Origin of the sequence: Cryobacterium sp. CG_9.6, from assembly GCF_029893365.1 — a bacterium.
Classification (GTDB): domain Bacteria; phylum Actinomycetota; class Actinomycetes; order Actinomycetales; family Microbacteriaceae; genus Cryobacterium.
Genome location: NZ_JARXUZ010000001.1, coordinates 1,210,747 through 1,267,717, shown reverse-complemented (window position 1 = coordinate 1,267,717; position 56,971 = coordinate 1,210,747). Strand labels below are relative to the sequence as shown.

The 56,971-nt window shown below is 63.8% G+C and carries 54 protein-coding genes (2 of these 54 running past the window's edge); 20 read left to right on the top strand and 34 right to left on the bottom strand.

The annotated features are described in order from the left end of the window. The 3 genes from gltX to H4V99_RS05735 all read right to left on the bottom strand — a co-directional run. Positions 1-1,307, bottom strand: partial view of a glutamate--tRNA ligase gene (gene gltX, locus H4V99_RS05745; protein ID WP_280676316.1) — the 5' portion only. Its footprint begins 229 nt before the window's first position; the window shows 1,307 of its 1,536 coding nt (coding positions 1-1,307); its start codon is at positions 1,305-1,307; its stop codon lies beyond the left edge, outside the window. Positions 1,308-1,428: 121 nt separating this feature from the next. After that, positions 1,429-2,136: a type 1 glutamine amidotransferase domain-containing protein gene (locus tag H4V99_RS05740; protein ID WP_280676314.1), complete on the bottom strand. Its 708-nt coding sequence runs from the start codon at positions 2,134-2,136 to the stop codon at positions 1,429-1,431. 78 nt (positions 2,137-2,214) lie between these two features. Beyond that, positions 2,215-3,234: an NADP-dependent oxidoreductase gene (locus H4V99_RS05735; protein ID WP_280676312.1), complete on the bottom strand. Its 1,020-nt coding sequence runs from the start codon at positions 3,232-3,234 to the stop codon at positions 2,215-2,217. Between the two features lie 96 nt (positions 3,235-3,330). Between H4V99_RS05735 and H4V99_RS05730 the strand changes: the two genes are divergently transcribed. Then, on the top strand, positions 3,331-3,945 hold the full coding sequence (locus H4V99_RS05730; protein ID WP_280676310.1) for a helix-turn-helix domain-containing protein: 615 nt from the start codon (positions 3,331-3,333) through the stop codon (positions 3,943-3,945). Here H4V99_RS05730 and H4V99_RS05725 read toward each other — a convergent pair. Genes H4V99_RS05725 through H4V99_RS05715 form a run of 3 tightly spaced genes read right to left on the bottom strand, consistent with a single transcriptional unit; the run spans position 3,942 to position 6,909 of the window. Further along, the gene (locus H4V99_RS05725; protein WP_280676308.1) at positions 3,942-4,682 is read right to left on the bottom strand and encodes a fumarylacetoacetate hydrolase family protein; all 741 of its coding nucleotides are present in this window, start codon (positions 4,680-4,682) and stop codon (positions 3,942-3,944) included. The two genes, H4V99_RS05730 and H4V99_RS05725, sit on opposite strands and share 4 nt — an antisense overlap. 20 nt (positions 4,683-4,702) lie before the next feature. Then, a complete protein-coding gene (locus H4V99_RS05720; RefSeq protein WP_280676306.1) occupies positions 4,703-5,836 on the bottom strand; it encodes a branched-chain amino acid aminotransferase in 1,134 nt (377 codons plus the stop codon). Next, entirely contained in the window at positions 5,833-6,909 is a 1,077-nt protein-coding gene (locus H4V99_RS05715) for a 3-isopropylmalate dehydrogenase (protein ID WP_280676304.1), read from the bottom strand. The genes H4V99_RS05720 and H4V99_RS05715 overlap by 4 nt, the downstream gene beginning before the upstream one ends. Before the next feature lie 101 nt (positions 6,910-7,010). On the opposite strand from H4V99_RS05715, the gene H4V99_RS05710 reads away from it, so the two are divergent. Both H4V99_RS05710 and H4V99_RS05705 read left to right on the top strand, forming a co-directional pair. Further along, complete coding sequence (locus H4V99_RS05710) at positions 7,011-7,259, top strand: DUF6458 family protein (RefSeq protein ID WP_280676302.1); 249 nt, start codon at positions 7,011-7,013, stop codon at positions 7,257-7,259. Positions 7,260-7,329: 70 nt separating this feature from the next. Beyond that, positions 7,330-7,749: an organic hydroperoxide resistance protein gene (locus tag H4V99_RS05705; protein WP_280676300.1), complete on the top strand. Its 420-nt coding sequence runs from the start codon at positions 7,330-7,332 to the stop codon at positions 7,747-7,749. Between the two features lie 16 nt (positions 7,750-7,765). Here H4V99_RS05705 and H4V99_RS05700 read toward each other — a convergent pair whose 3' ends face one another. Then, complete coding sequence (locus H4V99_RS05700) at positions 7,766-9,274, bottom strand: MFS transporter (protein WP_280679968.1); 1,509 nt, start codon at positions 9,272-9,274, stop codon at positions 7,766-7,768. A gap of 140 nt (positions 9,275-9,414) precedes the next feature. Between H4V99_RS05700 and H4V99_RS05695 the strand changes: the two genes are divergently transcribed. Next, positions 9,415-9,999 (top strand): TetR/AcrR family transcriptional regulator, encoded by a 585-nt coding sequence (locus tag H4V99_RS05695; RefSeq protein WP_280676299.1) that lies wholly within the window; start codon positions 9,415-9,417, stop codon positions 9,997-9,999. 18 nt (positions 10,000-10,017) lie between these two features. On the opposite strand, the gene H4V99_RS05690 is transcribed toward H4V99_RS05695, so the two are convergent. From H4V99_RS05690 to H4V99_RS05665, 6 genes are all read right to left on the bottom strand, one after another. After that, positions 10,018-10,569, bottom strand: coding sequence for an iron-sulfur cluster assembly protein (locus tag H4V99_RS05690; protein WP_280676297.1), 552 nt, complete (start codon positions 10,567-10,569; stop codon positions 10,018-10,020). Continuing rightward, on the bottom strand, positions 10,566-11,063 hold the full coding sequence (sufU, locus tag H4V99_RS05685) for a Fe-S cluster assembly sulfur transfer protein SufU (protein ID WP_280676295.1): 498 nt from the start codon (positions 11,061-11,063) through the stop codon (positions 10,566-10,568). Before sufU ends, H4V99_RS05690 begins: the two co-directional genes overlap by 4 nt. After that, the gene (gene sufD, locus H4V99_RS05680) at positions 11,060-12,397 is read right to left on the bottom strand and encodes a Fe-S cluster assembly protein SufD (protein ID WP_280676293.1); all 1,338 of its coding nucleotides are present in this window, start codon (positions 12,395-12,397) and stop codon (positions 11,060-11,062) included. The genes sufU and sufD overlap by 4 nt, the downstream gene beginning before the upstream one ends. Further along, on the bottom strand, positions 12,394-13,158 hold the full coding sequence (gene sufC, locus H4V99_RS05675) for a Fe-S cluster assembly ATPase SufC (RefSeq protein WP_280676291.1): 765 nt from the start codon (positions 13,156-13,158) through the stop codon (positions 12,394-12,396). Before sufC ends, sufD begins: the two co-directional genes overlap by 4 nt. Next, positions 13,158-14,621, bottom strand: a complete 1,464-nt coding sequence (gene sufB / locus H4V99_RS05670; RefSeq protein ID WP_280676290.1) for a Fe-S cluster assembly protein SufB — start codon at positions 14,619-14,621, stop codon at positions 13,158-13,160. Before sufB ends, sufC begins: the two co-directional genes overlap by 1 nt. 112 nt (positions 14,622-14,733) lie before the next feature. Continuing rightward, the gene (locus H4V99_RS05665; RefSeq protein ID WP_280676288.1) at positions 14,734-15,495 is read right to left on the bottom strand and encodes a helix-turn-helix domain-containing protein; all 762 of its coding nucleotides are present in this window, start codon (positions 15,493-15,495) and stop codon (positions 14,734-14,736) included. A 134-nt stretch (positions 15,496-15,629) separates the two neighbouring features. Between H4V99_RS05665 and fdxA the strand changes: the two genes are divergently transcribed. Continuing rightward, the gene (fdxA, locus tag H4V99_RS05660; protein WP_280676286.1) at positions 15,630-15,953 is read left to right on the top strand and encodes a ferredoxin; all 324 of its coding nucleotides are present in this window, start codon (positions 15,630-15,632) and stop codon (positions 15,951-15,953) included. 24 nt (positions 15,954-15,977) lie between these two features. Here fdxA and H4V99_RS05655 read toward each other — a convergent pair whose 3' ends face one another. Beyond that, a complete protein-coding gene (locus H4V99_RS05655; RefSeq protein ID WP_280676284.1) occupies positions 15,978-17,600 on the bottom strand; it encodes a hypothetical protein in 1,623 nt (540 codons plus the stop codon). Between H4V99_RS05655 and mvaD the strand changes: the two genes are divergently transcribed. Genes mvaD through H4V99_RS05640 form a run of 3 tightly spaced genes read left to right on the top strand, consistent with a single transcriptional unit; the run spans position 17,591 to position 22,067 of the window. Beyond that, complete coding sequence (gene mvaD / locus H4V99_RS05650; protein WP_280676282.1) at positions 17,591-18,595, top strand: diphosphomevalonate decarboxylase; 1,005 nt, start codon at positions 17,591-17,593, stop codon at positions 18,593-18,595. The genes H4V99_RS05655 and mvaD overlap by 10 nt on opposite strands. Further along, on the top strand, positions 18,595-19,725 hold the full coding sequence (locus tag H4V99_RS05645) for a hypothetical protein (protein WP_280676280.1): 1,131 nt from the start codon (positions 18,595-18,597) through the stop codon (positions 19,723-19,725). Before mvaD ends, H4V99_RS05645 begins: the two co-directional genes overlap by 1 nt. After that, positions 19,722-22,067 carry a hydroxymethylglutaryl-CoA reductase, degradative gene (locus tag H4V99_RS05640; protein ID WP_280676278.1) on the top strand — a complete coding sequence of 782 codons (2,346 nt, stop codon included), beginning with the start codon at positions 19,722-19,724 and terminating at the stop codon, positions 22,065-22,067. The genes H4V99_RS05645 and H4V99_RS05640 overlap by 4 nt, the downstream gene beginning before the upstream one ends. Here the strand turns inward: H4V99_RS05640 and idi are convergent. Both idi and serA read right to left on the bottom strand, forming a co-directional pair. Further along, positions 22,051-22,602: an isopentenyl-diphosphate Delta-isomerase gene (idi, locus tag H4V99_RS05635; protein ID WP_280676276.1), complete on the bottom strand. Its 552-nt coding sequence runs from the start codon at positions 22,600-22,602 to the stop codon at positions 22,051-22,053. The two genes, H4V99_RS05640 and idi, sit on opposite strands and share 17 nt — an antisense overlap. A gap of 228 nt (positions 22,603-22,830) precedes the next feature. Next, on the bottom strand, positions 22,831-24,423 hold the full coding sequence (serA, locus tag H4V99_RS05630) for a phosphoglycerate dehydrogenase (RefSeq protein ID WP_280676274.1): 1,593 nt from the start codon (positions 24,421-24,423) through the stop codon (positions 22,831-22,833). Between the two features lie 96 nt (positions 24,424-24,519). Between serA and H4V99_RS05625 the strand changes: the two genes are divergently transcribed. Next, positions 24,520-24,915 (top strand): DoxX family membrane protein, encoded by a 396-nt coding sequence (locus H4V99_RS05625; protein WP_280676272.1) that lies wholly within the window; start codon positions 24,520-24,522, stop codon positions 24,913-24,915. 31 nt (positions 24,916-24,946) lie between these two features. Here H4V99_RS05625 and H4V99_RS05620 read toward each other — a convergent pair whose 3' ends face one another. From H4V99_RS05620 to H4V99_RS05550, 15 genes are all read right to left on the bottom strand, one after another. Further along, a complete protein-coding gene (locus H4V99_RS05620; RefSeq protein WP_280676270.1) occupies positions 24,947-25,336 on the bottom strand; it encodes a hypothetical protein in 390 nt (129 codons plus the stop codon). Then, on the bottom strand, positions 25,333-25,824 hold the full coding sequence (locus tag H4V99_RS05615; protein ID WP_280676269.1) for a DNA polymerase III subunit gamma/tau: 492 nt from the start codon (positions 25,822-25,824) through the stop codon (positions 25,333-25,335). The genes H4V99_RS05620 and H4V99_RS05615 overlap by 4 nt, the downstream gene beginning before the upstream one ends. A gap of 18 nt (positions 25,825-25,842) precedes the next feature. Beyond that, a complete protein-coding gene (locus H4V99_RS05610) occupies positions 25,843-27,141 on the bottom strand; it encodes an Nramp family divalent metal transporter (RefSeq protein ID WP_280676267.1) in 1,299 nt (432 codons plus the stop codon). Positions 27,142-27,233: 92 nt separating this feature from the next. After that, a complete protein-coding gene (locus H4V99_RS05605) occupies positions 27,234-28,202 on the bottom strand; it encodes a hypothetical protein (RefSeq protein WP_280676266.1) in 969 nt (322 codons plus the stop codon). Then, positions 28,195-29,064 carry a hypothetical protein gene (locus H4V99_RS05600; RefSeq protein WP_280676264.1) on the bottom strand — a complete coding sequence of 290 codons (870 nt, stop codon included), beginning with the start codon at positions 29,062-29,064 and terminating at the stop codon, positions 28,195-28,197. The genes H4V99_RS05605 and H4V99_RS05600 overlap by 8 nt, the downstream gene beginning before the upstream one ends. Positions 29,065-29,099: 35 nt before the next feature. Beyond that, positions 29,100-29,534: a hypothetical protein gene (locus tag H4V99_RS05595; RefSeq protein ID WP_280676262.1), complete on the bottom strand. Its 435-nt coding sequence runs from the start codon at positions 29,532-29,534 to the stop codon at positions 29,100-29,102. A gap of 75 nt (positions 29,535-29,609) precedes the next feature. Beyond that, positions 29,610-30,251, bottom strand: a complete 642-nt coding sequence (locus H4V99_RS05590) for a DUF998 domain-containing protein (protein ID WP_280676260.1) — start codon at positions 30,249-30,251, stop codon at positions 29,610-29,612. Positions 30,252-30,951: 700 nt separating this feature from the next. Beyond that, positions 30,952-31,980 carry a ketol-acid reductoisomerase gene (gene ilvC, locus H4V99_RS05585; protein ID WP_280676258.1) on the bottom strand — a complete coding sequence of 343 codons (1,029 nt, stop codon included), beginning with the start codon at positions 31,978-31,980 and terminating at the stop codon, positions 30,952-30,954. A 75-nt stretch (positions 31,981-32,055) separates the two neighbouring features. Next, positions 32,056-32,565, bottom strand: a complete 510-nt coding sequence (gene ilvN / locus H4V99_RS05580) for an acetolactate synthase small subunit (RefSeq protein WP_280676256.1) — start codon at positions 32,563-32,565, stop codon at positions 32,056-32,058. Between the two features lies 1 nt (position 32,566). Continuing rightward, positions 32,567-34,393, bottom strand: coding sequence for an acetolactate synthase large subunit (locus H4V99_RS05575; RefSeq protein WP_280676254.1), 1,827 nt, complete (start codon positions 34,391-34,393; stop codon positions 32,567-32,569). A gap of 42 nt (positions 34,394-34,435) precedes the next feature. After that, positions 34,436-36,130: a dihydroxy-acid dehydratase gene (gene ilvD / locus H4V99_RS05570; RefSeq protein ID WP_280676253.1), complete on the bottom strand. Its 1,695-nt coding sequence runs from the start codon at positions 36,128-36,130 to the stop codon at positions 34,436-34,438. A 27-nt stretch (positions 36,131-36,157) separates the two neighbouring features. Then, a complete protein-coding gene (locus H4V99_RS05565; RefSeq protein WP_280679966.1) occupies positions 36,158-38,347 on the bottom strand; it encodes a bifunctional alpha,alpha-trehalose-phosphate synthase (UDP-forming)/trehalose-phosphatase in 2,190 nt (729 codons plus the stop codon). 216 nt (positions 38,348-38,563) lie between these two features. Further along, positions 38,564-40,477 (bottom strand): YhgE/Pip family protein, encoded by a 1,914-nt coding sequence (locus H4V99_RS05560; RefSeq protein ID WP_280676251.1) that lies wholly within the window; start codon positions 40,475-40,477, stop codon positions 38,564-38,566. Next, positions 40,474-43,500 carry an MMPL family transporter gene (locus H4V99_RS05555; protein ID WP_280676249.1) on the bottom strand — a complete coding sequence of 1,009 codons (3,027 nt, stop codon included), beginning with the start codon at positions 43,498-43,500 and terminating at the stop codon, positions 40,474-40,476. The genes H4V99_RS05560 and H4V99_RS05555 overlap by 4 nt, the downstream gene beginning before the upstream one ends. 2 nt (positions 43,501-43,502) lie before the next feature. Next, entirely contained in the window at positions 43,503-44,120 is a 618-nt protein-coding gene (locus H4V99_RS05550) for a TetR/AcrR family transcriptional regulator (protein WP_280676247.1), read from the bottom strand. A 96-nt stretch (positions 44,121-44,216) separates the two neighbouring features. Here H4V99_RS05550 and H4V99_RS05545 point away from each other — a divergent pair, with 96 nt between their 5' ends. From H4V99_RS05545 to H4V99_RS05515, 7 genes are all read left to right on the top strand, one after another. Continuing rightward, entirely contained in the window at positions 44,217-44,405 is a 189-nt protein-coding gene (locus tag H4V99_RS05545; RefSeq protein ID WP_280676245.1) for a hypothetical protein, read from the top strand. A gap of 139 nt (positions 44,406-44,544) precedes the next feature. Then, entirely contained in the window at positions 44,545-45,063 is a 519-nt protein-coding gene (locus H4V99_RS05540) for a hypothetical protein (protein WP_280676243.1), read from the top strand. Positions 45,064-45,103: 40 nt separating this feature from the next. Then, a complete protein-coding gene (locus tag H4V99_RS05535; RefSeq protein ID WP_280676241.1) occupies positions 45,104-46,915 on the top strand; it encodes a glycoside hydrolase family 15 protein in 1,812 nt (603 codons plus the stop codon). Between the two features lie 126 nt (positions 46,916-47,041). After that, complete coding sequence (locus H4V99_RS05530) at positions 47,042-47,692, top strand: biotin transporter BioY (protein WP_280676239.1); 651 nt, start codon at positions 47,042-47,044, stop codon at positions 47,690-47,692. A 4-nt stretch (positions 47,693-47,696) separates the two neighbouring features. Further along, the gene (locus H4V99_RS05525) at positions 47,697-48,377 is read left to right on the top strand and encodes an ABC transporter ATP-binding protein (RefSeq protein WP_280676237.1); all 681 of its coding nucleotides are present in this window, start codon (positions 47,697-47,699) and stop codon (positions 48,375-48,377) included. Between the two features lie 10 nt (positions 48,378-48,387). Then, entirely contained in the window at positions 48,388-48,981 is a 594-nt protein-coding gene (locus H4V99_RS05520; RefSeq protein ID WP_280676235.1) for an energy-coupling factor transporter transmembrane protein EcfT, read from the top strand. An 85-nt stretch (positions 48,982-49,066) separates the two neighbouring features. Next, on the top strand, positions 49,067-50,080 hold the full coding sequence (locus H4V99_RS05515) for an FKBP-type peptidyl-prolyl cis-trans isomerase (RefSeq protein ID WP_280676233.1): 1,014 nt from the start codon (positions 49,067-49,069) through the stop codon (positions 50,078-50,080). Between the two features lie 87 nt (positions 50,081-50,167). Here the strand turns inward: H4V99_RS05515 and H4V99_RS05510 are convergent, their stop codons facing one another. After that, positions 50,168-51,550, bottom strand: a complete 1,383-nt coding sequence (locus H4V99_RS05510; protein WP_280676231.1) for a cation:dicarboxylase symporter family transporter — start codon at positions 51,548-51,550, stop codon at positions 50,168-50,170. 189 nt (positions 51,551-51,739) lie between these two features. On the opposite strand from H4V99_RS05510, the gene H4V99_RS05505 reads away from it, so the two are divergent. The 3 genes from H4V99_RS05505 to H4V99_RS05495 all read left to right on the top strand — a co-directional run bounded on the left by H4V99_RS05505 (position 51,740) and on the right by H4V99_RS05495 (position 55,004). Continuing rightward, positions 51,740-53,482: a sensor histidine kinase gene (locus H4V99_RS05505; RefSeq protein WP_280676229.1), complete on the top strand. Its 1,743-nt coding sequence runs from the start codon at positions 51,740-51,742 to the stop codon at positions 53,480-53,482. Beyond that, positions 53,479-54,177 carry a response regulator gene (locus H4V99_RS05500; protein WP_280676227.1) on the top strand — a complete coding sequence of 233 codons (699 nt, stop codon included), beginning with the start codon at positions 53,479-53,481 and terminating at the stop codon, positions 54,175-54,177. The genes H4V99_RS05505 and H4V99_RS05500 overlap by 4 nt, the downstream gene beginning before the upstream one ends. A 368-nt stretch (positions 54,178-54,545) precedes the next feature. After that, positions 54,546-55,004, top strand: coding sequence for an SRPBCC family protein (locus H4V99_RS05495; protein WP_280676225.1), 459 nt, complete (start codon positions 54,546-54,548; stop codon positions 55,002-55,004). A 36-nt stretch (positions 55,005-55,040) separates the two neighbouring features. Here the strand turns inward: H4V99_RS05495 and H4V99_RS05490 are convergent, their stop codons facing one another. After that, positions 55,041-56,483 carry an HNH endonuclease signature motif containing protein gene (locus H4V99_RS05490; RefSeq protein ID WP_280676223.1) on the bottom strand — a complete coding sequence of 481 codons (1,443 nt, stop codon included), beginning with the start codon at positions 56,481-56,483 and terminating at the stop codon, positions 55,041-55,043. A 159-nt stretch (positions 56,484-56,642) separates the two neighbouring features. On the opposite strand from H4V99_RS05490, the gene H4V99_RS05485 reads away from it, so the two are divergent. Beyond that, a complete protein-coding gene (locus H4V99_RS05485) occupies positions 56,643-56,840 on the top strand; it encodes a hypothetical protein (protein WP_280676221.1) in 198 nt (65 codons plus the stop codon). Positions 56,841-56,876: 36 nt separating this feature from the next. On the opposite strand, the gene H4V99_RS05480 is transcribed toward H4V99_RS05485, so the two are convergent. Next, positions 56,877-56,971, bottom strand: partial view of a hypothetical protein gene (locus H4V99_RS05480; protein WP_280676220.1) — the 3' portion only. It continues 334 nt past the right edge of the window; 95 of the gene's 429 nt are visible here — the last part of the coding sequence; its start codon lies off the right edge, out of view — the gene reads right to left on this strand; it ends in the stop codon at positions 56,877-56,879.

Here is a 56,971-nt window from a genome sequence, read left to right as displayed (position 1 = left end):
GGAACAGCACGCAGAGCAGTGCTGGACGCCGCCAGAATTTGGGCGGCCGTCTGCGGGAGCGAGGAAAACGCATCCGCTTCGATCACGAGCGTGTCGGCGGTAACGAAGAGAAAGCCGAGCATGGCCGGAGCCTCGCCGAGCAGGGCGATGCGCTCCTGAATGAGCGGTGCTGCCTCCACCAGAACGGCGCGGTCGGCGTCGCTGAGCGGCTCGCTCAGCACGTGTGCTGCAGCGAGGTAGGGAACAATGCGGGCCGCGAAGTCCTCGGCTGCGAGCAGTCGAATGTGGTCGCCGTTGATGGCTTCAGCCTTTTTGAGGTCGAAACGTGCCGGGTTCGGGTTCACGTTCACCACGTCGAAGGCGGCGATGAGCTCCTCAATGGAGAACACGTCGCGGTCGTGCGAGATGGACCAGCCAAGCAGCGCAAGATAGTTGAGCAGCCCCTCGGGGATGAAACCACGGTCACGGTGGTGAAAGAGGTTGGACTCCGGTTCGCGCTTGGACATCTTCTTGTTCTTGTCACCGAGCACGAACGGCAGGTGTCCGAATCGCGGCACGAACGTGGTGAGACCAATGTCGATGAGCGCGTGGTAAAGGGCAATCTGACGCGGCGTTGAGGACAGCAGATCTTCGCCGCGCAACACGTGCGTCACCCCCATAAGCGCGTCATCCACCGGGTTTACGAAGGGGTAAAGCGGATGCCCGTTGGGCCGAACCACCACGAAGTCGCTGAATGAGCCGGCCGGGAACGTGATCTCGCCACGCACCAGGTCGTCGAAGGAGAGCTCGGAGTCGGGCACGCGCAGGCGCAGGGCCGGGGAGCGACCCTCGGCACGGTACGCGGCCTTCTGCTCCGCGGTGAGGTCACGCTCGAAGTTGTCGTAGCCCATTTTGGGGTCGCGACCGAGCGACATGTTGCGGGCTTCAATCTCCACGCCGGTGGCGAAGCTCTCGTAGATGTGTCCGGACTCGATCAGCTGGGCAATGACATCGCGGTAAATGTCGTAGCGCTCGGACTGGCGATACGGTGCGTGCGGTCCGCCGACCTCAACACCCTCATCCCAGTCGAGGTGCAGCCAGCGCAGCCCCTCCACGATCTGGTCGAAGCTCTCCTCGGTGTCGCGCGCGGCATCCGTGTCTTCGATGCGAAAGATCATCTTGCCGCCGGTGTGACGCGCGTAGGCCCAGTTGAACATGGCCGTACGGATCAGGCCCACGTGGGGCGTTCCGGTCGGGGAGGGACAGAACCGCACGCGAACGTCGGCTCCGGTGGCGGTTGAAAACGGGTGCGCAGTTGTCTCAGACATTACCCACGATTCTACGTTGCGGCGATCACGCGTGCAGAGACGCACGCACAGACGAGCGCACAACACCCCCGTTCCAACGAGGAACGAGGGTGTTGTGGTGGTGCTGACCGGATGCGGCGGGTTAGGCGCGGCCGGCAATCTCGGTGATGATCGATGCGGCGAGCACACCGGAGGAGGCCGGGTTCTGGCCGGTGTACAGGTTGCGGTCGATCTGCATGTGCGGAGCCCACGGAGCGCCAGCCACGAAGTCGGCGCCCAGCTCCACGAGGCGGCTCTGCACGAGCCACGGTGCCTTGGGGGCGAGTCCGCCGAGCGTCTCCTCCTCATCGGTGAAGCCGGTCATGCGGTAACCGGTGAAGGGCCAGCTGCCATCGGCGCGCTTCGCGGCCAGCAGAGCGGCCGGGGCGTGGCAGAGTACGCCGAGGATTCGACCGGTGTCGAGGGCTTCGGTCATGATGGCGCCAGAGACAGCATCGACGGCGAGGTCTTCCATCGGGCCGTGTCCTCCGGGGTAGAACACCACGTCATAGTCTGCGACGGTGACGTCGGAGAGGGAACGGGGCGCAGCGAGCTCGCTGCTGAGCGTGTCCAGGTAGGCCAGGAGGGCCGCGACCCGGTCCTCGCCACCGGCGGCCTGCGGCGACAGGCTGCCCGCATCAACCGTGGGGGCCACGCCGTTCGGCGTGGCAATGGTGATCTGCCACCCGGCCTCGGTGAAGAGGCGGTGCGGCTCGGCCAGCTCCTCGGCCCAGTAACCGGTGGGGTGCAGGCTGCCATCGTTCAAGGTCCAGTGGTCAGCGGCTGTAACGACGAAAAGTACGGAAGTCATGGTTTCTCCAAAGTGATACGAGTGGTGTTGAAAGTGAAAGTAAAAGTGTGTGGGAAGCGGGTAGTTCGACAGGAACGCTTAGACGTTCGTGCGGACGACCATCTTGCCGGTGTTCTCGCCGCGCATCAGGCCGAGGAAGGCGTCGACCGCATGGTCAACTCCGTCAACGACGGTCTCGTCGAAGACGACCTCGCCGGAGGCGAGCCAGCCGGCCATGTCGGTTGAGAATGCGGGGAAGTGCTGCAGGTAGTTGCCCACGATGAAGCCCTTGAGTGTCAGTCCACGCCCGATCATATTTGCCAGGTTGCGCGGGCCAGCGGATGCCTCGGTGTTGTTGTACACACTGATCGCACCGCACAGGGCGGCTCGTCCGCCCGCATTGAACCGGGCGAGAGCCGCCTCGAGGTGCTCTCCGCCTACGTTGTCGAAGTACACGTCGATGCCCTCCGGAGCGGCGGCGGCAAGCTGCTTCGAGATGTTGCCGTCCTTGTAGTTGAACGCGGCATCAAAGCCGTACTTCTCGGTGAGCAGGGCAACCTTCTCGGCCGAACCGGCGGATCCGATTACGCGCTTTGCGCCCTTGAGGCGGGCGATCTGGCCCACCATGCTGCCCACTGCCCCGGCAGCACCAGAGACGAACACCGTGTCGCCGGACTTGAATCCGGCAACGTCCAGGAGGCCCACGTAGGCCGTCAGCGCCGTCATGCCGAGCACGCCGAGGTAGGCGGAGAGCGGCACACCGGGAAGTTCCGGAACAACGCGGAAGCCGGAGGCATCCTCCTGCACCAGATCGCGCCAGCCGAACTGGTGCACGACAACATCGCCCACGGCGATCGTGTCGGACAGAGAAGCGACGACACGGCCAACAGCGCCGCCCGTCATGGTCTCGTCCAGCGCGTAGGGAGCCGCGTAGGACTTGGCGTCATTCATGCGTCCACGCATGTAGGGGTCAACGGAGATGAACTCGTTGGCAACGAGAACCTGCCCCGCGGCGAGGGCCGGGAGCTCCGTCTGCACCGTTCGGAAGTCGTCGGACGTGGGCCAGCCAGTGGGGCGCGCCGCCAGCTGAATCTGCGTGCTCGTGGTGAACGAGGCCATAGGTGACTCCTCTGCTATTTTGTAACGGTCGGTCTAATATATATTGTTTAGTGACCGATACCCAAAACCACTCACAGGGAAAGCGCAGGTAGGACAGTGGGACGAACCCAGAGCTTTGAGCGCGTTACCGTGGTGCAGTCCGCCCGGGATCTGTTCTGGGACAAAGGCTTCGATGCCGCCTCGCTCGCCGACCTTGAAGATGCCACCGGCCTCAAACGGTCAAGCCTGTACCACGCGTTCGGCAGCAAGCGTGGCCTTTTTGATGCAGCTGTCGAAGACTATTTGCATACCGTCGTGCGGCCGCGCTTGCGCCTGTTGACCGGAGCCGGAGGAGGCCGGGCGTCGTTGCTTGCCTACTTTGACTCGCTGCGCCAGATGGTGTCCGCTGTGGCGGAGGATTCTCCCCGGCGCGGCTGCCTCCTGGTGAACTGCGCTGCAGGACTGGCCGGTCACGATGATTCCGCCCGGCAGGTCGTGGACTCCTACCGATCAGAGCTGACCAGTGCTCTTCAGTACGCCCTCGGCGCTGCCGAAGGGGCGCCGGACGACGTTCGGCCGAACCAGGTAACCGGGCGCGCTCAGATTCTTGCATCGCTCTCGACCAGTGCGATGCTTCTCGCCCGGGTCAACGCCACCGAATCGGTGGCACTGCTCACCACGGCGCTCGACCAGATCCGGTTGTGGTTCCCGCAGCCGCCGGCACGCGGTTAGGCCGCGCGCACCGAATTCACGAGCACACCAATACCCGGAATCTCGATCTGCACCGCGTCGCCCGCCTCGATCGTTCCCGAGCTTCCCGGAACTCCGGTGAGAATTACGTCGCCGGGCAGGAGCGTGAAGATGCTCGACGCGAAGGACACGATCTCGGCAACACTGTGCTCCATCACTGCGGCAGAGCTGTTCTGGAACTGTCCGTCATTGATGCGACCGTGAATCACGGCGGTCGACGGGTCATACTCGGTGTCGATGATGGGGCCGAGCGGGCTGAACGAGTCGAAAGCCGATGCCGTGGCGGCCTGGTCCGGCTGCAGCTCCAGGTCGCGGGCGGTGACATCGGCTGCCACCGTGTAGCCAAAAATGACGCCAGCGGCATCCGCTATCGACACGTTCTTGGCAAACGTGCCAATGATGATGCCGAGCGCTCCGGTGACCGTGACGTCACTCGACTGGGCGGGAATGACGATGGGGTCACCGGGGCCCACGACGGCGGTGTTGGGCTTGAGGATGAAGGAGGGGCGTGCTCCCTCGAGCCCGGTGCCCTCACGCAGCACGATCACCTTGGAGCGCGGGATCACCGGAGCGAGCAGCTTCACGTCGACCAGCTCGACGCGGTCGCCGGTGGTGTCGTAGCCGGCAAACATGGGGTCGCCCGTGAGCACGACCAGTTCGTCGTCGTCAACGATGCCGAAGGCAATCGATCCGTCGTGGCTGAAACGCGCAATCTTCATGGAGTCCGTTCTGGGCCGCGCTACGCGTCGAGCCGGGTGAGCCAGCCGTGGCGGTCAGGCACGCGGCCGTACTGAATGTCGGTGAGCTCCTGGCGCAGAGCCATCGTGATCTCTCCCGCCGGAGCATCGGGATCTCCAATGCTAATGCCGTGACCCTTGAGCTGGCTGATCGGGGTGACCACCGCAGCGGTTCCGCAGGCGAAAACCTCGGTGATCTCGCCGGATTCAATGCCGAGGCGCCATTCGTCGAGGGTGACGTCGCGCTCCTCAACGGTCATGCCCCGGTCACGCGCGAGCTGAATAATGCTGTCGCGGGTGACTCCCTCGAGGATGGCACCCGTGAGGCGCGGCGTCACCAGGGTGTCGGTGCCGTGGACGAAGAACACGTTCATGCCACCGAGCTCGTCGATGTGGCTACCGGTTTCGCCGTCCAGAAAAAGCACCTGCGCGCATCCGTTCTCGTAGGCCTCCATCTGTGGCAGCAGGGAAGCCGCATAGTTGCCCCCGCACTTGGCCGAACCGGTTCCGCCGCGACCCGCACGCGAATATTCGGTGGTGAGCCAGATCTTCACCGGGGCGACGCCATTGGCAAAGTAGGCACCGGCGGGGCTCGCGATCACGTAGTAGCCCACGCGGTGGGCGGCGCGCACGCCGAGGAAGCTCTCATTGGCGATCATGAACGGTCGCAGGTACAGGCTGGTCTCGGGGGCGGAGGGGATCCAGGCGCCGTCGACCCGCACCATCTGCTTGATCGACTCGATGAAGTCCTCCGCAGCCAGTTCGGGCAACGCCAGGCGGCGTGCCGAACGCTGCATGCGCTCCGCGTTCTTGTGCGGGCGGAAGGTCCAGACCGAACCATCGGCGTGACGGTAGGCCTTGAGACCCTCGAAAATCTCCTGGCCATAGTGCAGCACGGAGGACGCCGGGTCCAGCTGCAGCGGTCCGTAGGCGGTGACGCGGGCGTCGTGCCAGCCCTCGTCAATGGTCCAGTCGATGCTCACCATGTGGTCGGTGAAGTGCTTACCGAACCCGGGGTCGGCGAGGATGCTCTCCCGGTCGGCCTCCGCGCGCTGATCGGTGGAGGGAACGAGCGAGAACTGAAGCGGATACGCCGTCTCGGTGGACGCGGTCTCGGTGGGCGCTGTGTCGGTCATGCGAGTCCTTCGTGTGTGAGGAGGGCCACGATGGCATCGCCGACGCTGGCGGTGCTGCGGGGTCCGGAAGTGGTGCCGATGCGGGAGACGAGATCAGTCGTGACGGCCGCGTTCACTCTGGCCGCGGCATCCGTGAGGCCAAAGTGATCAAGCATAATGGCGACCGAGAGGATGGCTGCGGTCGGGTCGGCCAGCTGCTTGCCGGCGATATCCGGGGCCGAGCCGTGTACCGGCTCGAACATGCTCGGAAAGCGACCTTCCGGATTGATGTTTCCGGAGGCTGCGAGACCGATACCGCCGCTGATGGCGGCGGCAAGGTCGGTGAGAATGTCACCGAACAGGTTGTCGGTGACGATCACGTCAAATCTACTCGGGTGTGACACCAGGAAAATCGTTGCCGCGTCAACGTGCAGGTAATCCACCTCGACCTCGGGGAATTCCACCGCGAGAGCGTTGACCGTGCGCTGCCACAGGCTTCCCGCGAAGACAAGAACATTGGTCTTGTGCACCAGAGTGAGCTTCTTGCGGGGTCGGCCGGCCGCGACACCGAACGCGTAGCGCACGACCCGCTCCACGCCGAAGGCCGTGTTGACCGAGACCTCGTTGGCGATCTCGTTGGGCGTTCCCTGACGAATGGCACCGCCGTTACCCACGTATGGGCCCTCCGTGCCTTCACGAATCACCACGAAGTCCACGTTTCCGGGGGCGGCGAGTGGGCTCGGCACACCGGGAAAGAGCACCGTGGGGCGCAGGTTCACGTAGTGGTCGAGCGAGAAGCGCAGACCGAGCAGCAGACCCCGTTCGATGTTGGCGTCTTTCAGGCGCGGGTCCCCCGGTACTCCACCGACGGCTCCCAACAGAATGGCGTCGTGCGATGCGATGGCGGTGAGGTCCTCGGCCGTGAGAACATCTCCGGTTTCCAGAAAACGTGCGGCCCCGAGAGCGAAGGGTGTTTTCTCGAATTCCACGGCCTCGCGGGCCGTGACGGCATCGAGAACCTTGACGGCCTCGGCAATGACCTCCGGGCCGATTCCGTCTCCGGGGATGACTGCGAGCTTGATTTTGCGAGACATAGAACTCCGAGCGTCTGATAAAACCTGTAGTCAAACCCTACTGTGCACACCGCGGCGGTTACGCTGTACAGAATCCCAACAGCACTTCGAAGTGAGGAATCATGAGTATTGGCCTAGGTATTTTCCTGTTCGTCGTGGGCGCCATTATGGTTTTCGCGCTCAATGTCAGCGTCACCTTTATCGACCTTGACCTTGTCGGCTACATTCTGATGGCAGCCGGTGCGGTCGTCTTCCTGATCGGACTCGTCTTCATGTTCCGCAAGCGGAGCAGCGTGAGTACCGTGCGCACGGTCAACGATCCCGAGGGCGGCCAGAGCGTTATCCGCAAAGAAGACTCCTCCGAACAGTAGGAGGGCGCACGGACCGAGCGCCGACGCCGGGTGAGAGTGGTTTCGCTCCCACGCTGCGATAATTACGGGTATGGAAATTCAATACACCGCAATTGCTCACGCGTCCGGCAATGGTCGCAACGGCCACGTTCGGAGCGACGATGACCGCTTTGATCTGGACACTCGGGCCCCGAAAGAAATGGGCGGATCGGGCGAAGGAACCAACCCCGAGCAGCTCTTCGGCATGGGGTATGCCACCTGTTTCCTGGGTTTCCTGCACCGATCGGGCAAGGGTCTGGGTCTGAACACGACCGACGCCGAGATCTCGTCGAGCGTGGGTATCGGTGCGATCCCCGCGGGCGGTTTTGGGCTGTCCGTTGAGCTGGTCATTTACGCTCCCAACGTGCCCGCCGACCGCTACGACGAACTCATCGCCGCCACCGACCAGACCTGCGCCTACTCCAACGCCACCCGCGGAAACATCGAGGTCACCCTCACCCGCGTGGTCTAGGTTTCATTCGCGGGCTTTAGCGTGCTCGGCGCAGGGCCGTTCCGGCTACAACCACCGCGCCGAGCACGAGCGCAACGCCGATCCAGGCGCTCAGCCCCACGCCGCTGTCGAAGGCGTCGCGCGCCGACTCCAGCAGCGCGGCTGCGGCATCCGCTGGCAATGTGGACGCCACCGACACGGCACCGCCCAGGGTCTCCCCCGCGGCCTGCTGCTGGGCTCCGGTGAGGATCTCGGGCAGTTGCACGGCCGACCGGTAGGACGCCGTGAGGATTGTGCCCAAAATCGCGGTTCCCAGCACGGCTCCGAGCTCATAGGCAGTCTCCGACACAGCGGATGCCGCCCCGGCCTTATCGGCCGGCGCACTCGCCACAATCAGCTCGTTCGATACCGTCTCGGCGGCTCCGATGCCGATGCCCAGCAAGATGAAGGCGATGCCGATTCCGAGAGCGTCGATCGTGCCCCCACTCAGGGCGATCAGTGCAAACCCGCTTGCCGAGACGAGCAGCGCGGGCGGCACTACTCGAGAGGGCCGGATGCGTCGTGCGACCGGAACGACGAGCAGTCCGGCAATGATCATGGCGATCAACCCGGGCACCAGCACCAGGCCGGCAGTGAGTGGCGACAGGCCGAGAACGAGCTGCAAGTGCTGGGAGATGAAGAACAGGCATCCTACGAGGGCTGTCACGCTGAGCAGGTTCACCACCACGGCACCGCTGAATGCCCCGTCGCGAAAGAGGCTCATGTCCAGCATGGGAACCGGCAGGCGCAGCTGACGGCGCACGAACACCACTCCCAGCACGAGACCAACCACCAGCGGCAGCACCGACAGCACGGTGATCCCATCATGGGCAATCGACTTGATTCCATAGACGATGGGGAGCATCGTCGCGAGGCTCAGCACAATGCTCGGCACGTCAATGCGGCCGGGGTTCGGGTCGCGAGATTCCGGCACCAGTAACGGCGCGAGAATGAGTAGGGGCACGAGCAACGGCACCGCCAGCAGGAAGACGGATCCCCACGGAAAGTGTTCGAGTAGCAGGCCACCCACAACCGGGCCGAGGGCACTACCCGCCGCAAAGCCGGTGGCCCAGATGGCAATGGCGAGGCGCCGCTGGTCGCGGTCCATGAAGATGGAGCGCAGCAGGGAGAGGGTGGAGGGCATCAGCATTGCGCCGAAGAAACCGAGGACCGCGCGCGCCGCAATGAGCCATTCGATGGTGGGCGAGAATGCGGCACCAATCGAGACCAGACCGAATCCGGCCGATCCGATCAGTAGCAGCCGGCGGCGACCCACCCGGTCACCGAGACTACCCATCGCCACTAGGAGGCCGGCGAGAACCAGCGGGTAGATATCCACCATCCACAGCAGCTGGGTGCCGGTGGGCCTCGTCGCGGCGGAAATAGCGGGCAGGGCAAAGTTCAGCACGGTGTTGTCGATCGAGACCAGCAAGACCGGCAATATCAAAACGGACAGCGCCCACCACTGGCGCGACGACCTCGACCTGCCCACGCCGGAGGCGGCCACCTGTCCACCGCGCAGGGCGGATGTCTGGGTGGTGGGGTCGGACGGGGCGGGTGACACGATCGTGCTCTTCTCTGTCGGCAAGGGCGCACGTCATCGCGCGGGGTTCCCTAACTGTACCGTCTGGACGGTATAGTTGTCGAATGAACTCCGATCCGGTTGGCTACCCTGAAGTGATGATCCCCGCAGTATCTACCCGTAACCGCCTTCTGGATGCCTTCGAGGAGCTCCTGATCGATGGCGGGGAACGCTCAGCCACACTGGGCGCCGTCGCCGCGGCCGCCGGTGTCTCCAAGGGAGGCCTGCTCTACCACTTCGCGTCCAAGGAGGCGCTCGTGGAGGCTCAACTCGCTCGGCTGATCGATGAGGCGGCGACGGACACCGAAAACATTCGCACCGCGCCGGCAGGTGCGGTGGACCACCTCATTCGCACCTCGGTCAACATCGGTAGTCCGCTCGACCGATCCTTCATCGCCACTACTCGCCTGGCGCAGGGCCGCCACGACCAGGCGATCGCGGTTCTCGAATCAATCCGCGCCAAGTGGCTCGCGGTCATTGAAGACAGCGTGGGAGACCACGACACTGCTCAGGCCATCATGCTCGTCAGCGACGGGCTGTACGGCAACTCCTCACTGGCCGGAATGCCCTCCGCCCCCGCGGTTGTCGCGGACGCGGAGAGCATGGATCGTTTGATCGCCGTTCTGTCCCGGCTGAACACGCGCAGCTGAGTACGCGCGGCTACCGGGTCAGAACATCCCCAGCTGCAGCCGGGCTGCCGCCGACATGCGATCTTGGCCCCACGGCGGTTCCCACACCAGCTCAACGTCCACCTCGCTCACGCCGGGGACCAACTCCACCTCCGCGCGCGCATCTTTCTTGAGTACGTCACCCATGCCACACCCGGGAGCCGTCATCGACATCTTGATCTCGATTCGATAGCTCCCGTCGTCGAGAGCCTGTGCGTCACAACCGTAGATCAGGCCCAGGTCGACAACATTGATGGGAATCTCCGGATCGAACACATTCCGGAGCTGCCCGAGAACCTGGTCAATATCAAAGGGAGCGCCGTCCACGAGAACACTTTTTACGACCGGCTCGCAGAGCCCGAGCGCCTCAGAATCTTCGGCACTGATCCGCACGAGATACCCCATCGAGGTTTGCACTGTCGCGCTTCCCCCCAGAGTCTGGGTCACGACCACCTCCTCACCGGCTTGAAGAAGCATCGGCTGTCCACCGGGAATGACGGTGGCCTGGCAGCTCTGCGTCAGTTCAAAGATCTTGTATGAGCCTCCGTTCATGCCGCTTCCTCCGTTTCGTTCCCGAGGGAACCTGTGGACAGTGTGAGCTCTTTCAGGGCGCTGTGCAGAGCCTGCCAGGACAGGGTGGCGCATTTGACCCGTGCCGGATACTCCCACACGCCCGACAGCACTGCGAGCTTGCCCACACCCTCCGGCGGGCCTTCGCCCACCGGCTTGGTGGTGAGCATGCTGTGCACCCGACGAAAGAGGGCGAGAGCCGCGTCGTTCTGCAGTCCCTTGACCGCGCTGGTCATGAGCGAAGCGGATGCCTTCGAAATGGCACATCCATCGCCCTCGAACGCGATATCGGCAATGTGATCACCGTCGTTCTGCACGTACAGGGTCAGGTGGTCACCACACAGTGGGTTCACCGCTTCGATGGTTTGATCAGCACCCGGGATGGGACGCCGATTCCTCGGGCTGTGGGCGTGCTCGATGATCATCTCCTGGTACAGCGCCGCCATGGGCGCATTCGCTGTCACCGCGGCGCTCACGGTTGCACTCGATGTGCAGCGCTTCCAAACCGATCCGCAACCAGTGCCTCCAGCGCCAAGCGAAGCGGCTCCAACTCGATTCGATCCACCATCTCCTGCACGAAGGCATAGACCAGCAGGCCCCGAGCTCGCTCCAGCGGTATTCCGCGCGTGCGGAGGTACAGCAACGCCTCGTCATCCATTTGCCCGACGGCGGCACCGTGTGTGCATTTCACATCATCGGTGTAAATCTCCAGCCGGGGGCGGGTGTCTATCTGGGCGCGATCATTGAGCAGAAGATTCTTGTTCTTCTGGTTGGCATCGGTCCCATCGGCACCGTGTCGAACCATGATCTGCCCGTTGAACACGCCGTGCCCGCGATCGTCCAGCACGCCCTTGTAGAGCTGATGACTGGTGCAGCCGGTTGCCGCGTGATCGACGAAGATCGTGTTGTCGTGAACCTGATCACCCTGCGGCAGGTAGATACCGTCCAGACTCACCTCCGCCTCCACACCCTCAAGGAGCACCCGAATTTCGTGGCGAGCAACACTGGAACCGAGCATCACCGAGCGGGAGTTGAACCGGCTGCCACGAGCCTGTCGAACGTCCAGCAACGCCAGGTGGAATGCGGTTACGGGTTCGTTCTGCACCTTGTAGTGCTCAATGTGAGAATCCTCGGCCAGAATCACCTCGGTGACCACGTTCGTGAGGTACACATCCTCCGGGAGTCCGGCGTAGGTCTCCACGATCGTGGCACGGCTTCCGGAGTCGGCGATGATCACGGTGCGCGGGCTGGTCATCAGCGGTACGCCGGAGGTGTCGGAGAAGAACACCAGTTGGATGGGCTCCGGCACGACGGTGCCCTGCGTCAGGTGAATGAACGCACCATCCTCGGCGAAGACGTCGTTGAAGGCAGCAAAAGCGTGGTGCTCCCCCGGCGTATGCCCCAGGAACGGCTTCAGCCGGTCCGGGCTCTCCGCCAGCACGGCTGCCAGCGTCGTGACGACGGCGCCGCTGGGCAACCCGGTCAGCCGGGAGAACTCGGCAACAAAATGCCCGTTCACGAAGACGAGACGAGGGCCGCCGAGATCGATCGCGGCCTCATTGATGATCGCTGCCGTGACCCGGGTACCCTGCCCCGCCGCCGCAGCGACAAAGGGCACCGACAGGATTCCGTCCAGCGCGGTGTACTTCCAGTCCTCATCCTTGCGGGTGGGAAAGCCATTCTTGCCCACCCATTCCAGGGCCCGCAACCGCGCCTCGGCACGCCACCCCAGGTCGTGGCCGTCACGCTCGGCTGTCACCTCGGAGAGCACTCCGGAGGCCGCTCGCATCGGAGTTCTGAGGGCGGTCATGCCCTCACACCCACCGGGGCTGAGCGCGGCGTGAGGCCCGCGTAGCCATTCGCCTCGAGCTCGAGCGCGAGATCCTTGTCGCCGGAATGCACGATTTGACCCGCCGCCATCACATGCACGAAGTCGGGAACAATGTAGTCGAGCAGTCGCTGGTGGTGAGTAATCACCAGCATGGTGCGGCCCTCACTGCGGAGGGCGTTCACGCCGCTGGCCACCACGCGCAGCGCGTCAATGTCGAGGCCGGAGTCGGTTTCATCGAGAATGGCCAGCTTGGGTTCCAGAATCGCCATTTGCAAAATCTCGTTGCGCTTCTTTTCACCGCCCGAGAATCCTTCATTCACCGAGCGGCTCATGAACGTCTGATCCATTTCGACCAATTTCATACGCTCCTCGGCCAGCGCCAGGAAGTCCAGGGCGTCGAGCTCTTCCTCGCCACGCTGCCGGCGGAGCGAATTCAGTGCCGTGCGCATGAAGTACATGTTGCCCACTCCGGGGATTTCCACCGGATGCTGGAAGGCCAGAAATACGCCGGCTGCGGCTCGTTCCTCGGGTGAGAGAGCCAGAAGGTCCTGTCCTTCATAGGTCACGCTGCCCGAGACGTCATAGCCGTCGCGGCCAATCAGCACGCTGGCCAGTGTGGACTTACCCGACCCGTTCGGGCCCATGATGGCGTGCACCTCGCCCGGCTTCAGGTCAAGATTCACCCCACGGAGGATTTCCTTGTTGTCGATACTGGCGTGTAATTCATTGATGTGGAGCATTAGCCAACACTTCCTTCGAGACTCACGGTCAACAATTTTTGTGCTTCGACGGCGAATTCCATCGGCAGCATCTTGAACACCTCACGGCAGAACCCGTTCACAATCATCGAAACGGCTTCTTCCTCGGGAATGCCGCGCTGACGGCAATACAAGAGTTGTTCCTCGCCGATCTTCGACGTGGATGCTTCGTGTTCCACCTGTCCGGTCTGATTCTTCACATCGATGTAGGGCAGGGTGTGGGCTCCGCTGTCTTTTCCGATGAGCAGCGAGTCGCACTGGGTAAAGTTGTGGGCGCCCACGGCGGAATGCCGAATATCGACAAGGCCCCGATAGGTGTTCTGGCCGTGACCGGCCGAAATTGCCTTGGAAATAATGGTGCTCGTGGTGTTTTTACCAATGTGCACCATCTTGCTGCCGGTGTCGGCCTGCTGGCGCCTCGCGGTGAGTGCCACCGAGTAGAACTCCCCCACCGAGTTGTCGCCCTTCAAAACCACGCCGGGATACTTCCAGGTGATTGCTGAACCGGTCTCAACCTGAGTCCAGGAGATCTTCGCGTTTCGACCGGAGGCCATACCGCGCTTGGTGACAAAGTTGTACACGCCACCGTTGCCGTCTGCGTCACCGGGGTACCAGTTCTGAACGGTGGAGTATTTAATCTGTGCGTCGTCGAGGGCCACGAGTTCAACCACGGCGGCGTGCAGCTGGTTCTTGTCCCGCACGGGAGCCGTGCACCCCTCGAGGTAGCTCACGTAGGCGGCATCCTCGGCGATGATCAGCGTGCGCTCGAACTGCCCGGTGTCGGCCGCATTGATTCGAAAATAGGTCGAGAGTTCCATCGGGCAGCGCACGCCCTTCGGGATGTAGCAGAACGACCCGTCGGTGAACACGGCCGAGTTCAGGCACGCAAAGAAGTTGTCGTTGAACGGAACAACCGTGCCCAGATACTGTCGAACTAGTTCCGGGTACTCCTGCACGGCCTCGGAGAACGAGCAGAAGATGACGCCAACCTCGGCGAGCTTGTCTTTGAACGTTGTGGCGACCGACACGGAATCAACGATCGCATCCACGGCAACGCCGCTCAGACGTTCCTGCTCGCCCAGTGAAATGCCGAGTTTGTCGAACATTTCCCGCAACTCCGGGTCGACCTCATCCATGCTCGCGATCTTCTTTTTCGGGCGGGGATCGGCGTAGTAAATGATGTCCTGGTAGTCAACAGGCCCGTAGGACACGTGCTGCCAGGTGGGAGCGGTGAGCGTCGTCCAGTGCCGGTACGCCTTGAGGCGCCAGTCCAGAAGCCACTCCGGCTCGTTCTTTTTGCTGGAGATCAGCCGAATGATGTCTTCGCTGAGGCCTCGGGGCGCCACTTCCGTCTCGAGATCCGTGGTGAAGCCGTACTGGTATTCCTGGTTGGCCAGCTCACGAACCTCATCGGAAATACCCACTGTGGCCGTCGGTGCAGTCATTTTTTCTCCTTCTCCTAGCTGTTGGCACTATGGGACGACGCGCGCTGCAGATATGCGTGAGCGCGCGCTGGAAGCACACCCGACGCACAGCCGGGTGGCGAGAGTGTGGGGGTTAGTCCGTGGGTTTATCCAGCAGCGGCACGAAAGTGCGGCAGAGGTGTTCTCCGCCAGCTACCGTCGCCAGACGTTCGACGCGCACTCCCAGGAGCTGGGAAAACGCCTCGGCTTCGGCGTCACAGACGGCGGGGAACTCGCTCGCGACATGCCGCACCGGGCAATGCCCCTGACAGAGCTGAAGGCCTGGGGCCGGCAGGCCCGTTGCGGGCAGGCGCGTGCTTGCCGCGGCCGGTGTTGGTGTCGGTGTCGGTGCGGTCACACCGTCATCGACCGGCCGAACGGATGCCGCGAACCCGTCTGCCGTGAGGGCGGCCGCGAGTGCTTGAGTGCGTGCGGCGACGGAATCACCCGCCGAGGCTACCCGTGCGGCATAGCGCTCAACCAGCACCGCTCCGCGTTCGCGTGCGAACTGTGCCACGGCATCCGCCCCGGAATGATCGGCAAGAAATCGGAGGGCCGCAGCCGCGAGGTCGTCGTAATGGTGCTCGAGACCGGCGTGGCCAGTGGGCGTCAATACATAAGACCGTGCGGGACGCCCACGTCCGCGACCGTCCACCTCGCCCCCGGCAGGCTCATATTCCTCGATGGCGTTCTGCTCGGCCAGCGCATCCAGATGCCGTCGAACAGCTGCCGGGGTCAAGCCCAAACCGGCGGCGAGGTCAGCCGCGGAGATGGGTCCATCCTGGGCGAGCGTGTGCCGAACCAGGTCTCTCGTTGCGGTCGCCGTGTCAGACCGGTCTGCAGAATTTATTAACACAACATGAGTGTGACGTAATTATTCGTCACCGTCTAGTAAGGAGGGCCTTATTCTTTTTTGCGCGTCGGCGCTGCGCTCCACATCGGCAGGACAGTCGGGTACATTTTGAGCATCCCCAGCATGAATGGAACACCATGACCTATGTCATCGCTCTACCCTGCGTCGACGTTAAAGACCGGGCCTGCATTGACGAGTGCCCCGTCGACTGCATCTACGAGGGCGACCGAATGCTCTACATTCATCCGGATGAGTGCATCGATTGCAGCGCGTGCGAGCCCGTGTGCCCCGTGGAAGCAATCTTCTACGAGGACGATGTGCCCGAAAAATGGGCGGATTACTACCGCGTCAACGTGGAATTCTTCGAAAACATCGGCTCGCCGGGCGGTGCCGCTAAAGCGGGAGTGTATGCCAAGGACCACCCTCTCGTGGCTGCACTCCCGCTGCAGACGGCGCTCTAGCGCGAACGCCCCTGCTCGGTACGGCTAGGCGGGGCGCACGTGCCGGTAGTACTCGATTCCAAGGTCGTAGAAGTCGGGGCCATTCCTCGTGCCAACGTGATCAATGACGAACTCATCGCTCGGAACGAGCGGGGGCAGGTCTGTGGGGTGTCCCTCGTGCAGAGCGAGGTACTGCGCTTCGGTGAGGTCAATGGGGTCGCGAAGAGCCGCATCAAAGTTGATCTTGGCTGCTGCCTGCTTCCACCCGGCCGCGACGCGCAGCGGAATTGCCTCCGCAGCGTCTCCACTGCCATACCCGAGCGCGAGCCATTCCTGCCCAGCTATCTCCAGGCCGTCCTTGTGGGCCTGCGCCAGACCGGCCGCTAGCCAGGCCGGCAGAGCTGCGGTGTAGAGGTTGCCGAGGTCTTGCATAGCCTCAGCTCCCAGCCACAACTTGGCATCGATCAGGTTCTTCCACACATCCGAGCGAAGCAGATGTCCGCGCAACTGTCGCGACCACGGGTAGCCGTCGCCGTCGCCAATTTCTTCCCCGTCGAACGGGTCATCGGCCAACAGCTCGGCGAGAAGCAGATCCCCGTCGAGCCCGGCCGCATCGCTGTACGCGCGCAGCTGGGCCTGACCGGCCGGGCCATCGGCGGCGAGGGTGAACAGGTACGACATGACCCAGCCGGTCGCCGGCATGCGGTGATAGGGGCGGTGAATGAACACCGCGTCCACCTCGGTGAAGTAGTCAACGCCACGACCCGGACGCTTGTCCAGCATCGCGGTCATCGCGTGACGGGTGGCATCGATGTAGCAGGTGGTGGAGTACCGACCGTTGAACACGGGGAGGTCCTGCAGCTGGCCATCCTCACGCGCCGGCTGGCGAAAACGCGAGAAGGGCTTGCGAAAATCGGAGGTGCGGTACTGGGAATCACTTCCGGCTAACGCAAGGTCCACCTCGAGAAGGTCGGCGTTGCCGTTCACGAGCATGGCCACGGCGCCGGCACCCTGGGTGGGTTCACCGGTGGAACCCAGAGCGTACTCGGCGACATCTGCCGAGACAACGATTGCCTGCCGTCCTGCGCCGTCCCCCGCGAGATAGCGCACTGCGGCCTTGAGCGCGTACACGCCGCCGAGACACGCATGTTTAAACTCGGGAACCTCACAGTCACGGGCCAGCGGACTCTGCCCGTTCGCCACCAGAGCATCATTGATCATGCCCTTGACAATGACGGCACCGGCGGAGTTGTCACTGGAAGATTCCGTGCCGAGAGCAAGAAAGCCCACCTGGGCCGGATCGATGTCGTAGTCCTGGATCAACCGCCAGACGGCATTGGCCGCGAAGGTGTACACGCTCTGTTCCGGGGACCGCATGCGGAAGGAGCGCCCGACAACGGCGCGCGTTTTGGACCAGGCCTGGTCATTCCACCCGCTCCAGTCTTCCAACTGCACGCGATGAGGCGGCAAATACAGGGACAGACCACTAATTCCAGATGACAACAGTGCCCGTTTCGATGTGTATAGGTGTCGATAGCGCGAAAAAGAACGCAGTGCCGTAATTTTAGCAAGTCTGAGTTGGCGTAGCCAACGTCCGAAACCGTGAATGCGGTGTTCGAAGGCGGGTAGAATTTTAACGAACCGATCGGAGCACCCTTGTGGATACACCCATCGGAGGGACCACCGCTGTGGCACGCGCGCACAGCAACATTGCCCTCGTTAAATACTGGGGAAAACGGGACGAAGTGCGGAACATTCCCGCCGTCGGCTCAATATCCATCACCCTTGAGGCCCTGTCAACCACCACTCACGTGAGCTTTACCCCGGATGCGTCCGAGGGCCGTGATCAGGACGAGTTCTGGCTCAACGGTCAGCTGACCCTCGCGCCGCGCGTGAATCGAGTTCTCGACCTCGTTCGGGAACGTGCCGGGTTCACGGGCAGGGCCACTGTCACCTCGACGAATGACTTTCCGACCGGTGCCGGGCTCGCCTCCTCGGCATCGGGTTTTGCGGCTCTCGCGCTGGCCGCAAGCTCGGCAGCAGGCCTCGACCTGCGCCCTCGGGAGCTCTCGATCCTGGCCAGAAATGGGTCCGGGTCGGCTGCGCGCTCCATTTTCGGCGGTTATGTCGAGATGCACACCGGACACCTCGACGACGGGTCGGACGCCTTCGCCGAGCCGGTTCTCGATGGCGCGGCCTGGCCACTCAGCGTGGTCGTGGCGATCACCGATCACGAGGCCAAGACCGTGTCGTCGACCCACGGCATGGCGGGAAGTCGGGCATCCTCACCCTTCTACCCGGCGTGGGTCGACACCGGCGAGCAGGATCTGGCCGAGATGAGATCGGCCATCACCGATCGAGATTTTCCGAAACTCGGCGAGTTGGCTGAGCACAGCTGCCTCAAACTCCACGCCCTCATGCTCACCAGCCGCCCGCCGCTCATTTATTGGAACGCCGGCACGGTTGCGGCCATGCACACCGTGCGCGCTCTGCGCGACAGCGGAGTTGCGGTGTATTTCACCATTGACGCCGGTCCGCAGGTGAAAGCCCTCTGCGCTCCGCAGGATGTGGCTGTGGTCGCTGAGGCTCTGGCGGCCACGCCCGGGGTGCGAGAAACGCGCACGAGCGCTCTCGGCCGTGGCGCGTACCTCATGGCGTCGTAATGCAGACGATTCATTCCTCCGCGCCGGGAAAACTCTTTCTGCTCGGCGAGTATGCCGTGCTTGAAGGTGCCCCGGCACTCCTCACCGCCGTTGATCGCCGCGTCACCGTGACCCTCAGCACAGCGGATGCCGACGGCTGGGTGCTCAGCGCTCCCGGCCTGGGCATCACTCAGCTCCCTCTCGGCAGCGACGGAGCCGTGCCCGAAAGCGTCGACGGGGCCACACGCGAGAAGCTGCGCCTGTTTGACGCTGTGCGTACCACCGTGGCCGCGGCTCTAGCCGACAATACTGCCCCCCTCCTGCCGGGCCACCGTGGTGACAATCCCGCACTGTCGGTCAGCATCGACAGCAGCGCGCTCTCGATGGGCACGTACAAGCTGGGATTCGGCGGCAGCGCCGCTGTGGCCGTTGCCCTGACGGCGGGCCTAGCCAAGGCTTACGGACTGAACCTCGACCGAAACGCACTGTTCGTCGCGGCGTTGACCGCACACCGACTGGCGCAGGGTCCGCTCGGGAGCGGTGGTGATGTGGCTACTGCCCTCAACGGAGGGCTTCTGAGCTACGCACCGGATGCGATACCCACAAGCTCCTCGGCCACCTCCCTGAAGTGGCCCAGCGACCTCACCATGATGGTGGTCGTCACCGGCACCGGGAGCAGCACACCCGAGCTGGTGGGCCGGGTTCACGACTATGCGCGGAGAGACCCGAGCGGCTACCACGCCGACCTTTCCCGGCTCGCTGAGCTCGCCCGGGAGGCGGTGCCGGCGCTGGACTCGGCACAGAGCTTCATGGCTCTGGCCGCAGAGTATTTCACTGCCCTCGAAACGCTCGATTCGCACGCCGACGCGGGGATTGTCAGCGATCGACACCGACAGCTCAACGCTCTCGCTGCTCGGCACCGTGGCGTCTTCAAGTCGTCGGGGGCGGGTGGTGGCGATGTCGGGCTTGCCTTTGCCCGAAGCGGCGCACCGGCGCGCGAACTCGCGGCCGCCCTCACCCACGCGAACGCTCGCATTGTTTCCATCGGCCTCGGTGCCTCCGGCGCGCAGCTCACCACCTTTCACCCCGACACGAACGCCGACACTCTCAGCGGCACCACGTCAGCACGCACCTCTAGGAATTTCTTGTGAAAAACGCTCATCTGTCCAAGTTTTATCAGCGCACGGTGCCGGAACGGCTCCAGCTTCTGCATGAGCGTGGGATTCTCGACGCCGACGACTTTGCGGCCCTCAGCACGGATAGCTATCGCCTTGATGTGGAGACGGCCGATCGGCTGACCGAGAACGTGATCGGTGTGTTTTCGATGCCGATGGGTCTCGGGCTCAATTTTCGCATCAATCAGCGGGACTACCTTGTTCCGATGGTGGTCGAGGAGCCCTCGATCATTGCCGCCGTCAGTGCAGCGGCGAGCCTCATCGCGCGTTCCGGCGGCTTCACCAGTGTGGCTGAGGAGCCGCTGCTGATCGGCCAGGTGCAGGTGCTCGACGTGAAGGACCCGGAAGCCGCCAAGGCTGCTCTGCTGGCACGCTCGGGCGAGATCGTGGATCTGGCCAACCAGCAGCATCCGAATATGATCGCCCGCGGCGGCGGAGCGAAAAACATTGAGGTGTTCCTGCGCGGCACAACGGCCGAGCACGGCGAGCTCCTCGTGGTGCACCTCGTGGTGGATAGTCGTGACGCCATGGGTGCCAATCTGGTGAACACCATGTGTGAGGCCGTTGCCCCGCTGATCGAAAAGATTAGCGGTGGCAAGGTGTTCCTGCGTATTCTGTCCAATTTCAGTGACCATGCTCTGGTGCGTGCACGAGCCGTCATCGGCGTCGATCACCTCAAGTCGGAGAAATTCTCCGGTGCGAAGGTTCGCGACGGAATCATCGTGGCGCACGAGTTCGCGGCCATGGATGTGTATCGCGCGACCACCCACAACAAGGGCATCATGAACGGCATCGACGCCGTTGCGATCGCTACTGGTAACGACTGGCGAGCCATTGAGGCTGCCGCGCACGCGTATGCGGCACGCAGCGGTCGATATTCGCCGCTGACCGTGTGGTCGGTGAATGACAATGGCGATCTGGTCGGCGAACTCGAGATACCCCTGAAGGTTGGCACCGTCGGCGGGCAGGTGGAATCAAACCCGCTCGTGCAGATTGCCCAGAATATTCTGGGTGTGGAGTCTGCGGCCGAGCTCGCTCAGGTGATGGCTGCTGTTGGTCTCGCTCAGAACCTCGCGGCCCTGCGCGCGCTGGCCACCGAGGGAATCCAGACCGGACACATGCGTTTGCACGCCCGCAGCGTGGCGGTCGCGGCCGGGGCATCCGGTCCGAACTTTAACGACGTGGTCGACCGCCTCGTTGCCAGCGGCGACATTAAGGTGGCCAACGCTCGGCAGATTGTGCAGTCCCTCAGCACCGCAGATGCCCCCGGTGCGGCGTCGGCCGCGACTCCCCCGGTTCCCGCGGCAACGACCCCGGCATCTGCGCCAGCGCCTTCACATGCACCAGCACCAGCACCTGCACCAGCGGCCGGCGCCGGCACCGACCACACGTCGGGTTTCGGCAAGATCATTCTGTTCGGCGAGCACTCCGTGGTGTATGGCTACCACGCCGTTGCGGCACCGATCGGTCTGCGGATTCGCGCGCAGGTGACTCGGCGTGCCGAGGTGGGAACCGATCTGATTCTTCCCGGCTTCGATTCGGCTGACTCCGCCGATTCCGATCTTCCCGTGCGGATTGCCGAGCTGATCACTGAGCGACTGGGTATCCGCGGTTCCGGGATGCGCATCGAAGTATTCCCCAACCTTCCCCGTGCGAGCGGGCTCGGGGCATCCGCTGCCCTCGCCGTTTCCATCATTCGTGCCATGGCGAGCTGTTTTCACATTCCCCTCACCGATCGCGAGGTGAGTGCACTGGCGTTCGAGTGTGAACAGATCGTGCACGGTACCCCGTCGGGAATCGACAACACGGTGGCCACGTTTGGCCAGCCGATTCTCTTCCGCAAGGGGAACGGGGCCAGGGAGGCCGAGTTCTCCATTGTGAAGGTGGTGCACCCGATTCCGATCATCATTGGCATCACCGGGGTGCGGTCGCTCACGGCTCGCACGGTGAGTATCGTTCGCACGGCGTGGACGAAAAGCCCGACTCGGTATGACGCCATCTTTGAGCAGATCGATGGATTGGCTCTGGCCGGTGTGGGTGCTCTGCAGCGCGGCGATCTGGCCGAGCTCGGCGACCTGATGAACATTAATCACGGTCTACTCAACGCTCTGCAGGTCTCAAGCCCGGAGCTGGAAGCTCTTGTGGCACTCGCTCGACGGGCCGGAGCGCTCGGTGCAAAGCTCACCGGTGGCGGTGGGGGTGGTGCCATGATCGCAATCGCGGACCCTGACCGCAGTGATGCGGTTGCGGCGGCTATGCGTGCGGCGGGCTACACCACCCACCAGACCGAGATCAGCGTGGCTAAGGCGCCGCAGTAACGCCGGCGGCGCTGTCGTCGTCGGCACTGTAGTTGTCCGCAAATACACGGTAGACGTCCCAGAACCAGCCGGTGACGTCTCTGTCGGCAAACCACGATGACAGGTCGCTGGGCGCGACCGCCTCAACGTTGGCAACCTCGTCGGGGTTCCAGTCGGCGGTGCGGGTGTAGCGAGCCACGATCACATGGTTGTATTCGTGCTCGACCAGACCGGTCTTCTCGTCTTCGAAACGGTAGGTTACGAGCCCCAGTTGCCGGGCAGAAGTTACCCGAATGCACAGTTCTTCATAGACGCGTCGAACGGCATCCTCCACCACCGTTTCGGCGCTCACCGGATGCCCGCAGCAGGAGTTCGACCACGTGTTGGGCCAGTGGTACTTCACGGCTGCTCGTTGCTGCAGCAGAATGCGGCCCTGGTCATCCACGAGAAAGACGGAGAAGGCGCGGTGCAGGTGACCCGGTGCCGTGTGAGCCGCGATCTTTTCGAGAGAGCCCTCATGACGCCCGTGCTCATCGACGAGTTCAACTACCTGCATCTGGATGCCCTGCTTTCCTGTTCACGCGTCCGACGCCACTGCCCGATGCCATTGCCCGATGCCATTGCCCGACAACATTGCCCGATGCCGCCGCTCGAACACCACAAGATTACCGCACGGCTCCGGCGATGCTGCCCGGAGCCTGGCGAACGCAGACGACACAAGCCCGCCGAACCCCGGGGGGCTCGACGGGCTCAGTTTCGCGCAGCTGCTACCAGTGACGTCGAGCTACTCGGTGAGGTCGATCTCCACCATCATCTCGGCCGAGATCGATGTGCGAACGGATGCGAGAAGGCCCGCCGGAACCTCGGAGTCAACGGTGAGCACGCTCAGCGCCTTGCCGCCGGCTTCGTGCCGGGCAATCTGCATTCCGGCAATGTTGATCTGGGCCTCACCGAATTCGCGGCCGTAGACGGCAACAATTCCGGGGCGGTCGGTGTAGATCATCACGATCAGGTTCTTCGCGAACGGAACCTCCACGTCGTACCCGTTGATTTCGACGATCTTCTCGATCTGCTTGGTACCCGTGAGGGTTCCGGAGACGGAGACCTGCGAGCCGTCGGCGAGCGCACCGCGGAGGGTGATGACGTTGCGGTATTCGGGCGATTCCGCGTCGGTGATGAGTCGAACCGCGACACCGCGCTGTTCGGCGAGCAGCGGTGCGTTCACGTAGGACACGGTCTCGCTCACCACGTTCGTGAAGATTCCCTTGAGCGCTGCGAGTCGAAGAACGCTCACGTCGTACTCCACCAGTTCACCGCGAACCTCGATGTCGACACTCGTGAGCGGGCTGTGGCCGGCAAGTCCGGAGAACACCTGGCCGAGCTTCTCGACGAGCGGGATACCGGGACGCACGTAGGGGTCAATGACTCCACCGGCCACGTTCACGGCATCCGGTACGAGTTCGCCGGACAGGGCAAGGCGCACGGACTTGGCTACCGAGACGCCGGCCTTCTCCTGGGCCTCATCGGTGGAGGCGCCGAGGTGCGGAGTGGTGATGAGGTTTTCGAGGCCGAGCAGGCGTGAACCCGTCGGTGGCTCGTTCACAAAGACGTCGAGGCCGGCTCCGGCGATGGTTCCCGCGGTCAATGCGTCGTAGAGCGCGTCTTCGTCGATGAGTCCACCGCGAGCCACGTTGATCACAAACGCGGTCGGCTTCATCAGCTTGAACTGCTCTGCACCGATCATGCCCGTGGTCTCGGGGGTCTTGGGCATGTGAATCGTGACGAAGTCCGAGCGCTCCAGCAGTTCTTCGAGGGAGACCGGGGTGACACCCAGCTGCTGGGCACGCGCCGAGGTGATGTAGGGGTCGTAGGCAATCACGTTTGTGCCGAAGGCCTGCATGCGAGCGGTGATCAGGGCGCCAATGCGGCCGAGTCCGATGATGCCCACGGTCTTCTCGTAGAGCTCGACGCCGGTGTACTTGGAACGCTTCCACTGGCCATCGGCCAGGGCGCCGCTCGCGGCCGGAATGTGGCGGGCCAGGCTCAGAATGTGGCCGACCGTGAGCTCGGCTGCCGAGATGATGTTGGAGGTGGGTGCGTTCACCACCATGACGCCGGCTGCGGTGGCGGCCTTGATGTCCACGTTGTCGAGTCCCACGCCGGCGCGGGCGATGACCTTCAGGAGGGGTGCGGCCTTGATGGCTTCGGCATCCATTTTGGTGGCGGAGCGAACCAGAACCGCATGCGCGATGGCCAGCTCGGCGAAGAGGGCGGAGCGATCCGTGCCATCAACGTGGTGAATGTCAAAGTCTGGCCCAAGGGCATCGACGGTGGCGGGGGACAGTTCTTCGGCGATCAAAACTACTGGCTTCGACACTAAATCGGTTCCTTAGATTGCGTAGAGTGCGTATATACCGTCAGGCGCGACCAATGGCGCCAAACACTGACAGTTTACTGGCTGCAGAATAGGCAGATGAGCACCATGACGTTTCTTGATCTCCAACTCACTCTGCGCATCGTTCTTGCCGTGATCTTCATCGGTGCGGGCGCGACCCATTTTCTGGGCGGTGTGCAGCGCACAATGGCGGCCATGATTCCACCGCAGCTGCGCTTCGACGGGATTGCGAATCCCCGTAATCTGGTGATCTTCACCGGCGTGTGCGAGATCGCCGGAGGAATCGGCCTGCTTGTTCCCGCCACCAGCGCGGCTGCCGGGATCGCTCTCGTGGTCTTTCTTGCCGCCATCTTTCCGGCGAACGCGTACGCGGCCGCCCACAAGAAGCGCTTCGGCTGGGTGGCGTTTCCGGTGCTGCCGCGACTGGTGGCCCAGCTCGTGCTCATGGCCCTGATCGTGCTCGCGATCGTCTGAACCGCTGAAGAAGGCTCGTGCCGCTGGCCAGCTAGACGATCAACCCACCGACACTGAACAGCACGAAGAGATCCAGTGCAAGAGCGGCCGCGGTTGCGAGACCCACCAGGTAGAGCAACACCTGCACGGCGATGGAGCGTCTGCGTCCCAGCCAAAAAGCGGCCGCAAAGACCAGGACCGGCATCACAATGCCCCAGATCAGCACCGTCCAGCCGAGCCCATTCAGAGTGGTGTCAAGACTCTGCGCGTTCAGGCTGACGCCCACCAGGTTGCCCACGGCTTCCCACACGTCGTAGGCGTAGAAGAGACCAAAAATGATGGCGAGCGTGAGCGTGATCCACCGGGGCGCGCGCCGACGAGAAGCGGATGCCGCGGTGTTCGACTCCGAGACAACGCCGGGGTCGCTGGTGTGGTCGGTCATGCGCTCGCTCCAAAGATCACGGGCAGAGGTGCCAGAACGATGACGCCCAGCACCAAAAGCAGGAGGCGCGTGCGGGGCCGACTGGCGGTCAGCCAGAAGGTGGCGGCAAACCAGAGGAGCGGTGCCGCTACGGCCAGCCAGATTCCCAGCGAGAACATGAATCCACTCACTGGGTCGCTCGTGAGCGGGTTGGGAATGCGTGATGCGCCAATGAACCAGCCCACCGTGTACAGCAGGTAAAAACCGCCAAGAATACCCAGCACCACGAGGGCGACGGAGCTTGCGGCATCCGCTTGTTCGGGTGTTTGCGTCTTGACGGGTCGGGGCGTGCCGGTGGGCGATGCACCCTCGGGTACGGTCCACCCTTCGGGCAACGCCGTGGTGTCGCTCCCCGGGGTGTTGCTCGCCAGGGCGTCAGACCCCTGATCGAGCGTGGGGTCGTTCTCGCCGCCCCAGCTCAGTGCATCGTTGTCCCGATTGGAAGTCATGTCTCCAGAATATCCGGTTCAGCCGAACAGGGGTTTCACCGCTGTCACCAGCTGTTGAACGCCGAGCACGATGAAGAGCAGGGCACAGACGGCGAGCGCAATGTTGGTGGGGAGCTTGTTTCTCCACTCCGCCGGGAAGTGTTTGCCGTTGAGCAGGCCGAGCAGGGTGACGGCCAGAAAGGGCATGAACAGGGAGCCGAGAACACCGTAGGCGAGGATCAACCCAATCGGCTGGCCCAGCAGAAACAGAATCATGGGAGGAAAGGTGAGCCACAACAGGTAGAACTTGAAGTACTTGCCGCCCACGATCGTGTCGGGGTGTCCGGACTCTTTGCCGCGCATGTTGCCCCAGAAATCGGCGAACATGAGGCTCACGCCATTCCACACGCCAATGATTGACGAGAAGGATGCCGCCCAGAAGCCCACCAGAAACCCGGTTCCCACCACAACGCCGTACTTCTCGTTGAGCACGGTGGAGAGGTCGACGAGGCCCTTGTCGCCGGCGCTCAGTGTGACGCCGGCAGCGCTGACCACTTCGGCACCCACCACGAGCATGGCAATCACGAAGATGCCGGTCATCACGTAGGCCATGCGGTTGTCGATGCGCATCACCCGCATCCAGCGCGGGGTGGACCATCCCTTCTCCCGCAGCCAGTAGCCGTAGGCGGCGAGGGTGATGGTTCCACCGACTCCCCCGGCCAGTGCAAGCGTGTACAGCACACCGCCGTCGGGGATCATCGGTACCAGTCCCCTGATCATGGCGGGAAAGTCGGGCACGGCAATGACAGCCAGGCCCACGACGGTGATGAACATGATGCCCACGAGCACGGCGGTGATCTTTTCGAAGATGGCGTAGCGACCAAACCACACCATGGTGAGGCCGGAGAGACCCATCAGGATCGCCCAGACGTGCAGCGGAAACACCGGAAACAGGGCCACCAGCGGCAACGCGGCGCTGGACATGGCGGTGGCACCGTAGACGAAGCCCCATAGCATGATGTACGGACCGAAGTACCAGGTGGTCCACTTTCCGAGTGACCGCCAGCCCTCAAAGATGGTCTTACCGGTGGCGAGGGTATACCGGCCGGCACCTTCCACGAGCACGATCTTCAGGAGCACGCCGAGGATCACGGCCCACAGTAGGGCGTATCCGAACCGCGAACCAGCTACGAGGGTAGCCACCATATCGGCGGCGCCAACACCCGTTGCCGCGACCACCAGTCCCGGTCCGACGATCTTCCATTTGGGTCGGGGCGCGTCAGCGACGGATGGATCGGCGACGGCGAGGCCGTCTCCGGAATTTCCCTGGGAGCTCATGTGCGGGGTCCTGACGTCGTTGTAAGGCAGAGCGGCATAGACTGCCGTTCTACCTCACCCTAGGGCCTCGCTGCAGTTTACGAGCTGCCCGGTCAGTTGCCGAACTGCACCCGCACGCTGTTGTTGTCGGGAAGCACGACCACGGTTCCGTCTTCCAGAGTCCAGCCGTCATGGAGAAAAAAGAAGCGTCCACCGCTCACCACGAGAAGCCGCAGACCCGTGTAGGCGTAGAGCGGGGCATCCGCTGTTCCCACGCTGGTTTCGACCACGTTGGGGATATTCATGGCAATGCGAGTGGCGCTCACCACCTCGGCGTGCGGCAGCGTCTGCACCGAGGATTCATAGTGTGCGGCCAGGCCACGCCCCACCGTTTGGGCGAAATCGGTGGTGCCCCAAAACAGCAGCAGGGTGATGAGGGCGATCACCAGACTCGTGTCGACTGCGCGTTGGTGCACACCGGTGAGCACTCCGAGGGCATGTCGTCGCAGGCGAACGGATGCCGCCACCAGCCACACCAGCCCGGCCAGCACGTAGGGGCCCACAATGCGCGTGCCGCCCGGTTGCAGCACGAGCGCGACGGCGATGGCGCCCACGCCGACGACACCCACCACGATGACCACGAGGGTTGCCCGGGCGATCGCGGCGCTTCCGCGGCCCGCATCGACCCGGGCATGCAGGGCTCGGTCCGCCGACACGACCACCATGGACACCACGAGCAGGCCCACGAGCGGCAGAAACAGCGAGGTCACGCTGCGCAGAATGTAGTCCTGGCTCGTGTAGCCGAACAGACTCACATCAAGCCCCATGGCTTTGGCCTGGGCGTCGGCGCGCGCCCAGCCGAAGTAGAACAGCAGGGCCGTGATGAGGGTGACCGGTGGTCCAATGGCCAGCACAACCGCCACCGCACGCGCCATGGGTGGCTGCGGGGGCGGTCCGCCGTTCGGCGTGGGGGCCGCGTCCGGCACCGGGAGCGCCGCTGCACCGATGCCACGTGCAGCGACGCCACGGGCACCGACGTCACGGGCGTCCCCTCGGGAAGCTGCGCTCCCACGCTTAGGCACCGGCAGCTCCGCAGGGACCGTCAACGGCTTGGGCGGAGTCGCTGGTGTACTGCAGGGTCGCCGACCCCGGGAGCGTGCCCGAGGCGTCGTACGCCGTCACGGTGGCGCTGCCCGGGGCATCCGCTGCCGGAGCGGTGAACACCACGGTGTTCTCGTCTGTCATCTCGGCTGGCACGCGGATTGAGCCCACGCCCACCTCGGTAACGGACACAAAGCGCCCCACCAAGCGGATGCGGGCTCCCCCGCTCACACACACCGGGTTGCTGTCGGCCACGACATCACTCCGGGTCGACACTCCGGTGAGCTCGAGGGCACACGCGGGGGTTGATGGCGCGGCGAGGGTGATGGGCGTGTTCGGATTCTGCTGCCGGTAGGCAACGAATGCGGTGAGGGTGTCAAAGGCGGTGCGTTCGAGGCAATCCGATGCCGGTGGGCGCGAGACCACACCAAGCTGCTCCGCGCCCGTTGCCCACGCGTTGGCGCTCTCGTTAACCACGGCGTCGCACAGGGTCGCGGCAGCGGTCCACAGTGGTGACGACGCGGAATTGCTGTCATTCAGTCGCTGGCAGTCCGCGGTTTGCAGCGCCGAGTACCACATGTCGGGCGGTGGGTCGTTGGGTGCCGCGGGGCCGATGGGCAGCCAGTCGGGGGCCGCCTGGGCATCCGGTTGCGGGTCATCGGGGCTCACCGGACCCGGCAGTGGCGCCACGCTGCTGCTGTCGCCGGTGCCGTCGCTGCTGCTTCCGTCGCTGCTGCTGTCGCCGGCGCTGAGGGCACAGGACGACAGGAGCATCATCACCACGGCGCACATGCCCACTGTGCCGACCAACACCAGCGCGTTGCGACCATACTTCGCAGTCATCGCGACAGTGAACACCCGGCGGCGTTACTGCGGCGTTACTGCGCCGTTACTGCGCCTGGACAGGGTCCGAGGGCATCGCTCGCGGTGGCGAGTGTGCCCGGCAATCGCGCGGCATATACAGAAAACTTCGCCCAGGATCTCAGGTCGGCGGCCTGATCGAGAGCCGCATCCGGATGCTGCTGGCGGAAGGTCATGATGTCGCGCACGGCCGCGTCCACGGCGGCTTCGAGCGGGTGTACCGTTCGCCGGGGTCCGTCGAGCAGCCCGGGGTCGGATGCTCGGCCGGGTTCGGGCCAGCGGGGTTCGGGTCGGCAGGATCGACGGTGTTCCCCGCGTTCCACGGACTGACCGGTGTCGGCGGTCGCACCGTCCTCGCCTGCCGTCGACGAACCACCGGCGGTGGGTCCGGCACAGTCACCGAATAAGCCGCCGCCAGCGCTGCCATGCGCCTGCCGACCCAGGGCCATCATCTGCTCAGTTCATGCTCGGGGCCGTTACTGCGGTGGTCCCGGTGCAAGCATGAGAATTGCTGCCGGCTCCCTGCTTCAGCGCAGCCGGCGGATACCGTCCCCCACCGCAAAAACCCAGCCGAGGATGCCGAGCAGGCACACCCGTTCGACCAGGCCGAGATAGCCCGGCAGCACGGTGGCCGACGCCACGATGCCCAGCACGCCCGCAATCCCGAGCCCGACGAAGAGGGTCGCCCAGCCTCGACTGTGGCGGAGTACGTCGCAGCCATGCAGCCAGCTGGTCAGGAGCAGCAGCGCCAAGAGCGCCGCGATGAAACCGGTGGTGGCCGCGATGAGGTGCACCTGCCCGACCGGAGTCTGGGTCTGCAGCGTCGAGGACACGGCGATACCGACATCCGTGGGGAAGAACGCCAGCACCGCCGAGGACACCCCACCAACCAGTAGCAGCACGAGCCCAGCGGTCTTGCGCCGCGAGGGAAGCCCCGTCAGGTGGACGGCGACCACAATGGCCACGCAGAACACCGCGCGGCCGAGGAAGTTCAGATTCATCACCCAGCCATACGGTCCCACGGCTAGGTTGCTCTCCGCCTCGCTGATCGGGCTATAGTGCGGCGGCAGCAGCTGCAACACCACGTCGATGAGCACGTAGAGCACGACACCGATCATGGCCACCAAAGCGGATGCCCGGCGCAGCGCGAGCGGATCCGTTAGCGGCATACGTCCATGCTAGCGCCGCCCGCGGCCGCGTCTCCCACGTGCCGGGCGTCGCTGACCTGAGCGCGCAGGGCTGTCCTGAGGGGCGTACTCGGTCTCCTCCCCGGACGTGCCACCGCAGTGTGTCCCCTCGTGCCCCCTCACCACGGGGACGCTTCGCGAGACGACACAAATCGCCCCATAAGCCGAGGGTGCCACCCGAGATGCCACCAATCGCCCTATGAGAACGAGGCAGCCACGCGAGACGACACATATCGCCCCTTCGCTGCGGCTCAAGGGGCAACCATTGGCATCTCGTTGAGGCGCATGCCCGCGAGACGTCACACTTAGCCCCACAAGGACGAGGGTGCCACGCGAGATGCCACCAATAGCCCCATGAGAACGAGGCACGTGCCCGCGAGACGTCACATATCGCCCCTTGAGTCCACACGGCGTGGGCGAGACGTCACATATGGCCCCTTCAGCAGTGGCCTGCGCGGGCGAGATGTCACATATGGCCCCTTCGCGGCGGTTCAAGGGGCAACTATTGGCATCTCGTCGAGGTCATGGGGCATTATGTGACACCTCGCGCTGCGCACACGCTGGTCGGGCCGACCAGCGCACGGGCGTCCACACCCGCTGGGTCTCGAGCGACGCACGGCACCACCAGCAGACACACAAAACGGGGCCCCTCCAGTGGAGGGACCCCGTTCGCCGAGCAGTGTTAGCGCGCGGCTTCGCCGTCCACGTAGTCGTCGTCGTTCGACGCGTTCCACGAGAAGAGCTTGCGCAGGCTGCGGCCGGTGGCCTCGATCGGGTGCTCTTCGCCCTTCTTGCGCAGTGCAAGGAACTCCGGTGCTCCGGCGTCCTGGTCCTTGATGAAACGCTCGGCGAACGCGCCGCTCTGAATGTCGGCGAGAACGGCCTTCATGTTCTCCTTGACGCTCGGGTCGATGACACGCGGGCCGGAGACGTAGTCTCCGTACTCGGCGGTGTCGGAGACGCTCCAACGCTGCTTGGCGATGCCACCCTCCCACATGAGGTCAACGATGAGCTTGAGCTCGTGCAGAACCTCGAAGTAGGCCACCTGCGGCTGGTACCCAGCTTCGGTGAGAACCTCGAAGCCGTACTGGATGAGCTGCGACGTGCCACCACAGAGAACAGCCTGCTCGCCGAAGAGGTCGGTCTCGGTCTCTTCGGTGAAGGTGGTCTTGATGCCGGCGGCACGCAGGCCACCGATTGCCTTGGCGTAGCTGAGCGTGAGGGGCCAGGCGGTGCCGGAGGCGTCCTTCTCCACGGCCACGATCACGGGAACGCCGCGACCAGCTTCGAACTCGCGACGCACGGTGTGGCCCGGTCCCTTGGGGGCGACCATGACCACGTCGACGCCCTCGGGCGCTGAAATGTAACCGAAGCGGATGTTGAACCCGTGTCCGAAGACGAGAGCCTTGCCCTCGGCGAGGTTCGGCAGAACGTCGGCGGCGTAGAGGTGACGCTGCACCTGGTCGGGTGCGAGGATCACGATGACGTCGGCCCAGGCTGCGGCGTCGCTGGTGGTGAGAACCTTGAAGCCGGCCTCTTCCGCCTTGGCGATCGACTTCGAGCCCTCCTTGAGGCCGACAACGACCTCAACACCCGAGTCGCGCAGGTTCTGCGCGTGGGCGTGACCCTGCGAGCCGTAGCCGATGACGGCTACCTTCTTGCCCTGAATGATCGACAGGTCGGCGTCTTTGTCGTAGTAAATCTCAGACAATGTGTTTCTCTCCTTGTTGTTGCGGTCTCGACAGGCGAGGCTCGGCGGTCGAGCTTGTCGAGACCCACGGTGTGGTTAGTTTTTGAAGACTCGTTCGGTGATGGACTTCGAGCCACGGCCGATAGCGAGCAGGCCTGACTGCGCCAGTTCGCGAATACCGTAGGGCTCGAGCACCCGAAGCAGAGCCTGAGTTTTGCCGGAGTCTCCGGTGACCTCGATCACGATAGCGTCCGTGGAGACATCAACAACGCGGGCCCGGAACAGCGTGACGGCCTCGAGCACCTGCGAGCGGGTGACGTTGTCGACGCGCACCTTAATAAGCAGATGTTCGCGCTGCACCGACTGGGCATAGTCGAGTTCCACAATCTTGATCACGTTGATCAGCTTGTTGAGCTGCTTCGTCACCTGTTCCAGCGGCACTTCTTCGACATCCACGGCAATCGTGATGCGTGACAGCCCCTTGATCTCGCTGTGCCCCACGGCGAGGCTCTCAATGTTGAAGCCGCGTCGAGCAAACAGGCCGGCCACACGCGTGAGCAGGCCAGGTTTGTCTTCCACCAGAAGACTCAGAATATGAACCGTCATATTATTCGTCTCCCCAGGTTGGTGCGTGCTCTTTGGCGTACTGAACGTAGCTGTTGCTCACGCCCTGCGGCACCATCGGCCACACCATTGCGTCACGGCTCACCACGAAGTCAATGACCACGGGGCGGTCGTTGGTTGCCAGAGCCAGCTTGATCGCGTCGTCAACCTGGTCAGCGCTCGTGACGCGGATGCCGAGGGCACCATATGCGTCGGCCATCTTCACGAAGTCGGGCACCATCGCAGTGCCGTGTCCCGTGTTGAGGTCAGTGAAGGAGTGGCGACCGTCGTAGAACAGCGACTGCCACTGGCGCACCATTCCGAGCGACGAGTTGTTGATGATCGCAACCTTGATCGGAATGTTGTTGATCGTGCAGGTGGCGAGCTCCTGATTGGTCATCTGGAAGCAGCCGTCACCGTCAATCGACCAGACCACGCGGTCGGGGTTGGCAACCTTGGCGCCCATGGCGGCGGGCACCGAGTAACCCATGGTGCCCGCTCCTCCGGAGTTGAGCCAGGCGTTGGGTCGCTCGTACTTGATGTACTGCGCGGCCCACATCTGGTGCTGTCCCACACCGGCGGCATAGACAGCCTCCGGTCCAGTGATCTCACCGATGCGCTTGATCACGAACTGTGGGGAGAGCAGACCATCGGCCGGTTCGGAATAACCGAGCGGGAATTCCTCGCGCAGGCCATTCAGATACGTCCACCACTCGCTGGTGTTGCGCTCGGTCCCGACCGCTGCCTCGGTGAAGGCAACGGTGAGGTCGGCGATGACATCCTTGGCATCGCCAACGATGGGGACATCGGCCATGCGGATCTTCGAGATCTCTGCCGGGTCAACGTCAACGTGCACGATTTTCGCGTTGGGCGCGAACTCGGAGATCTTGCCGGTCACCCGGTCATCAAAGCGCGCACCGAGCGAGATGATGAGGTCGGCTTCCTGCAGTGCAAGAACGGCCGGAACCGTGCCGTGCATGCCGGGCATACCCAGGTGCTGCTTGTGGGAGTCGGGGAACGCGCCGCGGGCCATGAGGGTCGTGACCACCGGGGCTCCGGTCGTCTCGGCAAGAGCGAGCAGTTCAGCGGATGCCCGGGCGCGAATGACGCCGCCACCCACGTAGAGAACGGGCTTGGCAGCGGATACGAGCAGCGCTGCGGCTGCCTGAACCTGCTTGCCGTGGGCCTTCGTGATGGGACGGTAGCCCGGAAGGTCCAGCTTGGGCGGCCAGATGAACGGTGCCTTGTTCTGCTGGGCATCCTTGGTGATATCCACGAGCACGGGGCCCGGGCGTCCGGTCGAGGCAATGTGGTACGCCGATGCGATGGCTGCCGGAATCTCCTCGGCGGTGCGAGCGAGGAACGAGTGCTTGGTGATCGGCATCGTGATTCCCACGATGTCGGCCTCCTGGAAGGCATCCGTTCCCATCGAAGTGGAGAACACCTGACCGGTGATGCAGAGGATCGGCACCGAGTCCATGTAGGCATCGGCGATGGCGGTCACGAGGTTGGTTGCTCCCGGACCTGAGGTGGCGATGGCAACACCCACGCGTCCGGTGGAGGAAGCGTAGCCCTGGGCTGCGTGACCGGCACCCTGCTCGTGGCGCACCAGAATATGGCGGATCTTGGTCTGACTCATGAGCTCGTCATACAGCGGGATCACGGCGCCGCCGGGAATTCCGAAGACGTCGGTCACGCCGAGCAGTTCGAGCGAGCGGATGATGGCGCCGGAGCCGGTGAGCATCTCCGGTTCGGTGCTGGCCGGCTCGGTGCTTCCAGCGTTTGTGAGGGGGGCAGAGGGTGTGGGCACGGGCAAAGATTCCGTGGTCATAAGAAGTCGAGTCCCTAAGTCGGTAACGAGTGGAGAATCTGATTAGCCGGTGATTGCGCCTTCAGCAGCGGAATGGACCAGCTTTGAGTACTTGGCGAGAACGCCGCGAGTGTAGCGGGCGGGAAGTGGAGTCCAGCCGTCGCGGCGAGCGTCGAGCTCGGCAACATCAACAAGTAAGTCGAGTGAGCGAGCTGCGATATCGACCCGTATCAGATCACCATCGCGCACGAATGCAATTGGACCAGCGTCCACTGCCTCGGGTGCTATATGGCCGATGCACAGTCCGGTTGTGCCGCCTGAGAATCGACCATCTGTTAACAGTAGTACATCTGCGCCGAGCCCCGCGCCCTTGATGGCCGCCGTAATGGAGAGCATCTCGCGCATTCCGGGCCCCCCTTTCGGGCCCTCATAGCGGATGATGACAACGTCACCCTTGTAGATTTTTCCCTCGGTGAGGGCGTCCATGGCGGCGCGTTCGCGTTCGAACACTCGTGCCGGACCTTCGAACACGGATGCGTCGAAGCCGGCGGTCTTCACGACGGCCCCTTCCGGTGCAAACGAACCCTTGAGAATGGTGATTCCACCGCTCTTGTGAATGGGGTTGTCGAGGGTGCGCAGCACCTCGCCGTCGAGGGCGGGCGGGTCAATCTCGGCGAGGTTTTCGGCTACGGTCTTGCCGGTCACGGTGAGGCAGTCGCCGTGCAGGAGGCCCGCTTCGAGGAGCGCTCGCATGACGGCGGGAACGCCACCCTGACGGTCAACATCGTTCATGACGTACTTGCCGAACGGCTTCAGGTCACCAATGTGCGGAACCTTGTCGCCGATGCGGTTGAAGTCGTCGAGGGTGAGTTCAACCTCGGCCTCGCGTGCGATAGCGAGAAGGTGCAGCACCACGTTGGTGGATCCACCGAAAGCCATGGCCACGGCAATGGCGTTTTCGAAGGCCTTGCGGGTGAGGATGTCCCGAGCAGTGATGCCGAGGCGCAGCATGTTGACAACGGCTTCGCCGGACCGGTGCGCGAAGTAGTCGCGGCGGCGGTCGGCGGAGGCGGGTGACGCGGAGCCCGGCAGGCTCATGCCGAGTGCTTCGGCAACGCTGGCCATGGTGTTGGCGGTGTACATGCCACCGCAGGCACCCTCGCCGGGGGCAAAAGCACACTCGATGCGCTTGGCATCTTCGACGCTCATGCGGCCCGCCTTCACGGCACCCACGGCTTCGAAGGAGTCGATGATGGTGATGTCTTTTTCGGTGCCATCGGACAGCTTGACCCAGCCCGGTGCGATGGAGCCGGCGTAGAGGAAGACGCTGGCGAGATCGAGGCGGGCGGCAGCCATCAGCATGCCGGGGAGAGACTTGTCGCACCCGGCCAGCAGCACGGAGCCGTCGAGGCGCTCGGCCTGCATCACAACCTCAACCGAGTCGGCAATGACCTCACGGGAGACGAGGGAGAAGTGCATTCCCTCGTGACCCATGGAGATGCCGTCGGAGACGGAAATCGTGCCGAATTGCAGCGGATAGCCGCCTCCGGAGTGCACGCCCTCCTTGGCCGCCTGAGCAAGGCGGTCGAGGGAAAGGTTGCACGGCGTAATCTCGTTCCACGAGCTCGCAATACCGATCTGAGGTTTGTCCCAGTCAGCGTCTCCCATGCCCACGGCGCGCAGCATTCCGCGCGAGGTGGTGGCTTCGATTCCATCGGTGACGTCGCGACTGCGGGGCTTCATATCGATCTCAGGCATGCTCAGAGTCTAGAACGTCTAGGGGGGTCACCGTTTCAGTGCGGCCCTCACATCGGCCAGCCGAGTGATCAGCTGGGTAACCTCTGTGGGACTGCGCACGCGGTAGGCCGCGAGTGTGGGTCCCGGGCCAATTTTCACGCCCACATCCGTGCCGCCCAGCACCGCGAAAGCGTCTTCGTCGGTCACATCATCACCGGCGTAAAGCACGCGGTCCGCCCCCGTGTGGGCACGAAGCAGCTGCAGGGCATCTCCCTTGGTGCGGGAGCGCACCGAGAATTCGAGCACATTCTTGCCTTCGCGCACCGTGAGGCCCGGTAGCTCATCACCCAGCACCCGGCGAGCTTCGTTGTGGGCGCGTTCGGCGTCGTCCGGTGCGGAGAGTCGGGTGTGCAGGGCCATGCCGGCCGGTTTGCGTTCAATGGTGGAGCCGGCGACCGAGCCGGAGATGGTGGTGAGCACGCGGGCAAGCGTGTCAAGTTGCTCGAGTTCTGCCCCCACCAGGTTCAGTTCGATCTCGGGACTGTCCAGTTTCATCTCGATACCGTGCGAGCCGGTGAGCAGAACGTTGGGCTGCGGCTGAGCAACGTGCTGCAGACTCACGAGCGCGCGTCCCGACACGAACGCCACACGCACACCTGGCATGTCGAGCAGTCGCTGCACGGCTTCATGTGTTCCCTGCACCGCGCGGGCCTCTTCGGGCTGATCGACGTGCGGGGCCAGGGTGCCATCGAAGTCGAGGGCCACAAGCAGCGTCTCGGCTGCCGCCACCTCGCTGAGAGCGGCGTTGAGTTCGCTCGAGATTCCGGCTTTCACCGCTGCTCCCCCGGTCAGGGCGCTGAGGAAAGATGCCGACCAGGCCGCGACGTCCTTGTCGAACACCTTGCGACGGAGGGCACGCATCCGCCTCATTCGGTCTCGACGCGGCATCTCGACGGCGCGAACGATCGCGTCCTTGGTGCCCTCGATGTCGTGCGGGTTGATGAGAATAGCCTGCTTGAGTTCGTCGGCGGCTCCGGCGAATTCGCTCAGTACGAGAACGCCGTCGGAGTCAAAGCGCACGGCCACGTACTCCTTGGCCACGAGGTTCATGCCGTCCCGCAGTGCGGTGACTAGCATCACGTCGGCCGCCAGATACATGGCCACCATTTCTTCTCGCGGATACCCATGGTGGTGGTAGCTGATGGCGGTGTGGCTGATGGTGGAGAAGTCACCATTGAGTCGACCGACGGCCAGTTCAATTTCATCGCGCAGTGCCATGTAGCTGCCCACCTGTTCGCGGGACGGGCTGGCGATCTGCACGAGGGTCACGTCTTCGACGCTCAGACGCCCATCCGCGAGCAGTTCGCCGAAGGCCTTGATGCGGTGCCCGATGCCCTTGGTGTAGTCGAGGCGATCGACTCCGAGCATCACGGTCTTCGGGTTGCCGAGACCTTCGCGGATCTCGCGTGCTCGGGCCTGCACTTCCGGGCGGCGGGCAATCTCTTCATACCCGGCCGAGTCGATGGAAATGGGGAAGTGTTTAGCGACCACGCGTCGGGTTGCCCCCGTTTCGGTGGGTACGTCGATGACGACACCGCGGGTGGCATAACCGTAGAGTCGGCGCACGGCTCGAGAGAAGTTGCTCGCGTCGGACACGCGCTGAAATCCAATGACATCGGCTCCGAGGAGGCCATGCAGGATCTGTTTGCGCCAGGGCAGCTGGTCATAGATGCCGTATGGCGGAAATGGAATGTGGTTGAAGAAACCGATGACGAGGTCGGGACGTGCATCGCGCAGCATCCGTGGCACGAGTTGCAGCTGATAGTCATGCACCCACACGGTGGCACCCTCCGCGGCGGAGGCCATGGCGGCGTCGGCAAAGCGGCGGTTGACGGCCACGTAGGCGTCCCACGTTTCGCGGTGAAAGCTCGGTGGTGCAATCACGTCGTGATAGAGCGGCCACAGGGTGTCGTTGGAGAATCCCTCGTAGTAGTCCGCCAGCTCCTGAGCGCTCAGGCGCACGGGCACGAGGGAGATGCCGTCGTTCTCAAACGGCTCAAAATCACGGTCGGCAACGCCGGGCCAGCCCACCCAGACTCCACCCGACGTCCGCATGAGCGGCTCGAGTGCGGTGACGAGCCCACCGGGTGAGGTACGCCAGATCGCACTGCCATCGTCGGCTTCGTCGAAATCCACGGGAAGGCGATTAGAGACCACCACAAACGTGAAGGACCCGATTGGTGCGGCGTGTTTCGGCGCCGCTTCGACGGAGGTATCTGCTGCTGTATCGACTGTTGTATCGACTGCTGTATCGGCTGAGTGAGAAATGAGGCATCCGTTCCGGGTACACCCGAGTGCACCCCTGTGTGATTGCCTGTGCGGCACTACAAGGGTAGCAGTGCCCCTGTTTTGCGGGCTTGGCGCTCCTGCGCGCAGCCCGGCACCGCCCTACCGTCAGGCCGGCAGCAGAGCGTGCGACCAGGCGCGGGTCCCCCGTTTTCTGGCCACCGCCCACCAGCTCAGCAGCACGCTCACAATCGCGAACAGCACCAGTACGAGGGCGGCCGAGACAACGGATGCTCCCCCACCGCTGGCCACGATGGCTTGCATTCCGTCCACGCCCCAGGTGAGCGGCAGGAACGGACTGATCACCTGGAACGGTGCGGCCACGAGTTGAATCGGATACAGTCCGCCAGCCGACGCAAGTTGCAGCACGAGCAGCACAAGCGACACGAGAATCCCGACGCGACCGAAGAGCACGGTGAGGGTGTGATGCACGGCGACGAAGGTCACGGCCAGCAGCAGCGCGAAGGACAGTGTCACGGGCGCCAGCGCCCAATCCACTCCGAGGGTGGTGTGCAGCAGCACCGTCACGAGCACGGCCTGAGCCAGCGCGATGGCCGAGGCACGGGCGAGGCCACGTCGCACAATTCTGCCGGTGGTTGCCGTGGAGGCCAACGCTGCACGGGTGAGGGGCTGAAGAAGGAGGAAGATGGCGAGCGCACCGATCCACAGGCTCACCGGAACAAACAGGGTGCCAATGACCGATCCCACGCCCGCTACCGGGTTGTCCCGGTCGGTGGTCACGGCGATGGGCTCAGAGACGACAGCCGCGGTGGCCGTTGCGTCAAGGTTGATGAATGTGGCGGCGCCGGTGGCCCCGTCGGCGAGTCCGCTCGCGAGGTCGCTGGCACCGGTCTCGAGTGCGCGGGCACCCGTGGCGGCCGCGCTGCTTCCCGAGGCGAGTTCCGCAACACCGGTGGACAGACCGGAGATGCCTGTGGCAATTCCGGAGGCTCCGCTGCGAAGCTCCGCGGAACCACCGGAGAGGGCGGCGGCACCCGTGGCGCTTTGACCAATACCGGACTGCACACCCGAGAGAGCCGATGTGGTCTGGCCGCTGAGTGCGGTCCCCTGGGTCGAGAGGGTGTCGAGTCCGGCCTGAAACTGCGTGAGCGCTCCGGCGTACACGTCGTTGCTCGGGTTCGCCAGGATGGCGGCCTTCAGCGACGCGAACCCGCTGGCGGTCTGGGCGACTCCCCCGGTGTAGCTCGACCAACCGCCACTGATCTGCGAGAGGCCGGCTGCTCCAGAGCTGAGAGTACCGAGCCCGCTGCTGAGCGAGTCCACACCTCCGGTGTAGGCGTTCACACCCGACGAGAATGCGGTCGCACCGGTTGCGGCCGATGCCGCTCCGGTGGCCGCGGCATCGGTTCCGGCGGCGAGGGAGTCCAGCCCGGTGGCGACACCCGTGACACCTGTGGAGACCTGCGCCGCGCCATCCGCTGCACTCTGCAGTGCTTCACCGAGGGTGGCGAGGTTGCTGTAGAGGCCCGTGAGGTATTGCGAGGTAACTTCGCGGCCGAAGGCGCCGGTCATGGCGTCGCCCACCGACTGGGAAACCGAGCCGGCGAGGTAGGAGTGGGCGTCATCGGTGCGAATGTCGAGGGTGGCCTGGGTGGGGGCATCTGTTGCGAGCGAGGTGACAGACGCGGAGAACTCCTTCGGGATGGTGAGCACCGCGTATGCACCGCCCGAGGTGAGAGCCTTTTGGGCATCGCTCGAGTTGGAAATGCTCCAGTCGAAGCCGGCCATTCCCGAGTCCTTGTTGGTGAGCTGCGTCACCAGTTGGCGGCCAGCCAAAACAGGCTGGTCGGTGCCGTCGGGCAGGGTGAGGGTGACGAACTCGTCGTTGTTCACGACGATGGCGGGAATGGTGTCGAGTCGCTGATCTGCCGACGTGAGGGCGGCGGTGAAGACACCGGCAACGGCGAGCGGCACCACGATCAGCGCGGCCACGAGGCCGCGTACCACCCACCGGCGTTGGCCGGGGGTACGAGTGAAGAGTCGTTCAAACTGGGAACTCATGAGTGCAGGACCTTTCCATCCACGGACGCAAAGTCGTCGGCCGGGGTCGACGTGAGGGTAAGAGTGCTGGTGCCGCGTGCGGCGGTCCAGGAGAGCGCCTCCGGGCTGAATGCCGTGGCGGCGATCACGAGGGTGACCGCGTTCGGCACCAGCTGAGCGAGCAGAGACTGCAGGGTGTGCTGGGGGGAACCGTGCTGGGAACCGTGCGGGGAATCGTGCTGGGATTCTTGCGGCAGTCCGTCACCGAGATCGAGGACGACGATGGCCGGGTTTTCGGCCAGGGCTGCCACGACAAGCGCAAGCGCCCGGTCGGACGGGCTGAGGGACGCCAGGGACGTGTCGCGAGTAAGTGCGACGACCGAGGGCGTGTGCCGGCTCCAGTCCGCCGTCTCGTGCAGCGAACCGTCTGCCAACGAACCCTGGGCCAGTGCACCCTGGGCCGCCGCGGGAGCGGGTGCCCGAACCGCATTGAGCCGGTCAATCCACGTGTTCACGGTGGCGGTGTGGGCGCGATACCACGGCTGCGCGAGCAGCACGCGATCCGTGATGAGGTCACCGAGGGTTGCTCCGGTGGCGGTCGAGGCCACATCGGCGAGGGCCACGGATCGCAGCGCGCGACCGCGTTCCGTGGGGAGCGGAAAACCGGCCACCTGGAGTCGTCCGCTCACCGGGTCCAGCCGGCCAGCGAGCGTCGACGCGATCACGCGGCGAGCGGATGTGGGTGCAACCAGTCGCAGAATCGAGCCGGCGGGAACGGCAAAGGACAACGGGCCGATTGTGGTCTCGGCGACGCCGAAGACTGCCTCGTCGGCCGTGATGGCGGCAGGTTGCTGTGCCGCCCAGGCGTCGTCGTGGAGGTGACGACGAAGTCCCTCGCCTTCAATGTCCACGTTGGGGAGCACGCGGGCCAGCCAGGCGGGGATCCACCAGGCGCCCTTTCCAGCGAGGGCCATTGCTGCCGGGACAAGCGTCATGCGCACGAGGAAGGCGTCGAGGAACACACCGATCGCGAGCGCAAAGGCAATTCCCTTGATGGCGCCGCTTCCGTCGGGCACGAAAGCAAAGAACACGAAGAACATGATGAGGGCGGCGGCCGTGACCACACGTCCGGCGTGGGAGAAACCGTAGATCACCGATTGACGAGCGTTGCCTGTTTTCACAAATTCCTCTCTCATGCCGGAGACGAGGAACACCTCGTAGTCCATGGCCAGACCAAAGAGTACGGCCATCAGCAGGATCGGGAGAAAGCTCAGAATCGGGCCGGGGTTGGCCACCCCAATGAGGTCGGCGAACCAGCCCCACTGAAAGATCGCCACGGTGACGCCGATGGCGGCGGAGACCGAGAGCAGGAATCCGAGTGCGGCCTTGATCGGCACGAAGATCGAGCGGAACACCATGGTGAGGAGAATGATCGACAATCCCACGACGATGAGTGCAAAGGGAATCAGTGCATTGCTCAGTCGGTTGGAGATATCGATGCCCACGGCGGTGGCACCGGTGACCGTAATAGGTGTTCCAAGACTCTCGGTGATACCCGGTGCCAGGTCTCGAATGGCTTGCACGAGCTCCTTGGTTTCGGGAGCATCGGGAGCACTGCCCGGCATCACCTGGATGATGGCGGTATCCACCGAAGGGTTTGGGGTTCCTTTGCCCACGAAGGCAACGTCAGGCAGGGTGCGAATTTCGGCGGCAATCGCGTCGAGGCTCGGAAAGATGTCGGTGGTCTGAGTGATGTCGACCAGGACGATGAGCGGTCCGTTGTAGCCGGGGCCGAAGCCCTGCTCAATAAGCTGATAGGCCTTCAGCTGGGTAGATCCAGCAGGTTCAGAGGCGCCGTCCGGCAGGTTGAGATCAAGGCTCAGTGCGGGGATAGCGAGGGTCCCCAGTACACCCACAACAAGAGTCACGGCAACTACGGGTGCCTTGAGTACCAATCCCACCCAGCGTCGGCCGAGTGTGGGTCGACCGGAGTCGGGTGTAGTGGCGCGGCGATGAGCACGCCCTCCGGGCTTCGGAGCCAGGCGCGCACCGGCAAGTCCGAGCAGGGCGGGCAAAAGGGTGACCGCGACGGCAATCGACACCAGCACGGCAAAGGCTGCGCCCACGCCCATCACGCTGAGGAACGGGATGCCCACCACCAGCAGTCCGAGAAGCGCGATGATGACGGTAATTCCGGCGAAGACCACGGCGCTTCCGGCCGTGGCCACGGCGGTGGCTGCCGATTCGTGCGGACTCTCACCGGTGGCCATCTGGGTGCGGTGGCGCGACAGAATGAAGAGGGAGTAGTCGATGCCCACGGCGAGGCCCAGCATGAGGGCCAGCATGGGTGCGGTGCTCGACACCGGCACGAAGGCCGAAATGGTGATGATGCCGCCGATGGCAACACCCACACCAATCAGGGCCATGAGTAGCGGCATACCGGCCGCCATCAGCGAGCCGAAGGTGATGAGGAGAACCACTCCCGCGAAGAGCACGCCGAAGATTTCCGTGACCGTGATGCCGAACGTGTTGTCCGCGAAGACCTGTCCCCCGAAGGCCACCTGCATGCCGGCTTTTTCACCGATGGTGGCGGTGTCGGTGAGGTTGGTGAGGGTGGAGGGCAAAACATCCGTGGAGGGGCCGCTGAGCTGCACCTGGCTGAAGGCGGTTTGCTCGTCGGTGGATATGGCGTTTGAAGCATATTCGGAGTACGGGGTGATGACGGTGGTGACGCCGGAGACGTCCTCCATGGCTGTGGCCATGTCTTCGATGGCGGTTCGGTAGCCGGCGTCGTTTACGGATGCGCCGTCGGGCACCGTGTAGACCACCTGAACCTGCGCGCCGGCTGCTTCCGGGAACACGGCGGCCAGTTTGTCGATGGAGTCCTGAGACTCCGTGCCGGGAATGGCATATGACTCCTGGGTTTGACCGCCGAGGGCGATACCCCCTCCCAGGATGGCGCCGAGAAGCACGACCCAGACGCCGATGACGAGCCAGGCACGGCGAAAGGCGAAGTGACCAATGCGATAGAGCAAAGTGGACATGGTTACTGCTTTCCGGGGAGGTGGCGCGAAGTGACGGGGGCGAGGAGTTCGGTGATCACGGTGCGCAGGGCTGGTCGCAGGTGGTCCACGGGGGCGAGGTCTTTGCCCAGAAAGGTCATGCCGGCAACGAGCGAGTAGGCGGCGCCGCCGAGCGCTACGGCGAAGCGCAGGTGTTCTTCAACGCTCGCGTCCTCGCGGCATAGGGTATCGGAGAGTCGCACGATCAGTTCTCGAGCTCGGTCGACGACGTCGATTCCGCCCAGGGATTGACCCTGGTTGATGAAGGTGTGCAGCTCCAGCCGATACTGCAGCAGAAAGTCAATGAAATCGTCGATGAACTGCACCCGCGATGCGGCTGTCTGTCCGGCATCGACATAGCGTTCGAGGATCTGGGTGAGTCCATCCACGGCCGGTGTGAGCAGATCGGCGAGGAGCGCCTCTTTCGACGCAAAGTGGTAGAGCACCGTGGACTTCGAGAAGCCGGCGGCATCGGCTATGTGTTGCAACGAGGTGGCGGCGAAGCCCACCGACGCAAACTGTTGAAGGGCGATGCTGCGCAGTTCGTCACCTGTTTTGGTGCGGATACCGGGTGCCGGGGAAAGTGGAAGGTCTGGAGTCACTTGAGCACGTTACCTGACCGATCGGTCAAACTCTGCACGATCGGTCAGATTCACAGCTTATGCGTGGGGCGGGTACTCTGGGCCGCGGAGGTCTTCATGCGAAAATTCATATTCAGCAGTGCAATGATCGGCGTTCTGGCCGGCGGTTGGAACACCGTGCAGGCCACTCGAAACGGTCCTCGTGATTGGCGACTCGTCATGCTGTGGCTCGGCTGGGCACTGAGCGCGGCAGTGGCTGTGGGAACCGTGATCGAAGACGCAAACATGCGTCGTCTCGACGAGTAGTAACTCGACGGAAAAACCACGGTGCGAATTGCGGTGGAACCGCGGAATAACCCGTGATTTTGCGGCGTGTCCGGCGGTTCTGAGCGAGGTTGTCGACCAGACTGAACGCGAGTAGTTTTTCGCCTGAAAGGAACCTCGGATGTTTGGTCGTCGACGTCGTATCGCAGCAGCCCTCGCGGTCTCGGCACCGGTGCCTCTTCCTGTCCCTGTTCCCACTCTGAGCAGTGAGCAGATTCTCGACGTCCTGAACACTCGCATCGACGAGCTCGTGGGCGTGAATGGTGTCTGGACCCTCGTTCCGCGGAGCGTCGACGACACCGACGTGTTTTTTCACGGCCTCAAGGCTGCCCAGATTGCGAGCGAGTTGTCGAGTGCTCTCGTTGACGAGACCGCGAAGCTCGTGAACGCTGCCGACGTTGCTCTCGCCGAGACGGCCGCACAGGCAGCAGCCGCTGCAGCTGCCGCCGCACCCGTGAAGTCGGGTCGACTGGCACGGTCTCGCGTCGCTGCCCGGACTGTCAGCGGTGACGAGGCCGCCATCGAGCCCACGGCACTGTCGTGGACCCCGTCCCCCATCTCCGTCTGGGCCGAACCTTCCGGTGCAGCTGTCACTGCACCTGCACCTGCACCTGCAGAGTCGGCTCGCTCCGTGGCCTGAACACCCTTGATTAGCGAGTGACGGCTGACAGAATGGCCTGATGGCACTCAACATCGAGGACTACGCGCTCATCAGCGACTGCCATACGGCTGCGCTCGTGGGACGGGACGGCAGCATCGACTGGCTGTGTCTGCCGCGCTACGACTCGGCTTCCGTTTTTGGTGCTCTGCTCGGAGATGAAAACCACGGTCGCTGGCTGCTGGCACCGGCACAGCCCGAGGCCACGGCCATCCGCTCCTATGTCGGTGACACGTTTATTCTCTCCACAGTCTGGACGACCGCCACCGGGTCCGTGGAGGTGCTCGACTTTATGCCGCACGGTGATCGTCGTGCCGATCTGGTTCGCCGGGTGCGGGGCCTCACCGGCACGGTGGACATGCACCAGGATCTGCGTATGCGATTTAGTTATGCCGCAACCGTGCCGTGGGTGCGACAGCTCACCGGTGAGAGCGCGCACGGCCTCATCGCCGTGGCCGGGCCGGATGCCATCGTGATTCGTGGTCCGCTCCTCCTCGCCTCCGATCGTCGGCATACCTCCCATTTCGCTGTTACTGCGGGCGAGACCGTCGACATGCAGCTGACCTGGTATCCCTCGGAGCGCACCACTCCACGTACAATCGATGTCGATTCCGCACTGCGCACGACCGCAGACTGGTGGACGAGATGGGGAGTGCAGTGCACTCACCAGGGGCCGTATCGCAGCGAGGTGCTGCGGTCGATGCTCGTGCTGCGGGCGCTCACGCACGAGTCGACTGGTGGCATTGTGGCGGCCGCGACCACCTCTCTGCCCGAGGATTTTGGAGGTTCACGCAACTGGGATTATCGATACGTGTGGTTGCGCGACGCGTCTCTCGCTCTGGAAGTGTTGCTCTCGCACGGCTACGAGAACGAAGCGGAGAACTGGCGCGCGTGGTTGCTTCGCGCCATTGCCGGCGACCCGAACGATGTGCAGATCATGTACGGCCTGTCCGGCGAACGCAACCTGTCGGAACGAGAACTCACCAGTCTGCCCGGGTATCGCGGGAGCGGTCCGGTGCGGGTCGGCAATGGCGCCGTCAGCCAGTTTCAGTCCGATGTGATCGGTGAGGTGATGGTGGCTTTGCATGCTGCCCGCGTTGCCGGTGTGGGCGAGACCAGGTTCTCGTGGCCCTTGCAACGCGCCCTCATGACTTTTCTTGAGGCCAACTGGCAGCGCCCCGACCAGGGCATTTGGGAGGTACGCGGGGTGGCGCGCGAGTTCACGCACTCCCGGGTGATGGTGTGGGCCGCTTTTGACCGTGCTGTGCGTGGCATCACCGAATTCGGACTTCCCGGTCCGCTCGATCAGTGGACGCGCGTCCGCGACGAGGTGCGCGCCGATATTGACTCCCGCGGGTTCAACGCCCGCCTCAACAGCTACACGCAGTACTTTGGCGGCACCGACGTGGATGCGTCCCTCCTCGTGCTTCCACAGGTGGGCTTCTGTGCGCCCAACGATCCACGCATGCTGGGCACCGTGGCGAGAATCGAAGGCGAGTTGATGCGCGATGGTTTTCTCCTGCGCTATCGCTCGTCGGCTTCGGCGTCGACGTCGGTTGACGGGCTGGCGCCCGGCGAGCATCCGTTTATGGCGTGCTCCTTCTGGCTTGTGGAGCAGTACGCCATGTCGGGCCGCCAAGACGATGCGACCGAGCTCATGGATCGGCTCGTGGGTCTGGTGAACGATGTGGGGTTGCTCTCCGAGGAATATGACGTGACCAATGGGCATCAGGCGGGCAATACGCCACAAGCGCTGTCCCACCTGGCGCTCGTGCGTGCGGCTGACGCCATCGTGGCCGGTGCAGCCTCACCGATTCTCGGTGTGGCGCACTGATCTGTTCCCCACACTGTTCAAGCCGCTGCACACAGACGGCGCACACAGACGCTGTACAAAGACCGCGCGCATTCTTTGTAGGTTTTCTCTGGAAACGACCACGGTGCGGATTCTAGATTGAGAGTCATGTCCTCACGCCTTCTCTCGGCTCGCGATCTTGCCCAGATCGCCATTTTCGCCGCTCTTATTGCTGCTCTCGGTCTGCCCGGAGCTCTGTCGATCGGTGCGATTGCCGTACCCATTACTTTTCAAACCCTCGGGGTGATGCTCGCCGGTGCGATTCTTGGTGCGCGCAAGGGCTTCTTCGCCGTGCTGCTTTTTCTTGCACTCACCCTGGCCGGCCTCCCGCTGCTCTCGGGTGGTCGTGGTGGTCTCGTGTGGTTCACCACCAGTCCGGCAGCTGGCTACCTGTACGGGTGGCTGCTCGGTGCACTCGTGATCGGGTACCTCACCGACCGGCTGCTTCCCCGCTATGCGCTCTGGAAGGCTCTCGGAGCAACCGCCCTGGGCGGCATCGTCGTTGTGTATCTCATTGGTATACCGGTTCTGGCTCTGAACCTCGGTCTTCCTATTTGGGTGGCGGTGGCCAATAACGTCATATTCCTGCCCGGGGATATTCTCAAGGTCGTCATCACGGTTCTCGTTGCCAGCCAGGTGCACCGGGCCTATCCCGGACTGATCCGGCGCCCGGCAAAACGCGCTGCACCGGTCGACGCTGCACCGGCCGCTACTGCACCGTCCGCGACTGCGCCGTCCTCCGCAACCAGCGCCGAGTAACCGGGTGAGCACCGTTACCTTTGAAGGGGTCTGGCACGCGTTCGGAGAACGAACAGTGTTGCGAGACGTGACTCTGCACCTCACCGAGCAGCGCATCGGCATCGTCGGTGCGAATGGGTCGGGTAAATCCACGCTGGCACGCATGATCAATGGTCTGGTCAGCCCCGACAGTGGCACGGTCACCGTGGACGGTCTCAATGTGGCCAGTCGCGGCAAGGAGGTACGTCGCCGGGTGGGGTTTGTGTTCACAAATCCCGACAATCAGATTGTGATGCCCACCGTTCAGGAGGATGTGGCGTTCTCGCTTCGTCGCCGGGGCCTCACGCGTGAGCAGATCGCCGAACGCACGGCAGTGGCTCTGGAGCGTTACGGTTTGGCTGCTCACGCGGAGCATCCGGCGCATCGCCTCTCCGGTGGCCAAAAGCAACTGCTTGCCCTTGCTGCGGTGCTCGTATCCGAACCCGACATCATTGTGGCCGATGAACCCACCACTCTGCTCGATGCTCGTAATGCACGGCGCATCTCCGAGCTGGTGGCCACGCTCAGTCAGCAGGTCATCATGGTGACCCACCACCTGGAGCTGCTCGACGGCTTTGACCGTGTCATCGTGATCGAAGACGGCGCGGTCGTCGCTGATGCTGCGCCCCAGGAGGCGCTCGCGGTCTACCGCGCGCTGGTGTCGTGATTACAGAGTCATGATCGGCCTTTACAGTCCCGGAACCTCCTTCGTGCACCGGGCACCCACGCTGCTGAAGCTCTTTCTCCTCTCCGTTTTTGTGGTCGCCGTGGGTGCCACCAGCGATCTGCGCATGCTCGCCGTGGCCACTCTCATTGTGGTGATTCTCTTCTTCAGTTCGCGTGTTCCGCTTCGCTCAGCGGCTGCGCAGATCGCACCGATTCTCTGGCTTCTGGTGATTGCCGTTCCCGTGCAGGGCCTCCTGGCCGGATGGGTCATCGCCACGCTCATGGCGGGTCGCCTTTTTCTGGCGGTCACCTTGGCCGCCCTGTTCACCATGACAACCACGGTGACGTCGGTACTCGAGGCGTTCGAGAAACTCCTGAAGCCGTTCTCACGTTGGATCGACTCCGAGCGCACGGGCCTCCTGGTGGCACTGACCATCCGCTGCATTCCTGTGGTCACCGATATTGTGCGGGAGGTGCTCGAAGCCCGCAAGGCACGCGGAACGCGCGGGTCACTCATGGCTCTCGCGGTGCCCGTGGTTGTGCGTTCGCTCTATGCAGCGGATGCCCTCGGTGAGGCTCTCGCCGCGCGCGGGCTCGACGACTGAGACTCGACAACCGCGCGGATTCAGCACGCTCCGAGCCGAGACGTGCAAGTGTTGACGCAGACATCCGTCGCGTAGAGAGAAACCAGTGTCCAAAAAACTTGCCCTTCTTGCCACCACCCTCGGTCTCACTCTGGCCCTGACCGCGTGTAGCGGCAGCAGTAGTAGTACTCCCAGCAGTTCAGATCCAGCCAGTGCCGATCGCACCGTGTCTCCCACCTCCGAGTGCACGGAATCCGGCAGCATCTCCGACGCCATTAGCGTGACCGGCGACTTTGGAGCGGAACCCACCGTCACCATCGAGTCTCCGGTGACCACAACGGCCACTCAGCGCACCGTCGCGATTGCCGGGACCGGAACCGAAAAGACGAAGGCCGGTTCCGTTGCACGGGTCTCGTTCTCCGCCTTCAATGCCGAAACCGGCGAGAAGGTCGATTCCACCGGTTACGGCACCGACACCTCTGCCGTGTCGATCACGGTGGCTGACAATTACGTTCCCGGCCTTGTTCGTGCCGTGAACTGTTCCGTTGTCGGCGACCGCATCGTGGCCGTTATGCCGCCCTCCGATGGGTTCGGCGAGCAGGGTTGGAGTGACCTCGGCCTTGCGGCCACGGACTCGATGGTCTTCGTCATCGACATCAACAGCATCCAGGCCACGCGCGCAACCGGTGTTGACCAGCCCGTTGAGGCTGGTTTGCCCACCGTTACACTCGCCGATGACGGTGCTCCCGCCATCACGATTCCCGATTCCGAGGCTCCCGGCACTCTGACGATTGCCACGCTCAAGAAGGGCGATGGTGCTGTTGTCGCCGATGGCGACACCGCTCAGGTGGAGTACACCGGTGTGCTCTGGGCAACCGGTGACACCTTCGACTCGTCGTGGACGGCAGATGGTCCGGCTGCCTTCCCCACGGGCAGTGTCGTGAAGGGCTTTGCTGCTGCTCTTGTGGGACAGACGGTGGGTTCGCAGGTTCTCGCCATCATCCCTCCAGCAGATGGCTATGGTTCTGCCGGTAGCACCCAGACCGGTATCAGCGGTACCGACACTCTCGTGTTCGTCGTGGACATTCTGGCTACCGGCCCCACCCCGGCTGCCCAGTAGTTCACGACATACAGCTACACGAAAGGCCCGCGTCAGCATGACGCGGGCCTTTCGTGTGTGTACTGCGTGTGAGTTTCTACCGAGCGGTTAGGCGCTAATGGTAGCCGGCTTGCGCGTCTCGGCCAGAGTCTGTGCGTCCTCGTCGACGGGAGCTTCGAACGAGTGGTGCGCGGCCATGGTGGTCTCGTCGAAAAGGTCCTTCTTGTCGAGAACACGGTCAACCTGCAAGCGGTCGATCTCCTTGGTCCAGGTTCCGATCAGCACAGTGGCAACCGCGTTGCCGGTGAAGTTCGTGAGTGCACGTGCCTCGCTCATGAAGCGGTCGATGCCCACGATGAAGCCCACCCCACCCACGAGTTCGGGAGCGTGCGACTGCAGACCGGCGGCCAGTGTGGCGAGGCCGGCTCCGGAGACTCCGGCGGCGCCCTTCGAGGCGATGATCATGAAGGCGAGCAGGCCGAACTGTTCGCCGAGGTTCATGGGCATGCCCATGGCGTTAGCGATGAAGAGCGATGCCATGGTGAGGTAGATGGCGGTGCCATCCAGGTTGAAGGAGTAGCCGACCGGAACGGTGACACCCACGACAGGCTTCGACACACCGAGGTGCTCCATCTTGGCGATGAGGCGCGGCAGGGCAGCTTCAGACGAGGAGGTGGAGACGATGAGGAGGTATTCGCGACCGAGGTAACGCATCAGCTTGAAAATGTTGACACCGGTGACGATCTTGAGCAGTCCACCGAGAATAAGCACGATGAACAGAATGCAGGTGGCATAGAACGCAGCCATGAGGGTGAACAGGCTCACGATGGCCTGAATTCCAGTGGAACCGACGACGGCGGCGATGGCACCAAAGGCGCCGAGCGGTGCCATCCACATGACCATGATCAGAATGCGGAAGACGAGAGCCTGCACGTGGGCGATGCCGCGAAGAATGGGGAGTCCCGCCGGGCCCATGCGCTGCAGGGCGAAGCCGGCGATGAGTGCCACGAGCAGGGTCTGCAGAATGCTACCCGAGGTGAGGGACGACACGAGTGTTGTGGGGATAATGCCCAGCAGGAAGCTGGTTTCGGGTGCCGTGGAAGGAACGTAGTTCGCGTCGGACAGGTCGAGGTTGGCTCCGGGCTGAACCAGGTTACCCACAACGAGGCCGATGCCGAGTGCGAAGGTGGACATGATCACGAAGTAGCCGAGGGCGAGTCCGCCCACCTTGCCCACCGTGGCGGCCTTGGCAATGGAGCCGATGCCGAGAATGATGGTGCAGAAGATCACCGGGGCGATCATCATTTTGATGAGACCCACGAAGGCGTCACCGATGGGCTTGAGCTTGACGGCGAAACCGTCGGGGCCGCCCCACACGAGTCCAACCAGGATGCCGAGGAGAACACCGGCGATAACTGCCATGTAGAGGTAGTGCGACCGGTCAATGCGCTTGCGCGGCTTGGCCGATTTGATGGATGACGACAACGCCATGTCAGACTCCTTTGTCTTTGGTTTCGCTCTGCACCCATGCGGGCCGTGCTGCTCCTGATTGGGTCTCACAATCCCAGACGTCGTGCGATTCGCCGAGGTTGCGGTCATAATGTTCATGGGGATGTTTACGGGAACATTTATCGGGATATGTCCACGCATTGTCTGCTGTCCATTCGAAAGGCCAAGTCTGTGAGCCGCGAATGGAGCATCGCCCGCCGCTTGCTCGTTGCTCACGGGCTCTCCATCGTGATGCTCACTGCCTTCGTGGGCACCGCCCTGTTTGTGGATGCGCGCGATCACAGCTTTGACGAAACCGAAGAGCGGATGCTGTCGGTCGCCACCACCATTGCCGACAGTCCGCTCACCCTTCAGGCCAGTACTGCTGCCAATCCGAGTGCGCTGCTGCAGGCCTACAGCCTGGACGTCACGCGTGATGCCGACCTCGACTTCATCACGATCATGGCTCCGGACCGCACGCGCTGGACGCATCCCACTCCCACGGAGATCGGCAAGTCCTACATCGGCACGATTGAACCGGCTCTGGGAGGTCGGTCCTTCACCGAGATTAGTACCGGAACGCTCGGGCCATCCGTTCGCGCGGTGGCGCCCGTGATGGATGCGAGCGGCACGGTCGTGGCGCTCGTGGCTGCCGGAGTGACCACGAGCAATGTCACCATTGCGCTCAACGCCCGGTTGCCGGCCCTGCTCGCTCTTGCTGTGGGTTTGTTGCTGGCGGGATCGGTAATGGCGCTGGTGCTGGCGCGTTACCTGCACCGGGTCACTCTCGGGTGGGGTCCCGAACATCTCGCGCAACTGTTCGTGTACTACGACTCGGTGCTGCACTCCGTGCGCGAGGGCCTCGTGCTCGTGGACCGCACCGGACAGCTCGTGCTCTACAACGACCAGGCTGCGCGGCTACTTGGCATTCCCCCGGATGCGCCGCATCGACCGAGTCAGGCGCTCAGCGACCTCAATCTGCCGCCTGACCTCGGCGCGCTGCTGCGAAGCGGTCGGCGCACCAAGGACGAGGTGTTCATCACCGACACTCGGGTGCTCGTCATCAATCAGGAAGAGGCTGTGGCGCTCTCCAGTACCGGATCCGGTGCTGGAGGAGGTGTCGGCATCCGCTCGAAGAATCGTGAGAAGAGCGGCCGGAAGAGCCGCAGGACCGCGCCTGTTCGCATCGGTTCGGTGGCTACGATTCGCGATCACACCGATTTGCAGACGCTCGGCAGCGAACTGCAGTCCATGCGTACGCTCTCCGATGCCCTGCGCGCGCAGACGCACGAGCACTCCAACCGGCTGCACACCATCGTGTCGCTCATGGAACTGGGTCGCACCCAGGAGGCGCTCGACTTTGCCACGACCGACCTCGAACTCAGTCAGCAGCTCACGGACGACATGGTGAATTCCGTGGACGAACCCGTCATCAGCGCCCTCATCATGGGCAAGGTTGCGCAGGCGAACGAGCTCGGGATCGCTCTCACCGTCACCGCTGCGGGCACAATCTCTGACTCCGAGCTGTCGGTGCAGGATCTGGTGACCGTTTTGGGGAACCTCATCGATAACGCGTTGGATGCTGCGGCATCCGCTCCCCCGCCGCGCCTGGTGACCGTGGGGGTGAGTCGCACCGCCGAGATGGTGATTCTCGAGGTGGCTGACAGTGGGCCGGGCATCGAAGCGGATGCTGCCGATCACGTGATGCAGCTCGGCTACAGCACCAAGGAGAACGGCGGCTATGGTCGCGGACTCGGGCTCGCTCTGGTGCGGCAGGCCGTGGTGCGGCTCGGCGGAACCCTCACCATTGGGCGTCGCGATGGCGCGCTGTTTACGGTGACCATTCCCACAACGGGCACGGGGGCGGGGCTGGTTGCGCCGGCCGGGCTGGTCGGGACAGCCACGCCAGTCACGCCCGAGGGGATGCGGGCATGACCGGGCCGATCCGGGTGCTCGTGGTGGAGGATGAGCCGCTGACCGCGGAGGCGCATGCCGCGTACGTGGGGCGTATCGACGGGTTCGTGCTGGTTGACACCGTGGGCACTGGGCAGAATGCGCTGCGCATCCTCACCGCACAGGCTGCTGCCGGCACTCCGGTCGACTTGGTGTTGATGGACATGAACCTGCCCGATCTGCATGGGCTCGACGTGAGTCGACGCATCCGCTCTGCTGGTTTGGCCACCGATATTATTGCCATCACTGCGGTGCGTGAGTTGCAGGCGGTGCGCGGGGCGATTGCGGCCGGGGTGGTGCAGTACCTGATCAAACCGTTTACGTATGCCACGTTTGCGAAGAAGCTGGTGAGCTACCGTGACTTCAGGCAGCAGCTGGGCTCGGCTGCAACGGTGGCGACGCAGTCGGATCTCGACCAGGCGTTTGCGAGTCTGCGGTCGCCGACCGATGTGCCACGTCCCAAGGGGCTGGCCGATGACACGCTGCAGCGTGTGACGGACCACCTCAAAGCGCAGCCGTGTGCCGTGTCAGCCAGCGAGGTGACCGAGGCGCTGGGGATGTCGCGCGTGACTGCGCGGCGATACCTCGAGTTTCTGGCCGATTCCGGGCCGGTGCTGCGGGCGCCACGCTTTGGAACCCCGGGCCGGCCCGAAAACGAATACAGCTGGCGCCGGTAGCCGCGCTGCGGCCGCCAGCGAGCCTCCGCAAGTCTCCGTAGCCATCTACTGGCCCCTTTGGTCCCTGTGCGAGCCTCTGCGAGCCCCTTTTTCGCGTCGTGGCACTCGTTTAGGCGCGCGGCACTTGTTTGAACGAGTGCCCCGCGGCCAAACGAGTGCCACGACAGCCTCGCAGCACCTGTGCGAGGCATCTGCTACCGCGAAACAGCACGAATCCCGCTCATTCGGGCGTTTCTGAGCCCGCAATCACGGTGTCAGACTCACGGAAGCCGGAGTGGGAACGTGTGAACAAGACGCGAGCGTGAAGCAGTGCAATTTGGTGTCGACAGGCCTACAGTAAGGCACAAGCCGAGCCGCTGGAGCCGAAGATGACCGAATACACCACCATCGAGCGATCGATCGTCATCCGCGCATCTGCCGACAGCATCCAACCCCATGTATCCGATTTCAATCAGTGGGTTGCCTGGTCGCCGTGGGAGGGCATGGACCCCGACCTCACGCGCACCTACTCCGGTGTTCCGGGAACCGTTGGCGCCACCTATAAGTGGGATGGCAACCGCAAAGCCGGAGCCGGCACCATGACCGCGACGGCCATCGCCCCCACCAGCGTTGATGTTGACCTCGCCTTCACGCGTCCCTTCAAGTCCACCAGCGCCGTGCACTTCGACCTCACCGAACGCAACGGTCAGACCACCATTGTGTGGACCATGCTCAGCCCCAAGACATTGACGTCCCGTGCCTTTGGCCTGCTCATGAATATGGAAAAAATGATCGGTTCCGACCTGGAGAAGGGGCTGGCCTCGCTCAAGAAGGTCGTCGAGAGCTGAGCTGCTGCGGCCGCTGGGCCGAGCGCAGCCGTCTGGTCAGTAGCGTGGTTGGTTGTGGCCGGTGGGTGTGGGGAGGGGCGGTTTGCCGCCGCGTCTGGGTTGTCGGTGCGGGTCAACACTGGCCGGTGGAATGAACCAGACCACATTGTTGGTGATGCGCACATCCCAGCCCTCCCGGTGCATGCGGTGATGACACGCACTGCACAGCAGGACACCATTGGAAAGATTCGTGCGGCCGCCATCGCGCTTAAACCACAGGGCATGATGCCCCTCGGTGTAACTCGGCGGGCGATTACAGCCCCGGGTGGCGCAGCCACCGTCTCGCTCGGCCATCGCCAGCTTCTGCGCCCGCGTGAAGTAGCGCCGCGCCCGCCCAAAGTCCAGCACCTCACTGCGACCGCCCAGAACGAGCGGAATGATGCCGGCATCAGCAGCCAGGCACCGTGCCGTTCGCGCGGAGATCGGCTGCTCGATGCCATCCAGCTGCGCCTCCCCCAGCCCCGTCAGCAACGACTCGAGACTCATGCGCACCACCACCGTGGTGTGGTTCAGTGGCCCGAGTCCCTCCGTGCAGGACAGCCCATGCCGCAGAATATCGACGAAGGCGTCAAAACCCAGCTGCTCAATGCTGCGCCCATCCTCCAGCGCGACGTGATTCTCGTCACAGCCATCAGCATCCGCCTCCGCCCCATCAGCGGCGGCCTCGAAGCGCGGTGTGCGCAGCGCCGCGCCCACCAAAGCATCAATGGCGGTATCGAAGAAGGCCGCCGACAATGGATCGGCTTCGAAGACATACCGTTTCATGCCGTTGGGTAGCACGGAGCGCTTCAGGGACCGGCGGGCCACCAGCTCAGCCTCCCGCGGTTCCACCCCATCTACGTCGAGCGCATCCCGGTAGCGGATGGCGAGCTTCCGCACGGAGTCCGCCTCGTTCGCCACCGCAAAGTCCACTAACGCCTGCTCCGCCTCATCCAGGTCTTCCGCCGTGGCTCGTGGGGACGCCTGACTCAGATTGGCGATGATGAATTGCGCCGAATCCACCGGCAGCGCCCCCGCCGTCAGCGCTGCCGCCACCTGCGCGTACTCGGCAGGCAACCGCTGCCCCACCACACTCATCCGCGGCCGGGTGGCTTCCCCCACCCGGCACACCCGCCCCGCCTCCGCCACCGTAATGTGGCCACGCTCGGCAACCAACGCTGGCGCGGACCGGTTGCCGGTACGCGCCGCAATCCCGTGCACCCCCGAGTCCTCCCGGAACCGCACCGCCACCTGCCCGGCCACCCGCACCAACAATGCCTCCACCTGCCGCTTCACCGCAAACACCGCATCCAGCGACGCCACTAGGCCCGCATCCGTCATGCGCTCCACATCTAAGCCCGCGTCCGGCTCCCCCGCCAGCACTCCACCGCCCAGCGCGCACCCCCACACCTCGGCGAGATTCGCCGTGTGATTAAGGAGGGCATCCGTTGAAGTGGTCATAGCAAAAGTCTCCCACTACCCACCGACATTCCCGTTTCGAACCATATCCTCATCAGGGGTTCCTGTGCAAAACTCTCCACGCAGGTCACCTGTGGAGGGCTCACCACGGCACCCCGTTAAACGCTCCGGCGACGCGAGCCCGGGTGGTAGCGTTCGCCCATGAACACAACGTCGATTGTTACCGACAACAGCGCGTGGTGGTTCGCGCTGGCGATCATCACAGCCGGGCTAGCAGAAACGAAGGGTCGCCGTCGCTGGTTCTGGTTCGTACTCGGCCTACTGTTCGGTCCCCTGGCAACGGCCCTCGTGGTGGTGTGGGCTCCACTCTCCCCGTTATCGAAGCCGTTTGTGCGGTAAGGCGACGCGGAGGATGGGTAGCCGCGGCGGAACGCATCAGCTTGCTAGCCCGTGCGAGGTAAACCTGTCAGGGTCGATGAACGGTCCTGCGAGGCTGTTGAGTGCGAGCCGATGGGATCCGCTTCCGGCCG

Bases quoted from the DNA above. Each gene is read 5' to 3' on its own strand.
- H4V99_RS05740 (WP_280676314.1), bottom strand. From the start codon at position 2,136: ATGACTTCCGTACTTTTCGTCGTTACAGCCGCTGACCACTGGACCTTG.
- H4V99_RS05735 (WP_280676312.1), bottom strand. From the start codon at position 3,234: ATGGCCTCGTTCACCACGAGCACGCAGATTCAGCTGGCGGCGCGCCCC.
- H4V99_RS05725 (WP_280676308.1), bottom strand. From the start codon at position 4,682: ATGAAGATTGCGCGTTTCAGCCACGACGGATCGATTGCCTTCGGCATC.
- H4V99_RS05720 (WP_280676306.1), bottom strand. From the start codon at position 5,836: ATGACCGACACAGCGCCCACCGAGACCGCGTCCACCGAGACGGCGTAT.
- H4V99_RS05715 (WP_280676304.1), bottom strand. From the start codon at position 6,909: ATGTCTCGCAAAATCAAGCTCGCAGTCATCCCCGGAGACGGAATCGGC.
- H4V99_RS05710 (WP_280676302.1), top strand. From the start codon at position 7,011: ATGAGTATTGGCCTAGGTATTTTCCTGTTCGTCGTGGGCGCCATTATG.
- H4V99_RS05705 (WP_280676300.1), top strand. From the start codon at position 7,330: ATGGAAATTCAATACACCGCAATTGCTCACGCGTCCGGCAATGGTCGC.
- H4V99_RS05695 (WP_280676299.1), top strand. From the start codon at position 9,415: ATGAACTCCGATCCGGTTGGCTACCCTGAAGTGATGATCCCCGCAGTA.
- H4V99_RS05690 (WP_280676297.1), bottom strand. From the start codon at position 10,569: ATGAACGGAGGCTCATACAAGATCTTTGAACTGACGCAGAGCTGCCAG.
- sufD (WP_280676293.1), bottom strand. From the start codon at position 12,397: ATGACCGCCCTCAGAACTCCGATGCGAGCGGCCTCCGGAGTGCTCTCC.
- sufC (WP_280676291.1), bottom strand. From the start codon at position 13,158: ATGCTCCACATCAATGAATTACACGCCAGTATCGACAACAAGGAAATC.
- sufB (WP_280676290.1), bottom strand. From the start codon at position 14,621: ATGACTGCACCGACGGCCACAGTGGGTATTTCCGATGAGGTTCGTGAG.
- fdxA (WP_280676286.1), top strand. From the start codon at position 15,630: ATGACCTATGTCATCGCTCTACCCTGCGTCGACGTTAAAGACCGGGCC.
- H4V99_RS05645 (WP_280676280.1), top strand. From the start codon at position 18,595: ATGCAGACGATTCATTCCTCCGCGCCGGGAAAACTCTTTCTGCTCGGC.
- idi (WP_280676276.1), bottom strand. From the start codon at position 22,602: ATGCAGGTAGTTGAACTCGTCGATGAGCACGGGCGTCATGAGGGCTCT.
- H4V99_RS05625 (WP_280676272.1), top strand. From the start codon at position 24,520: ATGAGCACCATGACGTTTCTTGATCTCCAACTCACTCTGCGCATCGTT.
- H4V99_RS05620 (WP_280676270.1), bottom strand. From the start codon at position 25,336: ATGACCGACCACACCAGCGACCCCGGCGTTGTCTCGGAGTCGAACACC.
- H4V99_RS05615 (WP_280676269.1), bottom strand. From the start codon at position 25,824: ATGACTTCCAATCGGGACAACGATGCACTGAGCTGGGGCGGCGAGAAC.
- H4V99_RS05610 (WP_280676267.1), bottom strand. From the start codon at position 27,141: ATGAGCTCCCAGGGAAATTCCGGAGACGGCCTCGCCGTCGCCGATCCA.
- H4V99_RS05600 (WP_280676264.1), bottom strand. From the start codon at position 29,064: ATGACTGCGAAGTATGGTCGCAACGCGCTGGTGTTGGTCGGCACAGTG.
- H4V99_RS05595 (WP_280676262.1), bottom strand. From the start codon at position 29,534: ATGATGGCCCTGGGTCGGCAGGCGCATGGCAGCGCTGGCGGCGGCTTA.
- H4V99_RS05590 (WP_280676260.1), bottom strand. From the start codon at position 30,251: ATGCCGCTAACGGATCCGCTCGCGCTGCGCCGGGCATCCGCTTTGGTG.
- ilvN (WP_280676256.1), bottom strand. From the start codon at position 32,565: ATGACGGTTCATATTCTGAGTCTTCTGGTGGAAGACAAACCTGGCCTG.
- H4V99_RS05575 (WP_280676254.1), bottom strand. From the start codon at position 34,393: ATGACCACGGAATCTTTGCCCGTGCCCACACCCTCTGCCCCCCTCACA.
- ilvD (WP_280676253.1), bottom strand. From the start codon at position 36,130: ATGCCTGAGATCGATATGAAGCCCCGCAGTCGCGACGTCACCGATGGA.
- H4V99_RS05560 (WP_280676251.1), bottom strand. From the start codon at position 40,477: ATGAGTTCCCAGTTTGAACGACTCTTCACTCGTACCCCCGGCCAACGC.
- H4V99_RS05555 (WP_280676249.1), bottom strand. From the start codon at position 43,500: ATGTCCACTTTGCTCTATCGCATTGGTCACTTCGCCTTTCGCCGTGCC.
- H4V99_RS05545 (WP_280676245.1), top strand. From the start codon at position 44,217: ATGCGAAAATTCATATTCAGCAGTGCAATGATCGGCGTTCTGGCCGGC.
- H4V99_RS05540 (WP_280676243.1), top strand. From the start codon at position 44,545: ATGTTTGGTCGTCGACGTCGTATCGCAGCAGCCCTCGCGGTCTCGGCA.
- H4V99_RS05535 (WP_280676241.1), top strand. From the start codon at position 45,104: ATGGCACTCAACATCGAGGACTACGCGCTCATCAGCGACTGCCATACG.
- H4V99_RS05530 (WP_280676239.1), top strand. From the start codon at position 47,042: ATGTCCTCACGCCTTCTCTCGGCTCGCGATCTTGCCCAGATCGCCATT.
- H4V99_RS05520 (WP_280676235.1), top strand. From the start codon at position 48,388: ATGATCGGCCTTTACAGTCCCGGAACCTCCTTCGTGCACCGGGCACCC.
- H4V99_RS05510 (WP_280676231.1), bottom strand. From the start codon at position 51,550: ATGGCGTTGTCGTCATCCATCAAATCGGCCAAGCCGCGCAAGCGCATT.
- H4V99_RS05500 (WP_280676227.1), top strand. From the start codon at position 53,479: ATGACCGGGCCGATCCGGGTGCTCGTGGTGGAGGATGAGCCGCTGACC.
- H4V99_RS05495 (WP_280676225.1), top strand. From the start codon at position 54,546: ATGACCGAATACACCACCATCGAGCGATCGATCGTCATCCGCGCATCT.
- H4V99_RS05490 (WP_280676223.1), bottom strand. From the start codon at position 56,483: ATGACCACTTCAACGGATGCCCTCCTTAATCACACGGCGAATCTCGCC.
- H4V99_RS05485 (WP_280676221.1), top strand. From the start codon at position 56,643: ATGAACACAACGTCGATTGTTACCGACAACAGCGCGTGGTGGTTCGCG.